Origin of the sequence: Lyngbya sp. CCAP 1446/10, from assembly GCF_026130175.1 — a bacterium.
GTDB lineage: Bacteria > Cyanobacteriota > Cyanobacteriia > Cyanobacteriales > Microcoleaceae > Microcoleus.
In genome coordinates, this window is record NZ_JAIGNI010000023.1 from 1 (window position 1) to 57671 (window position 57671).

The following is a 57671-nucleotide window of genomic DNA, read 5'->3' on the forward strand; positions in this document are numbered from 1 at the left end:
ATCAAAATTTAGCGGTCAAGCAGTAAATGCGTGATTTTTGTGGCTGAATTAAGATATTTGTAGAATCAAATAAGTTATACACTGTCGAAAAATTAAGATTTACCGCAACTTATTGAGCGGATACGAATTGACTTCTATGAATTCTACCAATTTAGGAGTATTTTCGTCACTCCAAAACGAAATTAATGCGACAGAAGAAGCCGCAAATCCTCTTCCCGTCGATCAAAATATTGAAAATCAGAATTTTCCAGAAACTTTACCTTATAATTCAATTGCTATTGATTCGCTTGACACCTTAGAAAAGATACTTTTAGAGATGATTGAAGCGGCGACATTTGAGTCTAAAGAGGATGCTATTTCTGTAACCAAGCTTAAAAAAATATTTTTCAAGAAATATCAATGTCACGCCGATGTAATTGTAAAACATTTTTTGGCTAATTCCAGTTTGATAAAATTTTTGCAATCGCGACATTCGGTTTTTCAACTGACATTAAATGGCAGCGAGCATCAAGTGGCTATCGCTCAAAAAGTCGATTAAATCGAAAACTCAAAAACTTTTTCGCTCACGAAGTCGAAGAATCCAAAATCTAAAATCGACTAAATTCTGGAGGTTTACCTTTACATCTGAATAAGAATTTTCCGAGTGCCGTGCGTCCGCGACGGCCAGGTATAATTCCGATTACTGCAAACCATTTTTATATGTCTTCCCCACTTTTAAAGCGAGAATTGGGTGTTTTTGGCGCAACTCTCATGGGCCTGGGCTCGATTGTGGGCACGGGAGTATTTGTGAGTATCGGAATTGCGGCGGAAATTGCGGGGCCGGGAGTGATTTTGGCTGTAGGTATCGCTGCTTTGGTTGCTGTTTGTAACGAGCTCAATAGCGCTCAATTGGCGGCGAGTCACCCTGTTAGCGGCGGTACCTATGAATATGGTTATAAATATCTCAATTCTTGGCTGGGTTTTACCGCCGGCTGGATGTTTTTGTTGGCGAAAACGGCTTCGGCTGCTACTGCTGCTTTGGGTTTTGCGGGGTATTTTTTAAATGCAGTTGGTGTTGCCGATCGCACTTACCTAATCCTAACAGCATTAATCGCCCTCGCCGTCCTAACTTTAATTGTCTTGACCGGAATCAGGCGATCGAATATTGCCAATACAGCCACAGTCTCAGTTACACTCTTATCTCTGGCTGTCTTTATCGCTGCGGGTTTGCCAGAGGTAAGGTGGGAAAAAATGTCCGCGCTAGAGAATGATAGCTCGATCAGCTCCATCCTCCACGCCACCGCCCTAATGTTTGTCGCCTACACCGGTTACGGCCGCATCGCCACAATGAGCGAAGAAGTGCGGGAACCTAGGAAAACCATTCCCAAAGCCATAATTTTTACTTTGGTGCTGACAATGCTGCTTTACGTGGCGGTAGCAATAGTTGTCGCAGGTGGGGGAGGAGCAGATAAATTGTCCTTGCAAACAGGCGCTGCGGCTGCACCCTTGGAAGTCATCGCCCGCAGTTTTCCAATTCCCGGAGTTTCGCAACTGCTAGCCGTCGGCGCAATTACCGCCATGCTGGGAGTCTTGCTGAACTTAATTTTAGGGCTGTCGCGCGTCTGGCTGGCGATGGGGCGGCGCTTGGATGTGCCGAGAGTCTTGGCGCGGCTGAATCCTGCGGGGACAACGCCCTATGTGGCTGTGATATTTGTCGAAATTACGATCGCACTTTTAATTTTAGTCGGCGATGTCAAAACCACTTGGTCTTTCAGCGCTTTTAGCGTTCTCATATATTACGCCATCACCAACCTCGCAGCGCTGCAACTTTCCCCCGCCGAAAGGCTTTACCCGCAGTGGCTGGCTTGGGTTGGATTGGCTGCGTGTCTGTTTCTGGCTTTCTGGGTGGAGAGGGAAATTTGGCTGACAGGGTTGGCGTTAATTGCTGCCGGTTGGATTTGGCGGGCGATCGTTCGGCGACCGACAAGAAACTAACATTATGATAGATTGAGACACCATCCCGCATTGTAGAGGGCCATGCCCGATCGAACTTCCTTCCTAGCCACTCAAGAATCAGTCGCATTCAGCGCCATCAGTCGCTATATCGCTCAAACACTAATTGCCATTCAGGAAAAGCATCCCGAATGGATAGCTGAAAAATACAGGAAAACCCCCTGGGCCAAACCTGATTTTCAGTCCGTTTTGATTGAAAAATTGACCAAAAGTTTCAAAGTAGCCAGCGATACAAATTCCCTGCTGCTGACTGCGAAAAAATATCTCCAAATTCTGCTGATTCCAGAATTCATTAATTCATCTCAATTCAGCAAATTATTTGCCAAAATTCAGCAGCTAGCCGAATCCCAAATAGCACCAGCTAAATCACCAAACTCAGATTCCCCAAAACCTCCAACTCCCACCGCCTATCAAACAAATTCGCTTCCTATCGGCATTGCCATCTTGCTGCTAGATGTCGAAAACTTGCAACTCACCATCGAAACCGAAAAATTTCTAGAAGGAATTTGCCACTATCCCATCCAAATCAAAGTAGCCTTTGCCAACTGGCGCAGCATGGGCAAAAAAGATGCCGAATTTCACCAGCGCGGCTATCAACTGATTCACGTGCCCCCCGGCAAAGACAGCGCCGACTTAAAAATGGCAACAGTAGGCGCATCAATTTTCGTACATTATCCCACAGCCAAAGAGATTTTTGTCTGTTCGTCCGATCGCGCCCTCACCCACCTCAGCAACACACTGCAAGCCCACGGACTAACCGTATTTCAAGTCCGCAAGCAAACAGATAAAATCATAGTTTTAAACAGCAAAACCGGACAAGTGGAAACCCATTCTCTCGTAACCATACCGGAAATTACACCCGTAGAACAATTAGTTATTCAGCTAAAAGAATTAATCAAAAAAGAGCAACAACGCACTTCAGCTCAGTGGATAAAACTTTCTACAATTTCAGCTTTGTTTAGACAAAATCATGGTTTAGTCCTCAATGAAGTTGTTGCCCATCATTTACTCGGCAGTAAAACCAAGGATATTTTTCTCAAATATCCAACCGATTTTGTCGTCCACAAACCCTCAGAAATTTCTCAAACTTATGTCACTCTTTTTGAAGTCAAATTGTCACCCCCACCCCCAATACTCAATAAAGAAAATCTCAATCACAACGAAGAACCACCAGCCAGATTGACAGATATTAATTCCTTGGAAGACTTAGAAAAAGCTCTGGTCAAAATAGTTAGCGACTTGACCGACAACTCTCCTCACAATTCTGTATTCCTCTCCAATGTAGGCAGCGAATTTCACAAACAATACGGCAAACAAATTACCCAAATAATTAAAGAGTTTAATATCGGTAGAAAATTTCCTAAATTTTTACAATCCTGCACGTCTCTCCAGCTAAATAAAGCCGAAAAAGGCTGGCAAGTTTCCCTGAATTAATCAAACAGTAATAGACATCTTGCAAAAATAGCTAGGACGGGCAAGATGCCCATTCCAAAAATTTTTTTTCTTGTGGAATGGGCATCTTGCCCATTCCAAAATTTGATTAAAAGGACTTTTGCAAGAGGTCTAATTAGGAAATGGATCATGGTAATCGGTAATCGGTGATAGGATGGCGATTACCTCACGAAAGTTGAGAACCGCTGTAATTCCCAATTCCCAATAGACAAGATTGCACTCGTTCCCAAATTATCTTGAAATTATCTGCGTTTATCTGCCTATAATCTGCGGTTTTCGTATTAATCAAATATTTATACAATCTTGTTTAATGACCAATGCCCTATTCCCCATGCCCTATGCCCCATGCCCCATGCCCCATAACTTGAGTTATCATACAATCGGGACGTAAAGAAATGTAAAGCGATATGCAGGACAAAGTTGTAGTTGTAGTGGGTGCGACAGGCGGCATCGGTTCAGCGGTAGCCCGCAAACTCGCTGATGCAGGTGCGACGCTAGTGCTCGCCGCCAGAGATAGCAGTAAATTAGACGCTTTAGCTAGCGAACTTTCGGCAACAGAGGTACTGTGCGTACCGACAGATATCACCCATTTGCAGCAAGTCGAGACGCTGATGCAGACAACTGTCGAACATTTCGGACAAATTGATGCCCTCGTAAACGCCGCTGGTGCCGGAATTCTCAAGCAGTGGAACAAGTTAGAACCCGCTGATTTAGATGCGATGCTTGACTTGAACTTGAAAGGCAGTTTTTACACATCTCAAGCAGCCGCAAATGTGATGAAAGACCGCAAATCCGGCCACATCTGCAATGTCATCGGGATTTTAGGCAAGCATTCGATGGCGATGGGAACCGCTTATTGTGCTTCAAAGTTTGGGGTAGTTGGTTTCAGCAAGTGCATGGCAGATGAGCTGCGCCGCTACGGCGTTAAATTTACACTATTCTATTTTGGTGGAGTCGATTCTCCGTTTTGGGATAATGTGAGTCTGAAGGTAGACCGCTCAAAAATGCTGAGTACCGAAACTGCTGCAAATGCAATTATGTTTGCTCTTGCTTCTGACCCGCAAGCTGTACCATTAGAAATTAATATTCAGCCCGAAAGTCATTTGTTCTTTTAGTAGTTTGTGGGGTGCTCTTCGGCGCACCGATTGAGTCTCTACTAAGTAGCACGTCAACCATTTTTTGCGCCCAGGACTGTTGCCGAAGGCCTCACCACCAAATTCAAGTCATCCCAGACACCGCGTTTCTTTTAAGTGCCGATGTATTTCTACCTTCAGAGGGAGCTAAGATATTCAATTTTTGGGTTATTATTAAGCGATTACACGAAAAACTAATGAAAAATCTCCATTCCTCAGTCTCTCCCTTGCAGTTGAGTCCTGAAAATCAGCCGATTTTCCATTTTTCACTTTCCATTTTCAACTATTGATTATGGAATTCGATCGCATTCTGTTTTACGTTGAAAATGCTAAAGTATCCCGCGACTGGTTTGTCAGCCACTTAGGCTTTCAATTAATAGCAGGTTCTTCCAACAGCCACACTCGCACTGAAGCTGTCAGCAGCGGCAATGTCTGTTTTGTTTTATCTTCGCCCCTGACACCCGCTAGTCCCGCTGCTAGTTGGTTGAAGTTTCATCCTCCCGGCATTGCCGATGTCGGCTTTCGGGTAAAAAATATCGAATTAGCAGTAGCTAGAGCGCAGGTGGCAGGCGCTCAAATTCTGGAACCGATTCAAAAAGACATCACAGCAACGGGCCGTTTTAAGCGGGCAAAAATCTCTGGTTGGGGAGATTTAAGCCACACGCTGGTTGAGCGAGTTGGAGAAAATTTAGTGCTAGCTTCTGGTAAGCTGCCGCTGTTTACTTCGATCGATCATGTAGTGTTAAATGTTGAAGTGGGCGATTTGTCAAGTGCTGTTAGTTGGTATCAAAAAATATTAGGTTTTGATCCTCAGCAAAATTTTGACATTCAGACTGAGAAGTCGGCTTTACGCAGTCAAGTTATGGTGCACGCTGAAGGTGGGGTGCAATTCCCGATTAATGAACCGGCATCGGCTAATTCTCAAATTCAAGAGTTTTTGAGTGCAAATCGAGGGCCGGGAATTCAGCACATGGCTTTGCAAACTGCTGATATTGTAGGTGTTGTTACCGATTTGCGATCGCGCGGTTTGCCTTTTCTGCCAGTTCCTTCAACATATTACTCCGAATTGCAACAGCGGCAAAACTATTTGCCCGCAGATTGGCAAGCAATCGCAGCTTCTGAAGTTTTGGCAGATTGGCAAGAAGATACTCCCGCTGCGATGCTGCTGCAAATCTTTACCCAGCCAATTTTTGCAGAACCGACTTTCTTTGTCGAGATTATTGAACGCCGAGTTAGTTTAGTTAATGGTAAACAGGTGCAAGCTGGAGGTTTTGGGGCTGGGAATTTTCGGGCTTTGTTTGAGGCAATTGAACGGGAACAAATGAAGAGGGGAAGTTTGATCGATGATTGATAAAACTTCCAATTTTGAGCTTAAGCAGGCGTGTTTATCAGCACTGTGATATCCATCCACCCGTAAGCAATTTCCTTGAGTATAACTCCGGCTCTGCTTGTCTGTTCTTCGTCCACTTTTTCACCTCCCAAAAATTCATAAAACTTCCAGGCGGAATTGTCTCCCAGTACCCAAACCAGCATCGAATTCAAATTTAATTCTGCCAATTTTGTGGCAACTTTTCTCACAAGTTGCTGTCCGATTCCCTGACGCTGATATTCCTCCAATATATAGATGGCAAATAATTCTCCTTGATAAGCATATTTGCCAGTACGCTCGCAACCGCCCGCAGCAAAACCCACAATTTGTCCTGATCTATTCTCAGCAACGCAGACAAAATCCCCAGTATTTTTGACGTTTGCCAGGATTTCTTGCCAATTGCTTTCTCGTTTTTGATATGACAGTTGCGCGAGGTAATCTGGCGGTACAATTTTTCGGTAAGCTGTCCGCCAAGTGTCTAAATTAACCCGTGCAATGGCAGGTGCGTCAGCGATTTTAGCTTCTCTCACAATCATCAGAAAATACTCCTTTCCTGCTCTGAAATTCTCTTTTCGAGTCTAGGTAAACAAATATACGATCGCGCCCTTCTAGTTTAGCTTGATAGAGCGATCGATCTGCCTCCCCAATCAACCACTCCACAGATAGTTCAGCAGCGGGTACAGCAGTAACTAGACCCATACTCGCCGTCACGGACTCACTTACCTTTGAAGCTTCGTGGGGAATTGCCATATCATTCAAATCCCTGCGAATTAATTCAGCTACCCGCAGCGTTCCCCTGGCATCAGTCCCGGACAAAATTACCGCAAATTCTTCGCCACCGTAGCGGGCTGCTAAATCGCCTCCCCGGTGAGCATTTTTGTCTAAAATTTCAGCCACTTTTTTGAGACATTCGTCGCCTTTTTGATGCCCGTAGCGATCGTTGTAAAGTTTAAAAAAATCGATATCTAGTAAAATCAAAGATACTGGTTCTTTCTCTATACCCATCCGCTGCCATTCCGATTGCAATTTTTTGTCAAAACAACGACGGTTAGCAATCTGAGTCAAACCGTCCACAGATGCCAGTCTGTGCAATTCCTGGTTAGCAGCTTCTAACTCTAATTTTGTCTGTTCTAAAGCTAAATTTTGCTGAGCTAATTTTTCACTTTGCTGTTTTTCCTGTTCGTACAAAAACCGGATGGAAGCTTCAGCTTCTTGCAATTCTTTCTCCGCATATTTGCGCTTGACAAACTGCCCTAATTGAGAACCCACCGCGGCCATCATCTGAAGCAAGTCTTCATCCGACGGCTGTTTTTCCCGGCAGAAAAAAGTCATTACCCCCACAACTTGACCGCTAGCGCGAATTGGGAAACCGAAGGCCGATCGCAATCCTGCTTTAGCTGCTAAGTGCGATCGCATAAAATTGCGATCTTTAAGCAGATCCGTAATCCACTGCGGATAACCGGTGTTCCAAACTATTCCCGGCAAACCCGCACCAGGCTCTAGAGTAATCTGCTGGCAATTTTCCACAAACTCTCCTACTTCACTCCCCCTGCGCCAAACTCCCACTCGCAGCAAAATAGGGATATCTTCAACGTTACTATCTGGTGCAGCAAACAAAAATGGTACTTGCTCGTGCGTATTTTCCGCATCAGACTTAGTATGTTTTTCATCCACAGGCGTCCAAAGTTCGCCGATATCCCACCCCAAACTTTCACAAATAGCTTGCATAATTTTCGGAGTGGCGCTCTCTAAAGAACCAGATTCTGACATGATGCGAGCTACCGCATACTGTGCTGCTTGACGCTTTTTTGTCCGCTGTTCCTCGGTGATATCCCTGCCCACATAGACAAAATCTTGTATGGTGGTTTTGTTGTCTGAGTGCTGGCTTTCTATGCTGGTCTCGATCGTAGAGCAGGAAAATGCAACTGTCAGCTTTGAACCTTTTTTAGTTGTACAAGCTACTTTTACTTGATGCCAAGATTCATTTTTAAGTTCAGGAAGTAGCTGGCTAACTTGACGCAATAATTCCTCGTCAGCCGTAATCATCGAGATGGGTTTACCGATTAATTCTGATTGGGTATATCCAAATAATAATTCGGTGGATTTATTCACTTTTTTGATTTTTCCCGCTTCCGTTGTCACCAATAAAATATCATTGATAGAGTTAACAATTTTGTCAATATAATCGCGAGCGCTCACCAAGGAATTAACTTTAATACTGTTTTCGTTTGCTGCCTGAACCATACTTTGCTGAAGCGCAGCAGTGTCTGTTACGTCTTCCCATAAAACAATCAATCTCTCAGGTTTCAGGTGATTTTTCTGAGCAAACAAATATAAATCTAGATACAAATAAGAGCCATTAGTTAAAATTTTTGTTACTGATTTTAATTGAAAAATTGGCTGTCGTTGTTCAAGAATATCGTCTAGCACTTCTTCGATTCCGATCAGTTCGGGAAAACTATCGCGCAAATCTTTTCCTTTTTCGACCCCATCAGGAATGTCGGCCAACTCTTGCACGTTTAAGGATGTTTCTAGAATTTTAAGTTGTCGATCAACTGCGAGGTATTCAATGCGACGCAAGGACAACAGTTTGTCAAGCAGATTATTAATATTTTGGGAACCAATCTGTAAACTTAATTTTGGGAGCCTTTCGCTATTGTAGATCATCACACTTAATGGTTGGGAGATAAAGTTAGTTGTTGTTTGGCTGCTATTTGTCAGGAAAGTTTTGATATTGGTGGATGCCAGTAACTATTCGGGCTGGCTAATTGATCGACACAATAAATTTTGGATTCTCCAAGCAGTTTTTTTGTATTTTAGAAATGTAACAATATTAATTAAACCCACTTTTTTTGTGAGCAAGCTTAGTAAAAATCAGCCTCGATTGAGGTTTTGATTTATTAACAATACGTAGCGGTTAGCCGTATTTATGCAACATATCTTAAATTGTAGATTCCCTGATATTTGTTACAACCGCTACAGTTGGTGATTGGCACAGTTGAATTAAACTGTTGCCTTTAATTAGCAACATTCCTATAGACCTTACCTCCCCTGGGTATTTGTGTCAATTTTTGTAAAGGAGCTGTGACCTTGAAGTGATATAATCTGTAACAATTTGTATAAAATCTTAAAAATATTCTGCTCAATGCTGAGACTTATTACCGACTTTGATGGCCCGATCATGGATGTGTCCGATCGCTATTACCGAGTTTATCAGCAGTGTCTGGCCGAGACTCAGCGTGAGGGCCAAGCAGTGCACGAACTCCCGAAAGCCGAGTTTTGGAACATGAAGCGGGCGCGGGTTCCCGAAAGCGAAATCGGCATCCTCTCAGGATTAGATGCAGCCCAAGCCGTCGAATTTGCCCAGAAACGCCGTCAAACTGTCCACACGTTGCCGTTCCTGATGTACGATCGACCAGTTCCCAGCGCCGTGGAAACGCTCGAAAAGGTGCAGCGCGCTGGAGTAGACTTAGCGGTGATGACCATGCGCCGCGTCAGGGAACTAGACGAAGCTTTTAACCGCTGCAATTTAGGGCATTTTTTCCCAGAAAACCGCCGCTATTGCCTTCCTAACGATTACGTCAAAACTGGGGATGTTAAAGATAAGCCGCTGCTGATGGCAAGAGCTCTGGCTGAACTGCCGCCGGTTTCTGAGCTTTGGATGGTGGGGGATACTGAGGCGGATATCATCGCGGCAAAAACCCACGGTGTCAAGGTAATTGGTGTGTTGTGCGGAATTCGCGATCGCACTCAACTAGAAATGTACCAACCGGATTTAATTGCTAATAATTTGAGTGAAGCAGTTGAGATTATTTTAGATAGTCATTAGTCAGTTGTCAGTTGTCAGTTGTCAACAGTCATCAATCATTAGTAAACAGTCATTAGTTATTGGTAATTGTTAATTGGTAATTGGTAATTGGTAATTGGTAATTGGTAATTGGTAATTGGTAACAATCAACTAACTACTAACACCTGAAAACTACGAACCAACCAATAACAATTAATCAATAACAATAATTAACCACTGCCAACTGTCAACTGTCAACTGTCAACTGACAACTGACTATCGCAGAAAACCGCTGACCAGCCACAGAATTAAAAACGTAAACAAAGCAATAAGTTTCTCTGTTGAGATAAATGCCGTACTGAGCAAAGGGCCCAAAAGGCCTCCCAGCACCAAGCCTATAACCAAGCCAGCCACAGTTAGTAGCACAGCCCGACCAAATTTTTGTTCCTTGCGATTAACAAAATAAAGACAAGAGCCGACCCCAAGAGCCAGAGTCAACTGTAGTAAAGAATCATTAGCCGCCGGATAAATACTTAGTCCGCCCAACCCCGCATAAACTCCAGCCGGCCACAAAATATCCGATCGACTAGGAGTATCGATTAGCCGCTGCAACCAAGCTGGGCTGCCCGACGGAGCAGACGGAGTAAAGCTGGCGGGTGGGGGAGTCAAACGCTCAGGAAAGCGGATGCGTTCGGGCACTTTAATTTTCCCTTCTTGTCGCTGACGGAGGCGATCCATGAGGATCGCGTCGTAAGCAATTTCGATCGATTCCAAACGTTTCTTGTCGCCGCTGTGCTGCTCGGCTAGACGGGTGCGGGCCTCTTGCACTTCATCAAAGGAAGCATCTTCATCGACTTCAAGCAGTTGATAGGGAGTTTGCTCACTCATAAAACTTTTTGGTATGCGGAAAACTCAGCGTCTTTAGACCTGAGAGGGCTGCAACGAAACGAAGCTAGAAGGTAGAAGGCATTCGGCATTCCGAAATAAAAATTTGTCAATCCAAAGATTTTTATTTAGATTGTTATTTTTAGAACAGGCTATCTAAAATTTTACCTTGTGCCGAATGCCTTTAGCAGGAACTTGTGTTAGAGTCGCTGACAATTCCCGACCACTGGATTTTTTTTAGTCGATCGCGGCGGTAGGAAAAAAAGCGAGCCGAGTCAGAATAAGTACAGAAAGGAGCGATCGCCACTTGAGAAGAATTAATTCCCAACTGCTGCAATTGCAGAGCATTGCAGAGACGAACATCCAACCGTACTTTTCCCGGTTCTGGATCGGTCAACACAGGCGATTCGGGTAGTTGGTGTAAAAAATCCAGAATGCCGTCGGCTGTTGCACTAACAGCACTCTTAGGAGCAATCGTGGCTCCCAATTGGGCTGCCACTTCCACAGATACCTGGTAAACCTCTCCAGCGATCGCCGGCCCCAGAGCAATCTTCAGATTTTCTAGTTGACTGCCGACGGCCAAAAGTTGAGCGATCGCCTCTGGTAATATCTTAGCAGCAGTCCCGCGCCAACCAGCGTGAACGGCGGCAGCGAGTCCCGTGCCGCTGTCAGCAATCAGCACCGGTACGCAGTCAGCCGAGCAAACCCACACCGCCTCAAAATCTCGCGAAGCTACCAAACCATCAGCCTCAGCATAGGTTGGGGTAGCATTTTCTGCGTCTAGAGCCACAACCGGGGGTAATTGATCTGTTTGGAGTACCACATTGCCATGTACCTGTTGGAGACGGTAAACCGGAGAGCCTGGTGCGAGAACTTCCGTGAGATCGATCGGGCCGCGCGGCGAGAAATCACGAGTAAAAAAGCCGTGAGACCACCGATCGAGCAAGCTGCAAGTCAGATAGGGCAAGCCTTCGGCACTCTGCTGCCACTGCCAACTGATACCGTCAGGTTGTCCGGTACATTCAGAGTCAGGAAAATTTGTCAAGCGATCGCCAGCTACACTCATGAAACTTATCCTTCCCCAAGCACATCAATTAGCTTGTATTCTAAACAATCAACAATTTTGGCGACTAATGTTTAAATGGGCGATCGGCTTAAATCAAAAAATCGGGATGACTCGGCGACCATTCATGTCAATTTAAGGTCAAATGTACTCAGAGAATGCTGTTTACCGTCTCTTGCCAGATCTGCCTGACAGGTGTAGATTTTGTCCTGGCAAAACCGAGCAAACCTAGACAGTACAAAGATTTTAGACTTTTAGCCCTGAAAATTTCAAACTTTTATGGGATCAGACTTTTACCAAAAAACCGAGATCTGGCAAGAGACGGTAAACGAGATTTTTCAATGGTTTCAGGCTTAAGTTGACACTAATGATGATCGGCGGCTAACTGCGCCGAAATTTTGGATAACCGAGAAATATAGGCAACTAATGCACACACGCGAACGCCAAAGCGTTATTATCATTGTGGCCGTCACAGACGAGTTGGCAGTAAAATCGGGATCAAAAAAACCAGGGCATCGATCGCGAATCGACACAGTGGCATTCTGTACTTGTTCTACTCGCGAAAAAAAAATTGCCTCAAGCCCGGTAAAATCAATTAGGTCTGTATTAAATAAAAGGATTGCAATAGATTCGATCCTGACCTTGATCTCCTTGCGCCCCCCTGTAGAGTTGGGAAAAAAAAATCGTGAAACCAGTTCCAGACAAGCAAATAACAGCCAATTTGAACACCAAACAGCAAAAAAAGAACCCTACAAGCGCCCGGACTCGATCGCGCCTTTTGTCCGAACGCTCACTGCTGGTGGGACTAGGTTGCCTTGCCAGTCTGGGACTGCTCAGCAAAGGCATAGTTTGGGCCCAAAGCGAAACTCCACCAGCAGAACAAGCCCTCCCCGGCGCAGCAGAACTTCAGCCACTATTTGAAGCACCTCTGGCGCCCCCGGAACCCTCAGCCCAAGAACAGCGAGAACCAGATCCTGAACCCCAGGCAGAAGTTCCAGCCCGATCGCCAGATTACGTCACCGAACAACCTCCGGCCCAATTTTACCTACCGGAGCCCGCGCTGATTCCCCTACCAGAAGCGACGGCCCAAGAACCTCCTTTTGAAGCGCCAGTTAACCCAGAAGCACGCGCTGCCGACCAAACCGACTACAGCGTTGGCGCTGAAAGTGGCTACGAAGCGCCGACAACCATCGAGTTTGCAGAACGATCACGATCGACCGGCTGCCAAGAAGTTGGCGGTGGGTGCGGGCCTGCTGCTGTTTCCGAACCCGTGACAGCAGAAGCAGCCCCTCCCAGCTACAGCCCAGAAACTCCGATCGCTGGAGAACCCAGCTACAGCCCGCAAACTCCCCGCGCAGGTGGCGCTTATATTGCAACCCCACCTCCTCGAAATCTGCCACAAAGCCTTCCCGGAACTGTTCCGAACCTTCCGGGCAATATTCGGGGAACTGTCGCCGGAAACAATAGCGGAAATCCTGTCGGTAAAGTAGGTCAAGCCGTTGAATACATAGGCAACAAGCTTTGGGGGCAGGAAAACCAGTCGGAATCTGCTTACACACCTCCGCGCTACTCGGCAGACAACGGATACCCCGCCAACCCCGGATACTCCGTTAACACGGCAGCCTACGCCGCTGCCCCCCCCGAACCCAGCATGGGACTCGGCCCGGTGCAAGTCGGTGCGATTAGTGTCAGCAGCAGCAGCAATACAGGTTTTGCTTACTACAATCTCACCCCGCGTCCTTTAGGTAAACCCGGAAATGGCAACACTAGCCTGATGTTTCCCCTATCGATTGCTGCGGAAATTACTTCGCCCTTTGGGTGGCGGACTCATCCAGTTAGTGGCTACGGTAGGTTTCACACCGGCACAGACTTGGGTGCCGAGATGGGAACGCCCGTACTCGCAGCTTATGCCGGTCAAGTGGCGATCGCCGATTGGTTAGGTGGCTACGGTTTAACAGTGGTTCTCAACCACAAAAAAGAGTCTCAGGAAACGCTCTACGGACACCTTTCGGAACTGTTTGTCAAGCCCGGAGAGTTTGTGAAACAGGGAGAAACTATCGGCCGCGTCGGTAGCACAGGAATGTCTACAGGGCCTCACCTCCACTTCGAGATTCGGCAAATGACCGATCAGGGTTGGGTGGCGATCGACCCCGGTGCTCAGCTAGAATTCGCTGTGGCAAGAATGATCGGCACATTGGAAACCGCCAAAATACCCCAAATGCCGAAATTCGTGGAAACACAAAGCGCTAAGGGACTCAAGGATTTGGAAAACGATATGCCCCAGCTTCCACCTCTGCCCCTGGGAATGGACATCGAAGTTCACAACCTCCAGCCGCCATTCCCGGAACTCTTAATAGCTGAAACTTCTGCGCCGAAGGATAAGGAAGCCTCCAAACCCAAAATTCAGAAGCAAGCTAGCAGGTAAAAATTGGGAATTGGCTAGATGAATTTTTTTTAGGGGGCGGGTTATTCGCCCACCCCGCAAGAAAATTTATGTTTTTTGGAACGGACTCGCGAGCCGACAAAAATTGGTAATTTGCAGCGTATGCTAATAGCGCAGTATTTGTGGGAATTAATTTTATTTCTGATTATTGTAGTCGGCCCGATTCCCCTAAGCTTATCTCTGGCCTTCGAGAATCAGAAGGAAAACAATAACTATTCATTTCCCCATTTTCTCCTCGTACTCCTGACGGGATGGAGTATTGCACAAGTTTGTATCGGTTTAATTTTAGGGAGTGTCGATCGCCTAAGTCTCGCTCAAGTCATTATAGCAGAAATGTTGATTTGTGCGATCGGCTCAATCCTGATTTCCGCCAAAAAAAGCCTAGATTTCGGCTCCTCGCGTTGGCAGATTCTCCAACTCAAGCAACCTCTCGGCAAATCCGAACTCCTGATTATCAGTGCCGCCGCTTTTGCAGGATTTGTGCTGTGGGAAACTCTCGCCACCAAGCCCACAACCAATTATGACTCATTGTGGTTTCATCTACCTGCGATCGCCCGATGGTATCAAACCCATTCACTTACATTATTAGATCCCGCTGGAAATTGGATTTTCGATCACGAACAAGCACGAATATATCCGTACAATTGGCACATTTTATCTGCTTTGTGTGTACTCCCATTCAGGGCAGACTTTCTCACAGCTTTTCCCAGCCTAATTGCCTGGGTACTTGAAGGAATTTCTGTCTATCTATTGAGCATAAAGTTTGGATCAAGCCGCATTAACGGCATGGCAGCAGCATCTTTAGTATTGACAGTACCGATGGTGCTCAACCAAGTTAATACCATTCACCCAGACTTACCGCTAGCTGCAATCTTTACAGTAGGTTTGTATCTAGGTTTATCCTATCATAGCAGCCGATCGCAATCCGAGTTATCCCTATTTTTGGCAACCGTAGGAATGCTAGCCGGAATTAAAATCACCGGATTAGTTTATACATTCTGCCTTTTAGGAGGATTAGGAATATTAGAAATTAAAAGATTCGCCGTTAATAAAAATTATACACTAACTAATTTTAGAATTCGCCACATCAAACCAGTCTTGCTGTGCGGCATACTTTGCTGCTTGTTTTTAGGAGGTTTTTGGTATGCAAGAAACTTGCTGCATATCAATTATCCTGTTAGTGATTCCCGCGAGATTAACATTCCCTTACAGCCTGTTCCCTCTGTTCCCTTACCGTCTCCCGTACCGCCTCCAAAACCTCCCGTAGCATCCCCAAAACCGACCATAACGCCGTCTCCAAAACCTCCCGTACAGCAGCCAATACCTACCATGCCTGCGCCCCCAGCTTCGCCACTTTTGAAGATTTGGCAAAGCACCTTAGCAGCTCAATTTAATCCCAGCAATATTTCCCACTGGCAAACACTCGGCTTGCAAATCCTCATTAGATTGCAACTGCCATTTCTGGCGATCGCACTTCAGGTATTAGCAGCACCTCTAGCCTTGATCAAACATAAAACTAGAATAATTAATCAAAATAATGTCATCTTAACCGTAGTTCTCGCCAGCACCGGAATTCTGTATCTTATTACACCTTACACCTCCGGGACGGCCGGAGAGTCGATCGGTCAACTCAGCCCTATACTAGGTTTTAATCTCAGATACGGCTTTCCCTTTTTAAGCTTACTAGGAATCGCAGCAGCAGCAACCGCAACTCTCTTGAAAACTCGCAAGCAAGTAATTGTAGCAATTGTTTTAATTAGCAGTATTTCCGGCATTGTTAGTAACACAATTTTTGACCTGATTAAAAATGCTTCTTTTACAGGAAACAGTATTGTTTGGGGAAGCGGATTGATCGATCAGTTTAAATCTAATATCGGGGAAGCCATCAATAATATAATAAAAATATTAGCTCCCAGTTTGCTATCTTTAGGAATATACCCATTAATTTATCTTGGATTCCTGCTGCTGGGTTGGATTATATTTAAGCAGAATCCCAGTTTAATCTGGTTAAAAAATCTACTCGCCAGCCTGAAAAAGTCGAGTTACATAATAATAATTTGCGCCTGTATAGCATTAATGGTAAGTGCTGGTTGGGTAGCGAGGGAAAAGCGAGATGTTGCTCGCGCCGAATTGTATCGTGGCATTTACGAGTATATTGATAAAAATACAGTACCAAATGAAAAAATCGGCTTCTTTTTGAGTTCCCGCAGTTACCTGTTTTACGGGAGAAATTTGGACAGACAAGTTTTATATGTGCCGTTTAGAGCCGATCGACTTCCGGCATGGATTGACAACCTACACAAAAATAAAATTACGATGGTGGCATTCGGCCCCCTGACTGAGATGGACGAATACACCAAACTAGCTTTATCTTGGCTGACAAGTCCCGAAGGCCCGCTGGAACCAGTTTTCGGCAAAGATTTTAATACTGAGTCGGTATTATATCGCTTAAAAAAATAAAATAGCATTTCTCCCTTCGTAGGGTGTGCACTGCGCAGCGGTTGAATTTGTATCCCACCGAAGATCACCAGTGAACTAAGTTATTGTAGGGTGTGTCAGGGCTGAATTTGGCGATCGCCTACTCAATAATTTCCCCCCTCGATCGCACCCTACAAACTCAAGCCTTCCTTCTTCCTTCTTCCTTCTTCCTTCTTCCTTCTTCCTTCTTCTATAATGAACCAAGCTAAAACTCTATTTTCAATAGTAGTTCCGACTTACAATCGCCCGGACAAATTAGCGCAGTGTCTTCAGTCTTTTGTGGAACTAGAATATCCGCGCGATCGGTTTCAAGTGATTGTCGTCAATGATAGCACCGAAATATCTGTAGAAACTACAATTTACCCTTTTCAAAGTCAACTAAATCTCATACTTCTGACACAACCAAACTCCGGCCCCGCAACGGCGCGAAATACTGGGGCTTTTGCAGCAGAGGGCAAATTTGTAGTGTTTACAGATGATGACTGTACTGTGGCGGCAGATTGGCTGCAAAATCTGGAAAAGCGATTTGGGGAAACACCAGATTGCTTAATCGGAGGTCGAACTGTTAACGCACTGCCGGATAACATCTATTCTACTGCCAGCCAGCAACTGATCGATTACCTTTACAGTTATTATAATGCGATCGCCGATCGCGCGCAATTTTTCACTTCTAACAATTTTGCCCTTTCTGCTGAGGCTTTCCAACAAATCGGCGGGTTTGACACGACTTTTTCGCTAGCGGCTGGAGAAGACCGGGAATTTTGCTTTCGCTGGCTCAATTTGGGAGGCCGCGCGGTCTACGCTCCCGAAGTTATAGTCTATCACTCCCACGCACTAACTCTGGGCAAATTTTGGCGGCAACAATTCAATTACGGTAGAGGTGCTTTTTTGTTTGGGGAAATTGTCTCGAAACACGGGGCGAAGGGGAAACGTCAACATCCGTCATTTTATCTAAATTTGCTAACTTATCCATTGTTTCACGGTTCGGGTATTCAAAGGCTATTAATTACAGGATTATTTTTAGTTTCTCAAGCGGGAATTGCTGCGGGATTGTTTTGGGAGAAAAATGTTTTTGTTGAGAAATAGAATTTAATTAATGAACCGCAGAGAGCGCAGAGAACGCAGAGAGAAAAGCCGAGTTAGTAGTTAGTAGGGTGGGTCAGCTTTGAGCCGTTAATCATTGATAAAATAATTCGTGGCTGACGCACCCTACAATTTCGCACGTACCTGAAAAATTACATAAATCCGTGTTCTACCAAAAAATCTGGGGTAATTGTTCCCAAACTGTTGATTGCAGGGCTTTCTTCCCAGGGTTCGGGATGGGATTTTGATCCGCTACGGAGAAATTTGGCTACGTATTTGCCGAGTATATCTGCTTCTAAGTTGACTAAACTTCCTGGTTGCAAATAGCTGAGGTTTGTCTCGGAAAAACTGTGCGGAATTACGGCAATTTCAAACCAATTTCCGTCATCATCGCAATCTGCTACGGTTAAGCTGATGCCGTTGACGGCGATGCTGCCTTTGGACACAATGTAGGGCGAGATTTGACGTTGCCATGCTGCATTGGCTGTTGGTGGGGCTGTAAACCGCATCTCCCAAGCGTTGGCGGTTTGGGTTGATGTTGCTAAAGTGCCGATCGCATCTACGTGTCCAGTTACAAAATGTCCGCCCAATTTGCTACCGGCGCGCAGGGAGGTTTCTAGGTTCACCCAAGCATCGGGGAATGAACCCAGAGTGCTGCGGCGCAGGGTTTCTGGGGAAGCGACGGCGACAAAACCCTTCGCGGGCAGAACTTCTACTACCGTCAAACAGATTCCATCGACGGCTACGCTATCGCCAATGGCTAAATCTTGTAAAATCTGGTAGGAGTTACTTGAGGTGCAGGAAATTTGGAAGTAGTCGTTGCCTAGCGACTTCAGCTTTCCGAGAGATTGAATTAGTCCTGTAAACATAGTTATTTTTTTGTAGTCGATCGCTTATTTACATCAAACCACAGACACAAAGCAGACGCAGGAGCTTTTACCGTCCCGCTGTCCCTGTATTTGTGTAGAGTCAATCTCAAATCTAAAATCTCAAATCTAAAATCGACTGATGCCGATCGGTTGTAGATTCAGGGGAAGATCGAGTCATACTGGATTTAGGTCATCTATTATGTCCAAGTTCTCTACCGCCTTGCAGTGTCTTAATTCTATGAGGCCGATCGAATGATTGAAATGAAAGTCGCTGGAATTGCCTTAGATGCAGCCACGCGCAGCCCTATTGTCCTATTGAGAGACTCTACCGAGCGACGCGCTTTGCCTATTTATATCGGTCAGGAGCAGGCAAAGGCTATTATTAGTGCGCTAGAAGGCCACAAGCCTCCTCGACCTTTAACTCACGATTTGATGGTCAATTTCCTAGAGGCCTGGAGCCTGACCTTGGAGCGAATAGTGATTCACTCGCTGCAAGATAACACGTTCTATGCCGTCCTAATCGTCCGTCAGGGTGAAGTAAAAAAAGAAATCGATGCCCGGCCCAGCGACGCGATCGCCCTGGCCATACGCACGAATAGCCCCATCTGGGTGATGGAAGAAGTCGTCGCCGATGCTTCCATACCGGTCGATCGAGATGCTGATGAGGCCGAACGCCGGGCCTTTCGCGAATTTATCTCAAACCTCCGCCCGGAGGATTTGATCAAGAGAAGCGGTTTCAGTCAGGGCGAAACTTCCTCGTAACATTTATGCGCTATCGACGGTTTGGCAAAACTAACTTGCACCTGTCTGTATTTTCCTTGGGAACCATGCGCTATTTGGCTTCTGAGGAAATTGCCTGCCAGACTGTACGGCAGGCCCTGTCTCTGGGAATCAATCACCTGGAAACGGCGGCGGGTTACGGTTGCAGCGAGGAATATCTCGGCGCGGCGTTCAAAGCTGGGTTGTCTGTCGATCGATCGCGCTTCCACGTCACTACAAAAATCCCCCCAACGGACGATGCTGCTGCAACTGAACGCTGCATTGATGAGTCCCTCAAACGTCTGAATCTAGACTATATCGACTGTCTGGCAATTCACGGTTTGAATACTTGGGAACATTTGGCGATCGTGCGATCGCCCACAGGCTGCATAAAATCTGTACAAAAAGCCCTCGCTGATGGCAGAATTCGGCACGTCGGTTTCTCGACTCACGGGCCTCTGGATCTGATTTTGGCTGCGATTAATACAGATTTGTTTGAATTTGTCAATCTGCATTATTACTATTTTTTTCAGCGCAACGCCCCGGCAATTGAACTCGCCAAGCACAAAGATATGGGCGTTTTCATCATTTCCCCGGCAGATAAAGGAGGGCAACTCTACACGCCCCCGGAAACTCTCGCACAATTGTGTTCGCCTTTCTCGCCTTTAGAGTTGAACTATCGGTTTTTACTGAGCGATACTAGAATTGGGACTCTCAGTGTGGGGGCGGCAAATCCGACAGAATTAGACGAACCTCTGAAATATTGCGATCGCGACTTTCCCCTCACCAATGCCGAAATCGCTCAGTTTGTGAGGCTAGAATCAGTTATTGCCGATCGTTTGAAAACCGACAAATGCAGCCAATGCTATGCCTGTTTACCTTGCCCGGAAAACATCAACATTCCCGAAGTATTGCGACTCCGCAATCTCGCCGTTGGGTGCGACATGACTGACTTTGGCAAATACCGCTATGCTATGTTTGAAAATGCCGGACACTGGTTTCCTGGCAGCAAAGGCAACCGCTGCACCGATTGTGGCGAATGTTTGCCCAGGTGTCCCGAAGAGTTGGACATCCCAACTTTGCTCAAAGATACTCATCAGCGACTGGGCGGCAAAGCGGGCAGGCGGTTATGGGATTGAAAAAAAGCTGAAGCAGGGAAAAGGGCGATCGAGCTGATCTAAGTGTTACAACAATTAAGTTAGACTTTTTCTAAGTGGATTTACGATCTAGTCGATCGCCAAACTACCTAGCTTTCCGACTGTCTGCGGCAGCATCCCGATTTTGTGAACAGCGTTTTTGAGGAGTGCTAGCAAAATTCTCGCTTGCCTATATATCTCTAACGAGCAAGATGCTCGCACTCCTGTAAAAGCTCTCATGGGGATGAGCCCAACAAACTTTAAATAGCTGCCGATAGCATATGTGAAAACAACTAAATAAAAAAATTTGCTTGCACAGCCAGAAACTCGATTCCTTGGAAAATACCCAATCATTTATTGCTTTGTTTGGCCAGGCGAGAGCAAACAATTTTCTGATGAGTGATTAACTGAATTTAATCTAAAATGTAAAATCTAAAATTGATGGTTCCAGATTAATTTGTCGCCTGTCATCTAAAACCGATTCCGCATCTACTACTATGGCTCAAACTCAGTTAAACGATAACCAGCCAAATTGTCTGCAACCCACTCAAGTTGCGACTTCCGAAAGATTGAAACCAGCTTTCAGGCCGTGCGTCTACAACTTATCTGTCACTAAAAACCAGCTAATTGGATTCCTGGCTTTACAAACAATCTTGCCAGTCGGATTAACGGGAGGAATACTTTGGCTAACATCGACAGTTGGCAACAATCAACTGCAAAATCAAGCTAAATCTGAACTGAGCCTGAGTGAAAGTAACTACAATCTTCAACTCGATCGCGCTGCATTCAGTTTGCAAAAATCCTCTGACAGCCAAACGATCGCCCAAACAGCCTCAGCTTACAACAGCGGCAAAAAAATATCATATTTGCAAAAATCTGTCAAGCAAATTTTGGAAAATCAAGTCAAAACAGGGGAAATAGATAGTGCTGCCTTAGTTGGAAAAAACGGGCAGATTGTTGTTAGCGTCAACCCCAAGCAGAAGGAAAAAAGTTTTAACCTGCAAAAAATAGTCGATCGAGTATTTGCTGCCAAAAAGCCAATAACCGCCAGCGAAATAATTGCTAAATCTGAAGTTCAGAAACAATTGGGATCTTTGCCGCGCGCTGCGGGAGACGGTAGCGTCCTCGTCCGCTACACAGCAATTCCCGTAAAAGATCCAAAAACTCAGACAGTGATTGCTGCCTTAGTGTTAGGAAAAGTTCTCAGCCAAACGGCGGCAGTTGCTAGCAGCGAAATCGTCAATTTACAAGGCGGATATCGCGCTATCTACTCCGTGCCAACTGACGGCAAATTTGTATTGGCAAGTTCGCAAGCATTTACAAAAAATCAAGAGTTGCCAGACTTCCTAGCCGACCAATCTCTCCTGAAATCTGCACTCGCCGCCGCAGGAAAACCAGTCGCCCAGCAAATACAAATAGGCAGTCAAACTTATACAGTGGCTGCTCAATCCCTGGACAATTTAGCCGGAAAACCTGGAGCAATTTTAGTTCGGGGAATGCCACAAACTGCGATCGCAACTTGGTGGGGCAACAATTGGCTGCTGTTGGCACTGTCTGCCGCCGCCCCCCTCGCCTTGGCAGTTGCAGTCACCCGCCGGATTGCTAAACCAGCTAACTCAAATTTATCAACAGCAGACGGGAATTGGCCCTCTAATTCCAGCGCGGAACCGCCACAGCGAACCCGGAAGTTTGGTCTAATTTATGAAAATTTAAATTTCGACGAATTCCCCGATTTATTCCCTAAAAAATTGAGTTTAGATGGTCAATTAGCCGTAGATTTTCGATATAATAAAAAATTGGCGGCCGCTCGCCCGTTAGCGCAGCCCTCGAAGAGGATCGCAAATCCCCAGATCCCGCTCGTTTTCCAACCCCTAGAATTGCCCGCCAACTCCGTCTCAAACCATTCGCGGCCGGCAAATACAGAAGTAGAAAAAAGCGCGATCGCCTTAAACCAAGTCCAGGAAGCTTGGCAAGACTTAAATCGCCTCAACTGGGAATTGCAGCCAGAAATGCTCGATCGCCAAAACACTCAAAAAGCCCTGCGCAAGAGCGAAGCACTGCTGCAAGCGATTTTAGACAACTCAACAGCAGTAATTTACATCAAAGATGTTGAGGGAAAATACCTACTCACCAATCGCCATTTTGACAATTTGTTCGACATCGCAAAAGAGCAAATAACAGGGAAAACCGACGGCGATATTTTTCCCGAAGACTCTTCAGCAGCCTTGCGAGAAAATGACCTGAAAGTTCTCGAATCCTCCTCGCCTCTAACCCTCGAAGAAATCATCCCTCAAGACGACGGCCCGCACACTTATATTTCTCTGAAATTTCCCCTCTGCAACTCCAAAGGCAAAGCTTATGCAGTCGGTACAATTTCTACAGATGTGAGCGATCGCAAAAAAGCCGAACTCACCCTAGAAAAAGCTAAAGCAGAACTAGAAGTAGAAGTCGAACAGCGCACGCTATTCCTCAAACAAGCCAATGAACTCTTGCAGTTTGAACTGGCGGCTAGAGCCCGCGGCGCGATCACAGTCAGACAAATGACGGCTCAAGTAGCGCGACACGCCAGAACAGTTGACGGCATTCTCAGCGCTTCCCTTGATCTAATTTTTCTAGTTGATCGATCGGGAAAATACACCTATGTCAGCCGCACCGCCGCCCAAGCTGCCGGCATGAACCCCAGAGAAATGATTAGCAAAACCTGGCAGGAATTAGGTTGGCCACCAAAAATTATGCAGCGGGTTCATGAAGAGTGCGATCGCATATTTGCCACATCCGAGCCTGTGAAAGGCGAAGTAATAGTCCCCACCGCAGCCTGGGGAATTCGGGACTACGAGTACATTCTCAGCCCGTTGTGTGCCACAGACGGCAGCGTGGAAGCCGTGGTGGCAACGTTGCGGGATATCACCGATCGCAAAGACGCTGAGGAAGCGTGGCAGTTGGCCAAAGAAGCGGCAGAAGTCGCCAACCGCGCCAAGAGTGCTTTTCTAGCAAACATGAGCCACGAGTTGCGGACTCCCCTGAATGCGATTATCGGCTACAGCGATATGCTGGTGGAAGATGCCGAAGAGTTAGGTAACTTAGAGGTAGTCTCGGATTTAGACAAAATTCGCACTGCTGGGAAACACTTGCTGCGACTGATTGACGACATTCTGGACATTTCCAAAATTGAAGCTGACAAGATGGAGATTTATCTCGAAAGCTTCGATGTTGGCGGCTTAATCGAGGAGGTGGAAACAACTATCAAACCGTTAATGGATAAAAAGGCTAATACTTTGGAAGTATTGATTGCTGACAATATCGGCGCTATGCACGGCGATTTGATGAAAGTGCGGCAGGTAATGCTAAATTTGCTGAGCAATGCTGCTAAATTTTCTACTAATGGGGCGATCGTACTTACTGTCGAAAGAATTACCAGCGAAGAGTTAAAAAACAAATATCAACCGCGAGTTGTTCAAATGTTAATTTTGGATTCGGAATATTTAATTTTTCGAGTGACTGACACGGGCATCGGCATGACAAAAGAACAGCAAGAGCGACTGTTTCAACCTTTCACTCAAGCGGACAATTCAACTACTCGCAAGTACGGCGGTACTGGTTTGGGATTGACTATCAGCCAGCGTTTTTGTCAGATGATGGGCGGTGATATTGAAGTTAGCAGCGAGTTAGATTGTGGTTCTACTTTTACGGCTTTTCTGCCTGCTTCGTTGTTTAGGCGATCGGAATTTTAATGATTTTGTAGCAATAAAATATGATGAATAACCGCAAATTTCGCCCCAAAAATCAAGTTTCCCGCCGCAGAGATAGCATTTTGACAAAAAGTTTATTTTTGTTCCTAATTGCCAGTTCTACCTGCATCACAGCCTTGCTGTGGGGACAATCTGCGGCATTCTCCCAGCAGCCAGTCTGCCCGACTGGAGATGCTGCTAATTTCCCGTCGCCACCACTGTCGCAAACCGAACCAAGCGTGCCGAGTCTGTGGTTAGCAGAAAAACAGTTTGGTGGTAAATTGCTGGATCGCTGGTTTGTTGATCGCGATAACGCTTTGGTAATCATCATCGTCAACCGCCAACTGTGGAGTTTGCTAGACTATATCGAACGCTATCAGTTTGTCAACCGCTTCGGCACTGTGTCGAGCGAATACGGTTACAATCTGCGAGTTTGCAATCGTCAAGGGACGGCTTTGGCGATTTATTCGTGCAAGGGCGATCGGCTTAACTGTAAAATTGATTTAGAATCTCTGTCAAATCCCGGTCTCCGAGGCAAAATCAAAAGCTTTTAGTAGGGTGCGTCAGCAGCGATTTGTTTTCAGGATAATCGATAAATCAATAGCTGATGCACCGTGCATTTTAGCTAATAAATGCGGTTTATAATTCGTAGAAAAAAATGAAAACAACCCTTGAACTTCCTGCTGAATTAGAACCTTTCCGTCAAGAAATTGAAAGTTCAGAAAAGCCTGTTATCAAAATCACTTACGAACGCAAGGCGACTGATTTGTGGTCAAGCAAATTTGGCGGAGTGCCTTACTTGCCGAAAGGTTACGATTTTCCCAAAGATAGTGATGGAAAATATATGCACCTTTTGGCACAACTCAATTTTGAGGAAATTTTTGCCCAAGTGCCATATTTAGCCCCTTTTCCCAAACAAGGAATTTTGCAGTTTTACATTGGTGACACAGATTTGTATGGTACGGATTTAGATAATTTGGACAACCAAAAAGATTTTAAAATATTGTATTTCCCCGAAATAGACATAAATTATTGTCAAACATATTTTGCTTTTTTGTTGAATGTCAATGAGACATATTCAACTTTAAACAATCAAAGATTTAGTGCGGTGCAATTTTTTGAGAAAAATAATTGTCCGATTTATAATCCTTTTGCCGATTGTCTTTATGAACATTATTCACCTTTAAAGCACCAAGATGTGAATAATTATCAAGAATGTTTGGCTTTACAGTTTAAGTCTGACAATGAGTGGGTTTGCCCAGAAGACTATCAATTTAATAATTTTCTTGGAGAACAAAAGCTTAAACAATTCTTTGATGTAATGGATGCAGATGATGACAAATTAAATGATTGGTATTATGCTAATATATACGAAATTGACCATAAAATAGGGGGATACGGCTACTTTACGCAAACTGACCCTCGTGAGTATAGTACGCAATACAAAGACCATAAAGTTGTGCTATTACACATGATTAGTGATGATGAGATTTGTTGGGGTGATGATGGAGTAGGCAACTTTTTGATTCGCGCTGAGGACTTAGAAAAATTAGATTTTTCTCAGGTGATTTATAATTACGATTGTTATTAAAATTAAAATACTAACTCTTCAACCCGTGCTATTTTTTTATTGTTCTAAGGTACGTAGTTGCGCTTCAGCGCTCTTTGGAAGCATCTCATTTTTGCGAAAAGCATTTTTTCTTTGAATGCTGTCCCGATCGCCTATTGTACAATACGGGAGCGGGGACAGCATTATAAATGTAAAACTGCGATGCTCCCCGCTATTTCATAGATCAAAGAGCGCTGAAGCGCAACTACGTAACTCACTTTTAGCCTTTCACTACTTGCCGAATTTCTTGCCAGAGCGATCGATATTGTGCAATCCCCGCATCCCCGAAAGGCAGCAGAAAGTCGCTAGCAGCAAGAATCTTAGCCTCCGGTAACAACACAGAATTACTGCGCACATCTGCCGGCAAATCCTCCGGTTTCATGCCGACAATTATGGGCGAACTAGCCTTAGCCAGCAAAGACAATTGAGGAGCAATTTGAGGCTGCAAGCAAAAATTAATCCATTTTTCTGCTAAAGAAACTGGCTTTCCTGATGCGGGTTGTACCCACAAATCCGTCCAAAGTGCAGTTCCAGAAGCAGGAATTACTACAGCAATATCGCTTTGAGTTTGCAACAGCGGCAGCACATCGCCAGAGGAACCGACGGCTAACCAAGTATCGCCTAAAATCAAGGGTTGCAAGTAAGAATCGGAACTATAAAGTTTAGCTTGTCCGTGCAGGTTTGCCAGTTCTTTTTTGAGATTCGGAACTTGATCTAATTGCTGAGTATTGTAAGATTTTCCGAGTTTTTTTAATGTTAAACCTATAACTTCTCTTGCACTATCCGGTAGCGAAATTCGATCGCGCAATTCGACTCGCCACAAGTCACTCCAATCTGTCGGAGTCCACCCCAAAGCCTTAAATTTGTCGGTTCGATAGGCAATTACCGTACTTCCCCAGCGGTAAGGTGCAGCCCAAACTTGACCTTTAGCGTCTAATTGACCGTCATCGTTGCGTCTGACGAGTTTTTGCCATCTTTCGGGCAATTTTGACCAATTATTAATTGTAGCAGGATCGATCGGCTGAATCAATTTTTGCCGAATTGCCACAGTCAGCCAATAATCTCCCAACATCACCAAGTCAGCTTGATTTTTGGCTGCGGGTGTCCGTTTCCACTTTTGCAACAAAGCGAATAATTCTTTTAATTGTGCTTCCTGCGTTACCTGCAAAACCGGAGACGGTTGTAAGTCGCGGCTAAATTTGCTTGCGAGTTGGGCTGGAATACCGTTTTTGAGCGATCGAATTTTGAGAGTGGGCTTCGACTCGCACCCTGCGGCCAATTGACTTAAAGTTAGGGTGGCTGCGCCCAATAGCAAAGACCTTCGTTTCACCTGTGAATCCGCTTTTCTAAATATTGACCGATGTTTTGTGTTCTGCGGCCCGGTAAATAATTCTTTGTCGAGTCCGGTATTTAGCGCCGATTGGTTTTATTTATTCCTCAAACACAAAGCTATTGTACTCGGTTCTGATGCGATCGGAGTCTGTTTTGCCCAAAGCACTGGTGGCGCGAGTCAATCTCACCGGACACTCCGCCCTCCAACTCTCAGAAACCGAGTTTTTTAACTCTGATTGAAGGTTGGAACGAAGTATGGGTTAAAAACCCCCGTTTCAGCGTCCCAGAAAATCTCAAATCTCAAATTCTCAAGCTGATTCTGTAAATCTACCATCAGGATTGGGAACACAACAATTACCTCAAAAATTAAATAATTTAGTGATAAATCCCAGTTATGTAAAGATTTATATTATATATAAAGATATAAATTACTATCCAGAGGATGATTCTATGGAAGCCCTACGCCAGCAAGTTACAGCATTGACCCAGCAAGTCGATGCTCTGTACAAACTCATAGAAAACCTCAATGAAAAGTTATTGGAGTCAGCCCAGGAGACGAAGCTGATTCAGCAGCAAAAAAACGATCGCCCTGGAACACTAGGAAATGACAAAACCTCGTCATATCAAACCTATAGTCGTCTCGACGCGCTCCTCGAACACAAAGATATACTGTTAGATGACAGCTACTTCGACAAGAATTCTCAAAGCTTGGAAAAAGAGCTAAGTTCAGAGATTCAAATCCAGCGCCTTACCGCTCAGCTAACAGCAGCTTACAATCGAATTGCTGCCTTGGAAGAACAGTTGCTCTCCAAAAGAATTCACTCGCAACAGGTAGGCGGGTCTAATTAGATATTGCTGCTGGCGATCGGGCATTAATCCAGATATAACAATACAAGTTGCGTTGATTTCTGCTCGTCTACTTATCGCGGTTATCAAAAAAGTGAGGAGAGCCTCATGCCCTATGCCCTATGCCCTATGCCCTATGCCCTATGCCCTATGCCCTATGCCCTATGCCCTATGCCCTATGCCCTATGCCCTATGCCCTATGCCGTTCGCATACCTGATCTTTCTGAGAAAGGCTATATAGAGTCATTGAATAGAGTATTTTAGTCTCGCGCAATTAGCAGTAGGAATACTGCATCAAAGCGAGATATTGTGTAGAATATTCTGTAAATCTGAAAGCAAAAATGTTACAGAAAATGATATAATTATTCAGCCCAAACGAAGCTAATTGAGCAGCACAACTAGCTTCGCAGCTCGATCGCAAATCTGAATTTTTAATCTTAAGTTCCTCACATTCCGGGACGCACAGAAAACGAAAAACCCGGTTTTAATGTTTAATTTCACAGCGCGATGCTAGGGCCTCAACAGCTTGCAGGAGTTGGGTTGGAGTCCAATTTGCAGTCAAGCCGCTGGCGATCGCACACGCACCCGCACCGACACCTTCTTTCACATACCCGCGATCGTAAGCTTGTAGTTGCGCGTACCGAGAACCCGCAAAGCTTAACTGTGCAGCCAACAAAGGCACACCGCCGATATCCTTAGCGAGTCCCACCGTGTCTCCTGTAGGGTCTTGGGCTACCCAGCGCGTAGTCCCCACCGCGACTTGTTCGGGACACCATAACAAAGCATATTTGCGGGTTAGAGCCTGCATCAAAGCATACACTGCCAGCATTTGCGTGCCGCCAGCTAGAAGTACCCCGCAAGTCCGACTCGCGGCGATCGCCATTCCCGCCACCGCTATTTGCATCGGATCGCCCACTGCCGCTACCAAATCCAGGGGAGTGCTATTTTTTCCGCCGATTTCCCACCCAGCATTATTTAGTCCCGCTGTCACCGCAGCCAATTTTTGAGTATGATTGCAGCGAGGATGGGAACTATTAACTTTGCCCGCTGCTGCAATTCCCAAACCCATTAACACGCCCAAAGCAGTAGTCGTTCCCCCAACTACGCACTCCCCTAAAATTAAATAATTGCCATTAGTTTCAGCGGCCAATTTAGCCCCCCAAATTAATCCTTGTTCCAGCAAATGTTTGACTGTTTCGAGTTCTAAAGCATTCCCAGAAGTGAGACATTTTGCAGCAGTACCGCCCAGATCAATTGCAGGTACGGGAGGCGGCAGGGGTAAACCAGCATTAAACAGGTAAAGGGGAATTTCCAAAGCTTCGATTACGGCGCGAGATATCAGTACCGGCGATGCCCCGGCTTCTAGGGGCGGCAAGGGATATTGCGGCGACGGTTGGGGGCCGTTATACAAAAATTCTGCATCGGCTAAACAAGTAAATTGTCGATCGCGCGGGGTTGCTCCTGCTGCCGAAATCCCCGGAATTAAGCCAGTTGCGGTAAATCCTAACACGCAGGCAAATATCGGTTTTTTTCCCTGATAGCGATCGAGCCACCGCTGGCCCTGTTCAATTTCTGTATAAGTATGAATCATAAATTAGTCAGTAGTCAGTAGTCAGTAGTCATTAGTCATTAGTTATTAGTTATTAGTCATTAGTCATTAGTCATTAGTCATGGGGAATTGATAATTGTCGGAAAAACCAGAAAGAGGTAAAGCGGATAATTTTATTTTTTTCCTTCCCTCAACAGGCATCAGTTAAATCAGTTACAAAATCTTTCTTCCTTCTTCCCTCTTCCCTCTTCCTTCTTCCTTCTTCCTTCTTCCTTCTTCCTTCTTCCCTCTTCCTTCTTCCTTCTTCCTTCTTCCTTCTTCCTTCTTCCTTCCGATTACTCTTCATAATCGATTAAAACTTGCACCCAGCGTGGTGGCCGCGGAATCGGATTTCCCAAACGATCTAGCAGCAACAAAGCTACTAAATGCACTACAAATAAATAGACAATATTATTAACCAAAATCATCCCAGCGGCGATCGCCCCAATTGTACTCAAACTCGGCACACTCAGCCAGCCCAGCTTCACAAACACCCATTCCACAATCTCTGTTACCTGGGCGGTTACATAAACCCAGAGATCTTGACCCACCAAAGCTGACAGCAGCCAAAACTTAAAAAAGAAGCCAACAGTACCAATTAGCGCGCCCACACTAATAGACACAGACCAACTCGCTTTGCGCCGCCAAAGTCCTCCCAGCGCAACTCCCATAACTCCAAAAGGAATCACGTATAAAATGCTTCGCGTCGGGCCCATGAGTACCGACAGCAGCAAACCCGATACCAAAGCTGACATCCAAGCGGCTCTGTTGCCCCAGCGCAGGTAAACTAGGGCAATGGGTACCGGGAAAAAAACCCGCAGCAAAGGCCCTAGCGGAAAGTAATAATTGATCAGCCAAATCAAGCTAGCGGTACTTGCTAAAAATGCCGTTTCTACGAGCCTCAAAGGCGCTTCCCTAGTGGTGGGCGTTCCCGGAGCTGGATTTTTGCGATCGCCCGCCAAATCTGAAATAGCGGCGGTTTCCGGCTCATTATTTTTACTGGGTGAACTGCCCGAATTAGACGTGGCATCTGCTGACAAAAAATCACTCATCCGATTTTAGATTTTAGATTTTAGATTTTACGGAACTTGCCCGCTATACGGCTGATTCCCAGTTTTCCGATTTTAGATTTTAGATGATAGCTTTTACAGGACTTGCGCGCTATAAGACTGCTTCCCGGTTTCACTGTTTGGATGCGTCGCCGCCAAATTTAATCTTGATCATAGAAACCGGGTTTAAGTACGAACGCAAGTCTTATTTTAGATGGATTTCTCAGCAAAAATTTTCAGCAGCATTATTTTTCCGCTTTGACTTCCTGAATTACAAAAACCGAACAAGATGCGTGGTGAACAACATAATTGCTGACACTGCCGAGGAAAGCTTCTGTGAACCCCGTGCGGCCGCGTCTTCCTACTACTATTAAATCTGCCCCCCAAGTTTGGGCGTGTTCACAGACAGAATGCCCCGCATCGCCGTCCATTTGGCAGTCAAATTCCACCTCCAATCCTTGCTTGGCGGCGGCGTCGCTATAATTTTTCAGCAAACCCTCAGCCTGTTTTACCTCCCTTTCCATGCGCAAACGTTGAGCTTGATAAGCTTGATCCATTAACTCGACATTCATGCCCAAATCGACCGGAATTGGCACTGCCGTCTCGCCCAGCGTGTTGACAGTAACGCAGTGAAATAACATCATCTTTGCCCGATCGCCCACAGCTAATTCTAAAGCTTGACTAAAGACGCGGTGGCCTAGATCGGAATCATCAACGGCGGCGAAAATTTTCTTAAAACTCACAGCTTTACCTCCGGCGAGAAATCATCAATATCAGTTAGTTAACAGAGAGTGCTTTTGAATTAGATTCTAATTAGCAGTCTCTGATACTTCTACATTAACAGACGCTCTAAGGCGTGTAGGTCTGGAATGCACAAAACGTCACGTTCGCGCAGAATCGTTCCTTTTTTTTCCAGCTTGCTGAGCACTCGCGTTACCGTTTCGCGAGCCAGCCCGCTGAGGCTACTTAATTCTCTGTGCGGCAGGTTGGGAATTTCTGTGCCTCCACTTGACATGATTTTTCCTTGCCCCTCTGCCAAAAATAACAAAATATCTGCTACTCGCGAGGTACTGTCCGATTCTCGCAAACGCAGACGGCGGTTGACTTGCCGCAGGCGGCGTGCCATCAATTGAGCTAGCCGAATGCCTGCGAGGGGCTCGGTATGAATAAGCTGCACAAAATCCTGAGCTGGCATATTTCCGATCAGTGTCGGGGCTAGGGTGATCACATCTGTCGATCGCGGTGTTTCTTCGATCGCTGCCATTTCCCCGAATAGTTCTCCTTTCCCTAAAATATTCAGCGTTACTTCTTTTCCATCTAGGTTGTAGGTGCGAATTTTCACCCAACCATCCAATATAAAATACACGGATGTTCCCCAGTCATTTTCGAGTAAAATCACTTGATTTGACGGATGACTGCGGGTAACGATGTGGACAGTTGCTTTCTCGATTACAGGATCGGGTAATCCTGCAAAAAAAGGAGTAGAAACTATCAATTGATTTATATCGGAATTTGGATCTCGGGCGTTAAAGCGGTCTTCCATGAGGCCATCATTTTAATTTATGTGCTTGATCTGCGCTGGGCAGTTAGAAATAGCTTGCAGCCGAGTCATTCGATTTGAGATTCAAGCATTTGAGAAACAAGGATCTAAAATCAGCAATTTTTCCTCTAAAGTTTTGCCGTCAAAGGTCGAATATGGGGATTAATAGCCTCAAGCTCTGATTGTGAGCTAGAAACCAAACACCATACCATAATTGTTTAGATACATACCGCGGAGCAAATTTTATTAACAAAATTTTAGCAGCGCGGCAACCAACTGAGCGATCGACTTACCGAAGACAAGCACTTCGCGAACACAAGCTTAACACTGCTCAGAGATTTGTGGTCAACAGGCTCGGCAGTCGATCGGCTAGTGGCAGCATAAGTCCGCACACCGGACAGACGGCGACCACATCCGACTGCAACTCTCTGCAACCAGTCAAATGTCAGCACTACCAGAAAAATATACAGCAATTCCCAGCCCAAATGTTGGCGCTCTTGGCAACCGAAACCAACTCAATTTCCAGCATTTTTTTATGCTCCCCTGAGATTATAGTACCATTAATCTCTAGCCATGAACACAGATCAAAAGCTATGATGAAAGATTTGTCAAATTGAGTGTACGGGGACAAGCCGGAATCCGGGAATCCCAAATCGCAGATTGTTTGAGGTTTTTTCCAAGTCTGTGAAAGATGGAAACAAAAATTTACCGCATTACCTGATGAGAGACTGGGCGCGGGGCCACCGTCGCAAACGCGGGGTTATGGGTGAGACAGTGGCAGTTCGTGCGATCGCTGCTATCCCTCTTGGCTGAATCGCCTGTCTGTGCCCGGAAACAATGACAGCAGCCACAGAATTTGAGATCACTTGCAGGCAGTCGAAATTACCAGAAAGAATTGGTTTAAAGCCGGAACCCTGATCGGGAGAAATTAAAAGCAGACGATTTATTACTCCAATCCTCTTCCTGACCGGGAGAGGTCGCCCTCAACTGTCAACAGTCAACTGTCAACTGAATTACCGGGCATTTGATGCGGAAGTACCGGCTAACATATTATATGCAAGAGAAGTCATCCGAAGGCAAAAGGTTGATTCACAGTTGTCGGAAAATATTAGTAAATTATTGACGAACTCGCATTCAGATTATTCTATCTATTGGCATAGCTGCCGCCTGACTTCAATCTTTTGCCGATCGAGTTTCTCCCTAGCCGCATTCCCAGAGGTTCCGCCCTTGAATTCTCAGAAGTACAAAATTCAAGCACTTATTGCTGAGATTGATGAGGTACTCAGCAAGCCCGCACCCCGCTTGCCTTGGACGGGTTCGATCGATACTGTCCACCAGCGCCAACTTTTAGAGCGAGTTCGCGCTTATCTGGTTTCCTCAGACTCAAAGGTAGCTGCCCGCAAAGGGTCAGCCAGCCCAAATGTCCGCCCGGAACCAGTTCCAGTGCCCAAAATGCCGCCGAGGGTCGATCGCCCCTCAGCAGCAGAGCAAATTATGCTTGCCGTCACCGGGGAAATCAGCAACCTGCGCTCAAGCCTGACGGGGCCGCTCCAAGAAGACATAGAAGCTCTGCGACAACAGCAGCAAGCTTTAATTCAAGAAATCCAACAGCTAGAAGCAAAACGACAGCAGCAACAATCCCTAGCTCAGCAACAAGCAAACCAACAGCAAATCATTTCTGAATTCTTGCAGGTACTGACGGGGCGCTTGGAAGAAAGCTTGGATCGCGATTTATCGCAAATTTTCCGTAGCCTAGAAAATCAGTTGTTACCAAGCAGTGCTGCACAATCGCAGCCATCGGCTTTAAACCCACAAACCTTAGAAGAACACCCGTTGTTGACACCAGCTCAAAGATTGGAGCAAATGCAACGCTTCCAAGCTAGTGCTGACAGTCTGCTGATGAGGCTCGATTCTACGATGGGGATCGTGTTCGAGGCTTTGGAAGCAAATCTCCAAAGCTATCAAGCTTCCTTGGGACAAGGAATCGATAATATGTATGGTTTGAGCCAGCAGAGCGAGGCAATGTTGGCGGCTTTTGTTAACCACTTGGCCACACAGTTGAGACGAGAAGGGTCTTCTTACGTGCAGCAGCCGATCGCCCAGGCAAATCTCGAAACGACCACCCCAACCGCAGCAGATCGCTCCTGGGCCACTCCCGCTCTCTCAAATACTGCGATCGAACCCTCAGCCACCGCCGACAGTGAAGAGCGCAGCGGCGAACTCCCTGATCAAGACAGATTGCCCTACGCCGGGACAGAAATTTCTTCGCAATTCGGAAAATTGAGGCGCGATAGCGATCGCCTTGAAGCCCCTCTATCGCTCCCAGATTGGGCAGACAATTTGTTTGGTTATTCACCCGAAAGACCTCGACTGGAAACTCAGTTTTCTGGCAGTGAGTCGGAAGATCTGTTAGCAAAAAATGGCGAAAATGTTGAGGATTTGTACGCGAGTTTGTTTGCAGGAGAAGCCGTCGCAGAACTAGAATTAGAACCAGAAGATTTTACGATCGAAAATAGTGAAATTGCTGCCGAAAGTGCAGCGGCACAATCTCAAATTGTGGCAGAAAGTGAAAGGGCAGAACCCCTAAATACTGTTGAAGATTTGTTTGCTAATCTGCTGGATGAAGGCGAATCGCTGTCAGATTATATGACAGATGAAGAGTCAGAATTCGTAATTGGTAATTCTGTAGAGGCTCTAACTTTAGATACTGAAGATTTATTTGAACCACAAGTTACAACAATACCTCAAGTTTCAGAACCGCCAGCCTTAAGTTCGATCGCGGCAAAAGTTGACTTGGACGATCGAGAAAATCTAGAAACGGCTCAAAACCTAAGTGAGTATTTCGACACTGCTGCTACGCCTCCATCGCCAGCAGAAATTAGCCCCAACCAACCCAACCACGTGCCGAGTGCCCGTGATGTTCAAACTGACGAGTTTGGAACCTCGTCCCAGGGACTCGATGATGTTTACATCCAAGCTTCGCCGGACGAGGATTTGCTACCGGTTGAGGCATTAGAAGATGACCTCGATCGAGCCCTAAAGTTGGACGTTAATACTCTGGAACTGTTGGAGACAGACCTCTACAATCTGGAGGGATTGGACAATACTGCGGAACGGCGATCGAATTCCAGTGCGGTTAACAGCTTAGATTTATCGGCGAGTGATCCATCGGGCGGTGCAGACAATCCCTTTGGCGAAGCGGCAGAGGAAGAACTCGGATCGCTGGAGGATTTGTTCTCCGACGTGTTGGAACTTTCATCTGAGGATGAACCCTTTGTTTTAGAAGACGAACTTGAGGATGATTTGTTTGCTGAGGAAGATGAATCGAATTTGACGCTAGACGAGATTTTGGCGAGTTTGAACGATACCAATGGAGAACAGTCCCAAACTGCCGAACCTCCAGAAAGTAAAAAAAAAACCTAATTTCCACAGAGAGTAAAACCGGAGTTGTTGAGAAAATAACCGAGTCCGAGTCTAGCGAATTTGCTGTTCCACAGCAGCAAGAGTCGGCGCTGCATTCTGTTCCAGGTGCGATCGCCCCTTCATCCTCTCAATCCCCAAAACGCCAGAATTCTCGTTGGTATTTGGGCATTGATTTCGGTTCCTGTGGGCTGTCGGCGGCTTTACTCGATCGCGCCAGCGGCCAGTTGCACCCGATTTACTGGGAAACACCGCAGGCTGAGTTTGCCGCAGCGAGCGCGAGCTTTCGCATTCCCTCAGTCGTGGCGATCGAGGAAACAGCCCCAAACAGCACAAGTGGCCAGCAGGTGACAGTCAAGTCGGTGGGATGCCGGCAGTTGGATGTACCTGCGGGAGAATTTTTACTGCAAAATTTTAAATTGCCTTTAAAGGTGGGCATTCCTTATCAGCGCGCAACTGCTGGGATGTACGAACCGCTGTTGCAGTGGTCGTCAAATCGGGCTATGTCGATCGCCCTACCACTGCACGCTGTGCGGGCGCTGCTGGCTACTTTGAATCCGAGCAACCAGGGGCAAAAATTTGGCAAAGTGGGGGAAGTTTTGGATTCTGCAATGGCGGCAAATTTTGCTCTCTTGCCAGTTTCTAATTTAATCTGTAAAGCTTCGGGACTGACAGCAGAAACTCTCGATGCAGCCCTGAAAGACTTGCAGGGTGTGATTTTGGGAACTCCGGCGAGCTGGTCGGATGCTTATCGGTTTAACCTGCGGGAGGCTGTTTTGGGCGCGGATCTGGTGGCTTCTGGTTCGCAAATTTTTGTAGTAGAAGATGCGATCGCCACTTTGGTTGCTGCTGTAATTCCCATCAAAAATCCCACAGAAGTGCCATCTTCGGCGATTAATTCTATTAATAGCGAACTCGCAGAAGCTGCACCGCTAACTGTAAATGCTTCGTCTTTTAGCGGGGGAACTTTGATTCTGAATGCGGGGGCGGTGACAGTGGAATTAGCTTTAGTTGAGTTGCCGGAAAATCTTCAAGATTTAACTCGTGCTGATTTTACTTGCCAAAGTTTTGATGCGGCTGGCAATGCTTTCGATCAGGATATTATTTGTCAGTTGTTGGCGAAAAATGAAACTTGGGGAATGTCGATCGATTTGCCACGTCCGGGACATCCAGATTTACCGAGTCGCTATCAATTGCAGCAGCGGTTGCAAGGTTCTGTTTTTGGCCTGCAATTGTTAGAGGCTGCAAGGCAAATAAAAGTTATTTTGCAACATCAAGAAAGTTTTGTTTTGGATATTGGCCAGCAGCATTGGGATGTGAAGCGCAAAGATTTGGAAAGTCTAGTTTTAGTGCCTTTTGTGCAGCAGTTGAATCGTGAATTAAATGCTTTGCTTAGCCGCGCGGGAATGTCGCCGGCGGGGATTAATCAGGCGATTTGTACTGGGGGCATGGGTGGTTGGGCTGCGATCGCCCGTTGGTTGCGGCAGAAGTTGCCGAATGCGATCGTGCTTCAAGATCGGGAATGGGAGGGCGATCGAGATATTTCGGAAACTCACAATTCTCCATTAAGTTATTTACCGCAAAACATCAAAAATTCCAAAAAAAGTGGTCAAGTTGCCTGCGGGTTGGCGAGTTTGGCTCTCTATCCTCAAATTTTGGATGTGCCGCAACAGTACAGCGACTTTTTTCTGCTGTGGGAATTAATGCAGGTTTTGGGCAGGGAAACTCTGAGCTTTGAGGAAATTTTGCAGTTATTGGAACGCCAGGGCGTGAACACGCGCACCTGCGAGCCCCGGATTCTGCGGATTTTGTCAGGACAATTGCCGGCGGGACTTTTGCCGGAGGAGGAAGATTTCATGCTGCTAGCCGAGGAGTCGAGGCAAAATCCCGATTGGGAAGCAATTTTGGCCGAGCCGCTTTTCTTTGAAGATGTCTCGCGGGGTTATCGTTTGAATGTGGAACACGCCTCTGTTGTTCGCGAATATTTAGGCCTGCTCGCCTCTAGCAGCCAGCAAAAATTATTAGAGCCGCTCACAATTGCTTGGGATGTTCGCATGGATAGCGATCGTTAACAGTTGACAGTTGACAGTTGACAGTTGACAGTTGAGTGCGAAGTTTTTAGGCCGGGGATTTAAGCCCCTGCCTAAAAACAATCCACCTAAAGGTGGGGGCTTAAATCCCCTGTGCTTTGGTAAACTGCCAAAAACCTGGTTTCTCAGTGGAATTCTCCCTGTCTTCCCGAATATTCCTCGTAGAAACCAGGTTTTTGGTCACAAAAATTAATTTTTTCAGTAAATGTACTTAATTTTACATAATTTTTATACCTTTTGAGAAGAAATACACAGAAACTTTATAAAAGTGTGGCAGCTTTTTAAAGATTGTGCAAAGCCCAGGATTTGAGGTGGTTCAAGTTTGTTGAGTCTCATAAGATGGACGTGAGATCTCGTTAAAATTGAGATAAATCCAATAAAATTTGTGATGAGTGCCTCTAAATTATCAGTATTATCCGAAATGCTTTCCTTATTTGTTCCGAAATTTACTTACAGGGTTTGTGTATCCAAACAGCCTCTTCACCGATCCGTAACTAGCAAGGTCAAGCGGTCGATCGACATTTTGGGTTCGCTGCTGGGACTGGCAATCACTGCTGCGGTGGCGGTGCCGATATGGGTGGCGATGCTTTTCGACAGTCCAGGCCCGCTGCTGTACAGTCAAGTCCGCTGTGGGTTCAAAGGGCGGCATTTCAGGATGTGGAAATTTCGATCGATGGTTGTCGATGCAGAAAAGCTCAAACACCTAGTTACCAACGAAGCCAAGGGTCAAACTTTTAAGAATGACAATGACCCGCGAATTACCCGCGTCGGCCGCTTTTTGCGGATCACGAGTTTGGACGAGTTGCCTCAATTTTGGAACGTGTTGATCGGCGAGATGAGTTTGGTGGGAACTCGACCGCCAATTCACTATGAGGTTGTTGACTATGAGGATTTTCACTGGCAGCGTTTAAATGTCAAACCCGGCCTGACTGGGGAGTGGCAAGTCAACGGACGTTCTGGAGTTAAAGACTTTGATGAGATTATGCGCATGGATCTTGAGTATCAGGACAAGTGGTCTGTTGCCTACGATATCAGTCTGATTTGCAAAACAATTGGGGTTGTTTTTAGTAGAAACGGTGCGTGTTAATCAAGCTGCTGTTTTGAGTTGTCTGTTTATTTTTTGTGAGCTGCGATTAGATGAATATTAAGCTAAAAGCTGTTTTTCTAAAAGTTAAACAGCTACCAAAAAATGTTAAATTAAGGGCAAGCTTGTAAAAAGCTTGCCCTTAATTTTTGCGTCTACCTTCTTCCCTCTTTCCTCTATTTTTTTCCTTCTTCCCTCTATTTTCTTCCTTTTTCCTTCTTCCCTCTTCCTTCTTCCCTCTTCCTTCTTCCCTCTTCCTTCTATGATGAATTTGCCTAATTTGATTACTTTTTCTCGCTTGCTGGGAGTGCCGTTTCTGCTCTACGGTTTGTATGACCCAAGCGCCCAAAGCCGCTGGATTTGCACCGCGATTTTTGTGGTAGCTGCGGCTACTGATTGGCTGGACGGCTATTTGGCTAGGAAGCTGAACCAAATTACCGATTTGGGAAAGTTTCTCGACCCTTTGGTGGATAAACTGTTGGTGCTCGCGCCACTTTTAGTATTGATTGAGTTGGGTAAAGTCCCGGCTTGGGCAGTGTTTTTGATTTTGGGGCGGGAGTTGACAATTGCCGGGTGGCGTGTTAATAAAACTACGATTTCGGGAGCTAATATTTGGGGGAAGTTGAAGACGGTTAGTCAGATCGTGGCGATCGCACTTTTAATCGCTCCCCTGTCCGAATCGTGGAACGTTCCGGCATTAGTTGCGTTTTGGGTTTCTGTAGCTTTAACTTTGATTTCTGGCGCTATTTATCTGTGGCCGGAAAAGACTGCTGAGGACAGTTGACAGTTGACAGTTGATATCAAATCCAGTAGCATCGGAATGATAAAATTCTCTACTCTTCCTCTGCGTTCTCTGCGTTCTCTGTGGTTGAATAATTCCGATCTAACCGGAAGTAATACAAAGGAAGAGGATTCGAGCAATGAATAGTCCTCTTTTAATTTTCCCCTACAACGGTTCCGGCTTTAAACCAATTCTTTCTGGTAATCAGGAATTTATTCCTCATCACAATTTGAGGAATAAATTCCTCACTACAAACCTGTAAGGACACGGCATTGCCGTGTCTTAATCGCAGCTTAATAATGAGTCCCAGATTTCCGGTAATGCACCGCTGTCACCCCGTCATTTTTCTGCAAATGACCGTTTTCAACCGCCGCATAAACTACCCAGTGATCGCCACATTCCATCCGACTTATTACTTCGCATTCCAGATAAGCTAAAGCATCAGTCAAAACCGGACAGCCGTTGCTAGCTTCTGTTGTTTCAACTCCGGCAAATCTGTCTTCTCCCGGAGCAAAGTTTTTCATGAAATACTTGCGTAACTGTCGCCCTTCAGCTAAGATATTCAGCACAAATTTATCTCCGGCGTACATCAAAGCTTCGATCGATCGATCTTTAGCCACCGCAATCGTCAAACCCGGAGGGCTAAACGTGGCTTGCGACACCCAGGAAGCCAACATCGCACTGGTGACATCCCCGCGCTTCGCCGAGAGTACGCACAGGGAACCGACTAATCTTCCCACTGCTTGTTCCGTGCGATCGCTCCCACCAGTCAACTGCGGTTTCGGCGCACGCAATTTTTGCGACTTAATCAAAGCCTGAGCAAAATCCGTTCCCGCCTCTTTGCACTCGTGAATCGTCGCAGCCGTCGGCTTAAACTTCGCTCGAATCGGCTCAAATCCGATGCGATAGCCAGCATCTTTCAGCTTACCTTCAACTAAGTCGATCGCCTCTCCACTCCAGCCAAAAGACCCGAAAACCCCGGCTAATTTGCTCTTAGTGGCCGTAGACAACACAACTCCCAAAGCCGTTTGAATTTGCGTCGGCGCGTGTCCTGCTAAAGTCGGAGTACCGATGATAAATCCCGCGCATTTCTCGATCGCCTCTTGAATTTCTCCCGGTTCGGCAAATTCGCAGTTGATTGTTTCTACCCCAACACCGGCTTTAGTAATTCCTTTGGCGATCGCCTGCGCCAAAGTAGCCGTATTCCCGTAAGCCGAAGCATAAATCAAAGCAACTGTCAAGTCTTTTGAATTTTGTTGTTGACTCCATTCCCGATACAAATTGCTCAATTCGTGGAGGCCATAACGGACGATCGGGCCGTGACCGGGAGCATAAAATGCTGTTGATAAATCAGCTAATTTATCCATTGCAGCCAGCACTTGTTTAGCCTGAGATGCGTGCAGCGAATCGTAATAATAGCGGCGGTCTTCGTTGTAAACACTCCACCCTTCATCAAATACTTGGTCGCCGCAAACATGAGCTCCAAAAAATTTGTCAGTGAACACAATTCGAGTTTGCGGATCGTAGGTACAAAGTTCATCAGGCCAGCGAGGAGTCGGAGTCGCGATGAATTTTAATTTGTGACCTTTTCCTAAATCGAGAGTTTCTTCTCCCCGTACGATCATAATGTTTAATTCTTGTTCGGGAAAAGCCCCTCGCAAACCAATCGCCGCTGGATTCGTACAAACAAAAGCTACTTGCGGAGCCAATTCTAACAGAGCTTTAATTGTAACGGATCTGTTAGCATTGAAATGCCCTAAAATCACATAATCTAGCTTAGTCAAATCGACCCGTTTCTGCAAACAATCCAGATAATTTTGGGTGAAAGATTCCCCCGGTGGGTCGAACAAAGCAGTTTTGTCAGCTTGAATAATATAGCTGTTTGCTGTCGTCCCCCTTTGGAGAGAATATTCTACTTCAAATTTTAGTCTATCCCAAGTGCGCGATCGCACTGCTGATGTATCTGTGGCAATTGGGACAAACTGCACGTCGCGGGGTTTGGCATCAGATGCGGTTCTGGAAATTAGAGCATTAGTCATTTATTGCACCTATGAGAAACTGAACAACAGAACTTCTTTTAATTTCGTGCCAAAATTTGGTATCTACAATATCAAATTTTGCACCTTGAGCCTGTAAATTGGTATCCAGGTAAATTAGAAATTCCCTGGTTTTCAAATCTTCCCCAATTTGGATAAAGCTCACACCAATTTCTTCATCTCTATCTACTTTATTTGCCGCACTTACAATAATTTCGGCGATAGCAGCGCTATTTTCTGGTTTTTCATCTAGGACTGCAACAATTATTGCTCCTTTTTTCCCAGCACCCTTTGTTTTGATCTGAAAATAATCGCTAAAAGCTGTTGTTAGAGGTTCTGCCAAATTAATAGCAGTCGGCTTTGCTGCATCCGGTTCCGTATTTTGTCGCTGCAAAATTTCAGCCAACCGGGCAACATTTGAATTTTTATACTTCCACATAGGAGTAGAAGCTTCATAGACGGTTATGCCGTCATTGTCAAATTCTTGACATTTTTTTGCTAAGTCGATCAGAGATGCCTGTGCTTCTACCCATTCCTCGTACAAAGGATGTTGAGGGTCTCGGCTGGCATCGCTTCTGGCAATAATAATTGTGTAATGTCGGTCTTCTAAAAGCTTCGTTGGCATTGGCAATTCTCCTAGTTAAAATACACTCAGAATGACAAGTGTTTGCCCGGTAAAGGTGCTGGTGGCGCACCATATTTTTATAGCCCGATCAGGTGTTGCACACCCTAACGCAGAGTAAGAAAGGAAGAGAGAAATAAAGAAAAGCAACTGTTGGGTACGCAAGGTGCGCAGTGCATGGATATCAAAATCCTAAAACCTGGATAAATCTCATTTGTAGCTGAGGCAAGATCCCCTAAATCCCCCTTAAAAAGGGGGACTTTGATCTGTTTCCGGTTCCCCCCTTCTTAAGGGGGGATCGAGCCTCGGATGTAAACGACCTTTATCAGGGGTTAAACACGCTTGTTGAAACTTCCTTCTTCCTTCTTCCTTCTTCCTTCTTCCTTCTTCCTTCTAATAGTGATTGCCGACTTTGCGGTGGTGAACTGCCGGCAGCGCTTCGGGATTGGATACGCGACCGCTATCAACGATCGCATATACGATATGATGATCCGAAAGTTCCATCCGGCTAACCACTTCGCATTCCATGTAAGCTAGAGCATCTGTCAAAATCGGAGAACCATTGGTAGCAGGTTGAGTTTTGACTCCGGCAAATCGATCGGCACCAGGAGCAAAACGCTTCAAAAAGTGCTTCATCAAGCTTTGATAATTGCCTTCTTCGAGCACGTTGAGGACAAATTTATCGCCCGCGTGCATCATGGATTCGATCGCCCGATCCTTAGCAACTGCTATAGTTAAACCCAGCGGTTTAAAACTTGCCTGCGTCACCCAAGAAGCCAACATCGCACTGCTAACCGCGCCTTTTTGAGCAGTAATAATGTATAATCCGCCGCTGATGCGTCCCAAAGCTTTATCAACATCGCTATCGAGGGATTTCATCTGTTTAACAGCCTTGTCCCGCGACAGCCATTGTCCCAAGTCGGTACCGGCTTCGTCGCAAAGTTGATAAATCGCTTCCGTCGGCGCTTCTTTAATCAAAATGTTGGGAAATATTTCTTTCAAACCCAACTCTTTGAACTTGTTTCGCAGCGGGTAAATAGATGCGTCATCACCGCCGCCGGATTCGCACAAACCGAAGGATTGTTTGTTGTTAGCTGCAACTAAAATTGTGTTGATAGCTGCTTCGGCATTTTCAGCAGCAGCGCCATTACTAGGCGGCGAACAAATCACGATACCCGCAGCAGTACCGACAAGTTCCCGAACTTCCTGCAAGTCGGCGATTGTCAAGTCCATCATTTCTACGGCGACACCGGTTTTGGTGATCCCGTGGGCGATCGCCTGGCCCAGGCGATCGCTAAATCCGTAATCAGAAGTGTAAAATACCGCTACCGTGGTTTCTGCCTTAGCTTGAGCTTGGCTCCACTTTTTGTAACGTCCGGTAAGTTCAACTACATTGTACCTGAGCAGCGGCCCGTGACCGGTCGCCACCGTACCGATTTCTCCCAATTCTGCCATGCGTTTCATTGCACTCAAGACCGATCGAGCATTGGGGCCCATCAAGCACTCATAATAAAAGTGGTAATCTTCCTCGATCGCAGCTAAATCGTCATCGTAGGTGCTATCGGAACAATAGTGCATCCCGAAAGCATCGCAAGTAAACAGCACTTGAGTTTTGCTGTCGTAGCTGAAAATAGTATCAGGCCAGTGCAAGTTGGGCGCGGATACAAATTCGATAACGTGGCCATTTCCTAAATCTAGTTTGTCGCCGTTTTTAACTACCAGTCGCTCAAATGGCTGGTGTATCAGGTTTTCTAAAAATTGAATTGCTACTTTCGCCCCCACGACAATCGCTTGGGGTGCCAGCGCCAGCACATCTTTAACTAAACCGCTGTGGTCTGGCTCAGTGTGGCTGATAATTAGATAATCAATCTGTTTCGGGTCAATTTCCCCCGTCAGAGTATCCATATATTGCTGGCGAAACTTCTCGTGAGAAGTATCGACGAGGGCAGTTTTTTCGCCGCGAATGATGAATGAGTTGTAAGTTGTACCGTTTTTGAGCCCGAATTCGATGTCAAAGCGGTCTCTATCCCAGTCCAGGCATCGAATTGCCGTTGTGTCAGGGGCAATTTCGACTTTTTCCACCGTCAATTTGCGTTGGACTCGTTCAGTCAGGGCTACCATACTGTGCCTCCTTGTCTGTTATCCATTACCTTATTGTTTCCATTCTGACACGTTTCTTTTGTAAATCTTCATAAAATTTCTTATGAGGGTGTTAAGTAACTTCAAAGTTATTGATATGTGCAGTGGGCGATTCCCTACGGGATAGATTCGCTTCACGGGCATTTTGGGGAAAATCTACAAATTAGGTATTGACAAAATTACAATTTTACGAATCAAATTTTAAAATAAATTGGACGCACCTAAAACTCAGAAACCCGGTTTCTGGCGATATTCTCGCTCCTGTTTCCAAAACTCGTATAAACCGGGTTTTTCGCCCCATCCGTCAGCCCTGAAACTCTCCGAAGTTTTGCTGATTAGCTCCCTCAGCATTTAATACCAATCATTAAAACTCATGCAACAGTATTCCTACGGTGCGTCGCCATTCTTGAATCCCTAAATTCACTCGACTTTTCGAGCGGCGACGCACCTTTACCGAGAGCATCTTTAGGGACACGGCAATGCCGTGTCCGCCACCTGGAAATGCTCAAATAACTCGGAAATCGTTAACACCAATTAGGCTGGCGGTGACTCCAGTTAAAGAAGCAACTAATTCTCCACTTCCCTTTAACTTAATCAGCGCACTGTTATTGTTCTGAGTTATTTCTAACTGATTAAAACTCAAACCTCCCGACAATTCGAGCGAATCTTTACCATTGACAAAATCAGCAATTAAGTCAAATCCCTGACTAGAATTTAACACAAAAGTGTCATTTCCCAAACCGCCAACTAAGCTGTTATTGCCCGAACCTCCAAACAAGATATCGTCGCCTTCGCAACCGAGAAGCGTATCATTACCAAAGTCTCCATAAATCGAATCGTTGCCCTTACCTCCATCGATTAAATCGTTACCTTGGCCGCCGTAAATGACGTTATCTAGCTCACCGCCGCACAAAGTATCATCTCCCAGTTGTCCGAACAGAGTATCATTACCTTGACTGCCGAGAATTAAATCATCTCCTTTGCCACCGTAAATTAAATCATTTCCTTTACCGCCGTCGATAAAATCATTGCCTTGATTGCCAAAGATTAAATCATCATCTTCTTGGCCGTTAATTGAATCATTTCCCTGATTTCCGAAAATAATATCTTGACCAAAACCACCAAGAATGATGTCGTTGCCTTTGCCACCAAATAAGAGGTCTTCTCCCTTGCCCCCGTCAATGAAGTCATTGCCTTCATTGCCATTGAAGATATCCTTTAACTCACCGCCAAACAAGTTATCGTTGCCTTTTTTAGCATCGAAAATATTGGGGTTATTGCTGCCAAAATAAGCCTCGTTTGCGGGAGTACCAATTAGCAAACCGGGGCTGCCATTGATAATGTTATCAATTTGTTGGTTTGGTTGGTTAAGATTGGGATACTCAATTTTGTCGCAAATGCAGTTTGTATCCTCTTGGTTAACAGGCGTTGGAGTTGGTACGGGTGCAGGCGTTGGAGTTGGTACGGGTGCAGGCGTTGGAGTTGGTACGGGTGCAGGCGTTGGAGTTGGTACGGGTGCAGGCGTAGGTGTTGGTACTGGTAAAAGTATAGGTTTTGGTATCGGTGCAGGCGCGGGTGCGGGTGAGATAGGTGCATTCACCAGAATGATGTCATTAGCTGACAAGGCAGAAACGTTATTCAGTAAGATTTGCCCGCCATCGCTTAAGTTTAAGACTAAACCCGCAGGAGTCGTTTGTAGGGCTGCTAAGACTTGCGCCACAGAGGTGAAACCAAGGGCAGTATCAAGTTGCAGCTTGTCTTCTCCCGTGGTGAAATCGGTAATTAAGTTTTGCCCTAATGTGGAACCGGGGATGGGGGCGAAACTGAAGATATCGCTACCGGTACCACCTGTGATGGTGTCGTTTCCGGTACCACCTGTGATGGTGTCGTTTCCGGCACCACCTGTGATGGTGTCATTTCCGGCACCGCCATCAATCAAGTTATTGCCGCTACCAGTATTGATGGTGTCGTTACCATCACCGCCGTTGATGGTGTCTGCACCGCTAGTGCCTGTGAAGTTATCGTTAAAGGGGCTACCAGTAACGGTTACAGGTTGGGGGCTGGTGTCGAAGTTTTGGGTGACACCGACTGGGGAGGTGGAGTAGTCGAAGACGTTATCGGGTGCAGGCGTTGGCGCGGCTGTGACTGATGCTGAAATCGGGAAATCAAAGGGATTTTCATCGCTGTCATCATTGACAAATTGCAACGTACCTGTTTTATTTCCGGCTGTCGCGGTATCTACTTGAACTTGGAAAGTCGCACTCGCACCGGCTGTGACACTTGCGGGTAAGTTTCCAACTAAGCTAAATCCTGTGGGTAAAGTCAGGTTGCTGAGGTTTAAGGCTGCTGTACCAAGATTTTTGACGGTAAAGGTTTTGTTGAGAGTTGCGCCGATTAATCCACTGCCAAAGTCGATCGCACTTGTTGTACCATCAACTATATCCGTTGTTCCGTCTAATACTTGGATTTCTGGTAATGGTGTGGCTGTAACTGATGCTGAAATCGGGAAATTAAAGGGATTTTCATCGCTGTCATTATTGACAAATTGCAACGTACCTGTTTTATTTCCGGCTGTGGCTGTATCTACTTGAACTTGCAAAGTCGTACTACCATTGGCTGTGACACTTGCAGGTAAGGTTCCAACTAAGCTAAATCCTGTGGGTAAAGTCAGGTTACTGAGGTTTAAGGCTGCTGTACCGAGATTTTTGACTGTGAAGGTTTTGTTGAGAGTTGCGCCGATTAATCCACTGCCAAAGTCGATCGCACTTGTTGTACCATCAACAATATCCGTTGTGTTGTCTAATACTTGAATTTCCGGTGCTGGCGCGGCTGTAACTGATGCTGAAATCGGGAAATTAAAGGGATTTTCATCGCTGTCATCATTGACAAATTGCAACGTACCTGTTTTATTTCCTACTGCTGTCGTATCTACTTGAACTTGGAAAGTCGCAGTACCGGCGGCGGCGACAGTTGCAGGTAAAGTTCCGACAATGCTAAATCCGGTGGGTAAAGTCAGGTTGCTGAGATTTAAGGCGGCTGTACCGAGATTTTTGACTGTGAAGGTTTTGTTGAGAGTACCGCCGATTAATCCACTGCCAAAGTCGATCGCACTTGTTGTACCATCAGCTATATCCGTTGTGCCGTCTAATACTTGGATTTCTGGTGCTGCGTCATCGTTATTAATCGTTGTGGTTGCCGTAGCTGTAGTTATAGTTGAACTTTCCGGTGCTGCGGTTAAATTCGGATTAGATAGAGTGGCAATAATTGTTTCATCAGGTTCAACAACAGTATCTCCCAAGACATCTAAGGTGATGGTTTTACTGGTTTCAGTCGCGGCAAAACTAATGGTTCCCGTTGTCGCAGTAGCACCGGATGTGCCACCAATATTGTTGTAGTCGGAACTGTCCGCCGTGCCAGCAATTGCATAGTCAACTGTACTTGCAACCCCAATTCCGCCGCTACGAGTGACGGTAAATGTGACTGGTTGATTACCACTATTGCCTTCTGCTAAATTAGCGGGTGATGTGGCAATTGCATAACTAATTGCATCGTTGTCAGCAATTGTGACACTTTGGTTTGTGGTAGTTCCTAATGCAATTCCTGTGCTTGGGTTACTAATCGTTAAAGTGGCTGTTTCGCTATTTTCGGGAAGGCTATCATCGTTAACTGTGAGAGTGACTGTCCCCGTGTTACTCCCACTGGGGATTGTTATTGGAGTGGGAATAAAAGCAGGCGTAAAGTCAGCAGCACTAGCAGTACCAGTTAATGCTAAATTAACTGTTTGAGCGCCGACAACGTTACCTTCAGCAGTGGCGGTGAAAGTAATAGCAGTTTTTCCGGCTTCACTGGCGGTATTTGTACTAGCAGTAAGGTTGACTTTGGGTACTGGAATGGTAATGTTAAAGGTGGCTGTGTTGGAAAGGTCAACGCCGCCATTGGCTGTACCACCGTTATCTTGCAGTTGCACACTAACGGTGGCTGTACCGGGTTTACCGCTAGGAGTGTAGGTCAGCGTGCCATCGGTTGCTACACTGGGTTGAGTTGTAAATAAGGTGTTTTCGGTGTTAGTAACCGTGAAGTTACTAACAGTTTGAGTCGATTCATTGGCAGGGCCGAAGTTGAAGGTGTTAGCCCAACCTGTGACGCTTTGAACTGTGTTTGTCCATGCTGTTAGGGTTTGGTTGCCTAAGTTGTTGAAACTGGGTTGGTCGTTGACTGGGTTAACGGTGACAGCAAAGGATTTAGTTACAGTCCCACTATCCGCATCTGTGACGGCGACGCTGATGTTAGCAGTGCCATTCGCATTAGCTACAGGTGTGTATTTAAGGGTAGCTGTGCCATCATTATTATTCGTAATAGTTGGTGTACCTGTTAAGGTAGTGTCACTGGAAGTAGCGGCGATTGTCAGGGCGTTAGTTGCGGTTTCTAGGTCGCTAATGCCTGTGAGTGTAATAGTTTGTTGGGCTGCATCTTCATTAATTGCGGCTGGGTTTGTAATGTTGTCGAGGAGGGGGACATCGTTCACTTTTGATGCTATTGTGTAATACCCATTGTTGAGCAATGCGGTATTAATGCCATTAAAAGTTACTTGATCGCCAGTGATGCTAAAAGTGCTGTTAGTAGTGAGGGTGGCGTTGTTAACGTAAGCGAAATTGCCTGTTGTACCAGAGCGATACAATAAATGATATTGCCCAGCAGGAGTACCACCTAATCCAGAGTCGGAAAAGTCGAAGGTGAGGTTGGCTATTCCACCGTTATTATTGATATCGGTTTTATCGAGATACCAGATGCGAGACAAACGGTTATTTGCAGTAGCGCTGGGAATGTCTGTTGTGACATTTGTGGCGTTGGTTGTTTCTATTTGTCCGGCAATTAGGTAGTCGCCGTTGTCTTGGAGGAACGTGCCATTATCAATGGTTAAACCGCCTGTGGTGTTACCAGAAATGTTGCTGCCGTTGGCTTCTTTGCCAATGCCTGCTACATTGAAATCGTAGTCGCCGTTGGCTGGAGTGTCCCCAGCATAATGATCTCCAGTGGTTAGGGTAATATTGTATTTCGCACTGAGGTAGTTATCAACGAGGGTACGCTCGGCATCATTAATAACACGATTAAAAGCAATAACCTCTGCTACTTTACCGTCAGATTGTTCACTCGGAGTCGGTCCATTTCCACCAAGGGAAAGTTGTCCGGGCCCAGAAGTTCCATTATTATTTGCTGCTAATGAAGAGCCATTCTTGTAAAGTGTTGATAAACTACCTGTTCCTGTTGCAGTATAAATAATGGGGTTGCCTGAAAAGGGTGTACCTGGGTTATTAACCCACCCATTTGCGAAAAATTGGTCTTCTCCCGCAGGTGAACCAGCCGCCCAAGATCCTAAGAGCCAATTAGTGCTATTACTAGAAATGAGCCGTTGTTTGGTGGCTCCATCTTGTTTGGAAACAGTTAAGATCGTGTAAGGATTGACAATTGTCCCCCCCACTAGGTATATATTAGTAGCATCAAATTTGACAACAGATTGCCCATTAATTTCATTTGTAACCAGGATTGCGCCAGTCCCGGTGGCGTTATTTCCCACACCTGATGAATCTGTCCAAGTATTGACTGCACTACCATTAGCACCTGCAATAGTGTTAGCTTTTAGCCATACTTGGAGGGGTGTACCAGTAACTATGTCTATCCCGCCAGGGCCATTACCTAAAACACCACTGTAGGCGGCTGTAACTTGGGGAGAAAAGGCTAAAGCAGTTTTAATTTCACCGATGATAAATTCTAAGTTCCAGTCTCCGCCTAACTTGGCATTTCCTGTAAGAGTAGTGGATGCTGCAACATTGGCACGAGTTAATTGACTGAGGCGTTTAACAAAGTTTTTTCCTTCAGAAGTTTGGGCAACATTACAACCATAGAGGAGAATATCTGCGTTTTTAGTTAAGGATTTCCCCCATTGTTGAATATCCTTGCTAAATTCGGAAATATTTTGATTGTCAAGGGTACTAGAGCCAAAGTTTAAGCTCCCTGAACTCCCGTGAGAAACTATATGAACTGCTTCAATACCACTTTGGTCAGCCAAGGTTTTAGTAATTTGTTCGATCGCGCTCAAATTTTCATTTAAAATGAAAATTTGAGCGCCATTGGCGCTGTTGGCAAGGGTTTGATGGTCTTGTACGGCGGAGTCTATGAAAATAATTTGGTTAGTCATGGTTGATTCCCTGTTGATTTTGGTTCGGTATTGTCAAGATTAATCGGCGCGCGGTAATTTTCATTATTTTTACTAAAAATTACCTGTTGTTTTTGTTAGTGAGAAATGAACGCGCAAAACTCGTTATTTTCACTGATGGCGGCTAAGAATATTCGATCTACTCTCACTCCACAAGGCGAGTCATCGCTGCGTAAAACCGAGAGTTTTGCTGCCGCATGGCTAATAGTCAGATAGAGTCCCTTCGGGCCAGTCCCGATACGAAATGGACTTTCTGGGGCATCCTGTTGGAGTATATTTAAGGTTTGCAAGTAGTCGGGATTTGCCTCTAAACCTATGGTTTGGCTGTAGCTATTTGACCTGAATGCCGCAGGTGGCATTTAAGTAATTTCTGAACACAAGACAGTTCATCCAGCATCTGAGACGTTATCTGCTTGAAGATGAATGTGTTGCATAACTTGACGGAATTAGTATTTAATTTTTGGTCAAATATATTCTGGGGTAAATAGCCATCAGAGGATGATGATGATAAATATACTATGGAGACTGAAAAAAAAGTGCGATCGCTGTCAATAAATAATCATGACTTCGGTCGTTGCTTTTTGTGGCGAGATGTGGTATATAGGTATTCTACAACTAAGGCTGGGTTGGGTGGAAGTGCGATCGACTCGATTGTAAGTAGTGACTGTAAGGGCGATCGACTGTAAGTGCGATCGACCGGCGATCGTAATTTCAACAGTTATAGACGCAGAAACCCGGTTGCTTAAAATAATAAGCTCGCCCAGCATTTAAATTGCACTTCAAAAAATAATTAAACCATCAGTGGAGTGTTGCTCGATTTGCTAGCCCAAAATAGGCAATTTAAATGCCACAACAACTTACAACAACTAATAATTAACCCATCTTATCCCTTCTGATTTGTCAACGGTAACTCGACAATCAACTCAGTTCCACCGCCAACCTCACTAACACACCGAATCCGGCCGCCGTGAGCTTGCACAATGACTTGATAGCAAACAGAAAGCCCCAAACCAGTGCCTTTTCCCACAGGTTTAGTAGTAAAAAATGGGTCAAAAATCTTGTCTTGAATTTCCGCAGGAATGCCATTTCCGGTGTCGCGGACAGAGATTGTTACCCAGTCCGGTTCGCTTTGCCAACTGCGGATGGTTAATTCCCCCGGTTGGTCGGTTGAGTCGATCGCATCTAAAGCATTGTCAATCAAATTATAAAATACTTGGTTGATTTGACCTGCATGACATTTTATTAGTGGCAAACTTCCGTATTGTTTGTCAATTTTAATATTTGTTTTTAGCTTATTTTGCAGCATCAATAAACTGCTTTCTAAGCCTTCATGCAAATCGACAGCTTTAAATTCAGCGTGGTCTAAACGAGAAAAACTTCGCAGCGTCGTGACGATTGATCGAATCCGGCCGCTACCTTCCCGCATGGAATTGAGCAGTTTACCAAAGTCTTCTCGAATGTAATCTAATTCTAATTCTTCATTGATTCTGACAAGTGCTTCCGCTGCTTCCGGGCAGGCATTCCCGGCAAGTTCCACAGCTTCGTTCAAGACTTTAAAATATTCTTTAGCGTGAAACAAGTTAGCGTGGATGAAATTGTTAGCATTGTTAATTTCGTGAGCAATTCCCGCCACCATTTGCCCCAAACCAGACATTTTTTCGGTTTGGATCAATTGCTGTTGAGTCGATCGCAATTCTTGCAGCGCTGCTTGCAATTGCTGGGTTTGAGCTTGAGATTTGACCGCAGCTTCTCGGACTTGGCTATAGAGTTCTGCTTGCTGAATTGCGATCGCCATTTGGTCAGCTAGCTGCGACAGTAACTCCGTTTCTTGCTGCTCCCAATTCCGGGTATCACCGCACTCGTGAGCAATCAGCAAACCCCACAGTCTACCGGGAAATTTTAAATTAGAACTTCCGGCTGTAGGGAGTGAATTTTCTTCGCTTCTGGATGTAACAATCGGTACAATCAGATTAGCTTTTACCTGCAAACCATCTAAAAAATCAACGTGACAAGGCTCCAAACCAGCATTAAAAATATCATTAATTGCTTTGACTCGCCCTTGCTGGTAAAGATCGGCGTAATCTCCCCTGAAACACTTATCAGCCCCCATATCTCCTAAAATTGAAGGCCAAGGAACTATCATGTCTTCAACGACAACTTTTCCCTGCCAGTTATCTTCAAACTGGTAGATAATTACTCGATCGCACTGCAACAGTTGGCGGACTTCCCTCACCGCTGTTTGCAGGATAGTTCCCAGATCCAGCGTACTGCGAATTTGGTTGCCGATCAGCCGCAGCAGCGATTCTCGTTCGACTTGGCAGCGGGTTTTGCTGTAGAGCTTGGCTTGATTGATCGCGATCGCCAATTGCGATCCTACCCCTTCTAAAAGTTGCCTTTCCCAATCTGTCCATTCCCGTTCGCGATCGCACTGATGCAAGCCAATTATGCCATTCACTTCACCTTGATAGCGAGTAGCGACTGCCAGCATTGACTTAATTTCCAAAGTTTCGGCAATTTGTCGGGTTTGTTCATTCAATCCCGGAAAATCGAGAAACTTCGTCAATGCTAGCGACTCTTGCTGACACACCACAGCAGTCAAGTGCGGGTTGTCAGTAATCGGTACTTTCATTCCCAGTTGGATCGGATAGTCCCCCGCGTTGTACTCTCCCCGCGTGACTAAAATTTTTTCTGTATTGGATTCTTTGACTAAAATGCTGACGCGGCTGCACTCTAGCACTTGTCCCAGCAATCTGCAAGCCGATGTTAAAATTTGTTCAATGTCAAGGGTGCTGCGAATTTCGTTATTAATATCGTTCAGCAAGTTTGATAGCTGAACTTGCTGCTGCATCTGCACGATTAGGGCTTTTTGTGCGTCTATTTCTGGTAACAAAAGACCTTCTTCCTGTCTCCAATTTCCTGATTCAGGCAACCGGCAAGTTAATTTCTGCCAGGGGTTTTCGTGTTCTTGTATTTTAAAAGACATATTTACTCAGTAGTTTTACAGGATCTTGATTTAGTCTGGTTTTTTATACCTGAGCTTACCCCGCCAACAGCCAAATCGTCGCTACCAGGACTATTGGAATCTTCATACATTATAAAGGATTCAGTATGAGGATAGCAAGTGTTTTATTTACAAATATTTATAAATATAAATTATGAGTTCTGTGGCAGACCATAGTAATTTGGCGCGCACCATTAAAGTTAGTTAGATGTCAATTAGAGTTAACCGCCATGTTAAGCGAATAAAATCAATCTAGAATCTATCTTTAGTTCAATGTTTGCGCGCGATCGATCAACATGGAAAACTCAATTGCCGATAATTTTCAGCCGCCAGCTTGCACCGACAATCTTATACCTGAATTGACAGGTAAAAGCCAGGTGAAAATAGCTTTGGCGATCGGCAATTCACGGCTGCACTGGGGATTATTTGCGGGCAAAACCCTGGAGAAAACATGGGATACAGAGCATCTGAAAGCTGATGCTATTTCCCGGCTCTCCGAGGCAGAAAAAGCCGAATTTTTGGTGAAAACAGTGATGAGGGCGATCGAGCAAATATCTGCTCACAATTTCCCTTGTCTTCCTGCTACTCCCGCTGTTTCTAATTTTCACACACTTTCTGTAGTGCCGCTACCTCTAGTTTTGGCATCAGTAGTTCCGCAGCAAACAGCAATTTGGCAGAGTTATCCTGAAGTCCGAATTATTACTTTAGACCAGTTGGCGATCGGGGGACTCTATCCTACCCTGGGAATTGATAGAGCTTTGGCTTTACTGGGTGCTGGCAACCAATTGGGTTGGCCAATGTTACTTGTAGATGCTGGTACAGCTTTAACATTTACTGGGGCAGATGTCAATAGGTATTTAGTTGGGGGTGCAATCTTACCCGGTTTGGGTTTGCAGTTGTCGTCGTTAGGGAAAAAAACCGCTGCATTGCCCTCAGTCAGATTACCAGAAACTCTGCCCCACCGCTGGGCTACAGATACTGCTGGGGCTATTCAAAGCGGAGTTGTGTATGCGGCGGTGGCAGGAGTTAGGGATTTTATTGAAGATTGGCTACGTTTGTTTCCCAATAGCAAAATTGCAGTCACTGGGGGCGATCGCACTTTGCTTTTAAAATACCTAACCGCAGCATTTCCCGATACAGCTTCCTCGGTAATTGACGCACCAGAAGCCATTTTTTGGGGAATTAGTTATCAGTCATTAGTCATTAGTTATTAAGCTGTTGTGCACCTAAATTGCATATTTCTGGCGGTGCTGCGAAGCCCACCCCACAATAATTTGATTATTTTTTGACAAGAATAAACCTCTTGCACTCCCAAGCTCTTTTATCTTTAAATTATCTGCGTTGATCAGTGTTCATCTGCCTTGCATCTGCGGTTAGTTGTACTGTTACCAAAGCACAGGGGATTTAAGCCCCCACCTTTAGGTGGATTGTTTTTAGGCTGGGGCTTAAATCCCCTGCCTAAAAACTTCGCTGTCAACTGTCAACTGTCAACTGTCAACTGTCAACAATGACCAATTTACTTAGCAAAATCGCGAATATAGTTAGCAACAATATCCGGGACTTCCTGTGGCAAATTGCTTTCCCCCGGACTGACAGATTGCAGTTCGGCATTAGGAACTAGAGCAGCATAGGATTGACACAGAGACAAAGCTGCGGAGGTATCTTCAGAACCGTGCAACAGCAAAACAGGCGTTCTCAGCAAAGGCAAATTCTCATCTACTAACTCTGCTGTAATTTCAGCCCGCTTCCGCCTGAACAGCAACTGCACGGCAACTGGGGACTGCATCAACTGCTGTCTGAACTTTAGCAGTCGGTCAATCTTCTTTTGGCTACCCAGCAACTTAGCAATTGGATAGATCGATCGCAAAAACCAGTAAGCCAGCGGAGGTTTACCAATCAGCCAGCTAGCCGTCTCCCACCGCCCTCGTCGATTGCTAACCTTGACACCTTCTGGGGCCAACAACACCAAACCCTGCACTCGATCGGGATATTTGATGGCGTAGCTAGCGGCCACCCAGCCACCCAAAGAGTCACCAATTAAATAAACCTCTCGCAGGTTCAAAGTATCGAGGTATTGGGCGAGACATTCTACTTCCAGGTCGATCGAATAATTAACATTCGGGCGTTCCGAGTTACCAAAGCCCAGCAAATCTGGTGCGAAGCATTGGAAGTCGGGGCTCAAATGCTCGATCGTCCGCAGCCACTGACTGCCGTCGTCCCAAGAACCGTGCAAAAATACTAAATTTGGGCCTCTGCCGACTTCGCGCCAGAAGATGTGCCCTAAAGAGAGTTTGACCCGAGAATTGCGTAGCGGTGAGTACATCCGGTTTTATATTCAGCAATAAAAAGATGATTAAATTAATGTTCAGAGATTATAAATTAAAGCATGGAAACATTAAAAATTAATTCCATACTCATAATAAACAGCTTTTGACGGCGAGATAATTCCCAACGTTGCTCAAATTTCGATGCCCTGCCGATTACGCCAAAGTTGTCAGACCTTGAAAATAGTTCTGCAAGTGTTCGTCGTTATCGTCGCTGAGTTCGTCCTTCGGGATCGCCGTCGGCAAAAAAGCCTCAACCTCACTGATTTCCAGCGTATCCTGAACTTGCATCTTTCCCTGCACCTCTGCTTCTACCACAATACAAATCGAGTGCAAGCGAGGGTCTCGATCGGCAGCCGAATAAACGCCCACCAACCGACGAATTTTGACTAAATCGAGTCCAGTTTCCTCCGCCAATTCCCGCCGCACCGTTGTCGGAATATCCTCTCCCCAATCCACCATACCTCCCGGCAGTGCCCAACGACCGTTGTCGCGGCGACGAATTAAGACAATTCTCCCGTCAGGTAATACAGGAATCACGGCGGTACCAGTGACGGGATGTCGAAAAATCAGACCCAGCACAGTCTGTACAAATTGCCACAATCGACGCATAAACTTAAAAGCTTGTTGAGGGGAAAGTAATTTTAGACCTGCTATCTCCCAGATTTGGGGTCAGAATTGTTAATTCTTCATGCAGGCGAAATATCCGGCAACTGTCCTAAAATCTCCGCTGCGTGAGATTCTGGTTTGATTTTGCGCCAAACATTTTCAATCCTACCATCAGGGTCGATCGCGAAGGTCGATCGAGTAATGCCCATAAATTCTTTGCCCATAAATTTTTTGAGTCCGTAACAGCCGTAGGCGGTAGCGACTTCGGCGTTTGAGTCGCACAGCAAAGGAAAAGGCAGTTGATATTTGGCTGCAAACTTGGTGTGAGATTTTGCGTCGTCAGTGCTAACGCCGAGCACTACAATATTGCGCGACTCGTAGTCTGAGTAGATGTCGCGAAAGCCGCAAGCTTCTTTCGTACAGCCGGGGGTACTATCGCGAGGGTAAAAATAGAGTACAACTCGTCCCCCTCGAAAATCTGCGAGGCTGACAAGTTTGCCGGCAGCGTCGGGCAGGCTGAACACAGGGGCTATGTCACCAGGATTGAGTGTCATTTGTGGTATTTGTCAAGAGTTTGTAGAAATATTTTCGCAAATAAACAAGATTGTGTGCCGATCGGGCCCAGATGAAGAGCGACTCAAGAGACTCTCATTGGAGGGAGTGTTCTTCTCGATCCGTAAGAGTGCTGGGTGTGATATAATCATCATCGGTCTAAAATTGAGTATAACTAAACAACGTAAAAACTTAACTCGATTAGTTGAGTGCGTAGTCACACCGATAGGTGTTGCGGTTTAGGAAAGCTAAATTTGAACAAAACCTAACTACATAAAGAGAACTGATCAAGTACGGTAAGGTATACCGGAATTTACGCTTGGGGAGAAGACACCTCTACTGGGGCTGGAGAAATCCTGTCGGAAGCAAGTGACTTCGTTGAACCAAGAATCTCAGTAACTAAGAGTGCTGAGAGTTTCAACCTTAAGAATCCCCTCGGCGAAAGCCAGGGGAATGTCAATGTTTATTAGTGAGGTCATAATGGCTAAGCGCCGCAATCTCAAGAAAGAGAAGGCACAACGAAATCAAGCATACGCTCGCAAGTTTCGCAAGCGGAGAAATCAAGATATGTTCTCCAACAAGAGAAGACGATTTGACGGCGGCAACGGCGGTGGCATGGGCGCCATGAGCGGCGGCGGACGGGACAAAGATATGGCTG

At 45.7% G+C, this 57671-nt stretch carries 46 protein-coding genes (1 of these 46 running past the window's edge); 22 read left to right on the plus strand and 24 right to left on the minus strand.

Annotation, left to right across the window (positions count from 1 at the left end; all coding sequences use genetic code 11):
• Positions 1-136 precede the first annotated feature (136 nt).
• From K4039_RS11815 to hppD, 5 genes are all read left to right on the plus strand, one after another.
• Positions 137-538 carry a hypothetical protein gene (locus K4039_RS11815; RefSeq protein ID WP_265235384.1) on the plus strand — a complete coding sequence of 134 codons (402 nt, stop codon included), beginning with the start codon at positions 137-139 and terminating at the stop codon, positions 536-538.
• Between the two features lie 161 nt (positions 539-699).
• Positions 700-1974 carry an APC family permease gene (locus K4039_RS11820; RefSeq protein ID WP_265235385.1) on the plus strand — a complete coding sequence of 425 codons (1275 nt, stop codon included), beginning with the start codon at positions 700-702 and terminating at the stop codon, positions 1972-1974.
• 42 nt (positions 1975-2016) lie between these two features.
• Positions 2017-3426, plus strand: a complete 1410-nt coding sequence (locus tag K4039_RS11825) for an NYN domain-containing protein (protein ID WP_265235386.1) — start codon at positions 2017-2019, stop codon at positions 3424-3426.
• Positions 3427-3851: 425 nt separating this feature from the next.
• Positions 3852-4559: an SDR family oxidoreductase gene (locus tag K4039_RS11830; RefSeq protein ID WP_265235387.1), complete on the plus strand. Its 708-nt coding sequence runs from the start codon at positions 3852-3854 to the stop codon at positions 4557-4559.
• Positions 4560-4869: 310 nt separating this feature from the next.
• Positions 4870-5928, plus strand: coding sequence for a 4-hydroxyphenylpyruvate dioxygenase (hppD, locus tag K4039_RS11835; protein ID WP_265235388.1), 1059 nt, complete (start codon positions 4870-4872; stop codon positions 5926-5928).
• Positions 5929-5948: 20 nt separating this feature from the next.
• Here the strand turns inward: hppD and K4039_RS11840 are convergent, their stop codons facing one another.
• Together K4039_RS11840 and K4039_RS11845 are read right to left on the minus strand one after the other, a co-directional pair.
• Complete coding sequence (locus K4039_RS11840; protein WP_265235389.1) at positions 5949-6482, minus strand: GNAT family N-acetyltransferase; 534 nt, start codon at positions 6480-6482, stop codon at positions 5949-5951.
• Positions 6463-8526: a diguanylate cyclase gene (locus tag K4039_RS11845; RefSeq protein ID WP_265235390.1), complete on the minus strand. Its 2064-nt coding sequence runs from the start codon at positions 8524-8526 to the stop codon at positions 6463-6465. The genes K4039_RS11840 and K4039_RS11845 overlap by 20 nt, the downstream gene beginning before the upstream one ends.
• Positions 8527-9091: 565 nt before the next feature.
• Here K4039_RS11845 and K4039_RS11850 point away from each other — a divergent pair.
• The gene (locus tag K4039_RS11850) at positions 9092-9775 is read left to right on the plus strand and encodes an HAD family hydrolase (RefSeq protein WP_265235391.1); all 684 of its coding nucleotides are present in this window, start codon (positions 9092-9094) and stop codon (positions 9773-9775) included.
• A 234-nt stretch (positions 9776-10009) separates the two neighbouring features.
• Here K4039_RS11850 and K4039_RS11855 read toward each other — a convergent pair whose 3' ends face one another.
• Together K4039_RS11855 and pgeF are read right to left on the minus strand one after the other, a co-directional pair.
• Positions 10010-10621 (minus strand): CPP1-like family protein, encoded by a 612-nt coding sequence (locus K4039_RS11855; protein ID WP_265235392.1) that lies wholly within the window; start codon positions 10619-10621, stop codon positions 10010-10012.
• Positions 10622-10802: 181 nt separating this feature from the next.
• Positions 10803-11684, minus strand: a complete 882-nt coding sequence (gene pgeF / locus K4039_RS11860) for a peptidoglycan editing factor PgeF (RefSeq protein ID WP_265235393.1) — start codon at positions 11682-11684, stop codon at positions 10803-10805.
• A 682-nt stretch (positions 11685-12366) separates the two neighbouring features.
• Between pgeF and K4039_RS29810 the strand changes: the two genes are divergently transcribed.
• Positions 12367-14106 carry a peptidoglycan DD-metalloendopeptidase family protein gene (locus K4039_RS29810; protein WP_321161597.1) on the plus strand — a complete coding sequence of 580 codons (1740 nt, stop codon included), beginning with the start codon at positions 12367-12369 and terminating at the stop codon, positions 14104-14106.
• 75 nt (positions 14107-14181) lie between these two features.
• Positions 14182-16584, plus strand: a complete 2403-nt coding sequence (locus K4039_RS11870; RefSeq protein ID WP_265235394.1) for a hypothetical protein — start codon at positions 14182-14184, stop codon at positions 16582-16584.
• Positions 16585-16659: 75 nt separating this feature from the next.
• On the opposite strand, the gene K4039_RS11875 is transcribed toward K4039_RS11870, so the two are convergent.
• Positions 16660-16806, minus strand: coding sequence for a hypothetical protein (locus K4039_RS11875; RefSeq protein WP_265235395.1), 147 nt, complete (start codon positions 16804-16806; stop codon positions 16660-16662).
• Here K4039_RS11875 and K4039_RS11880 point away from each other — a divergent pair.
• Positions 16798-17688, plus strand: a complete 891-nt coding sequence (locus tag K4039_RS11880) for a glycosyltransferase family 2 protein (RefSeq protein WP_265235396.1) — start codon at positions 16798-16800, stop codon at positions 17686-17688. The genes K4039_RS11875 and K4039_RS11880 overlap by 9 nt on opposite strands.
• A 149-nt stretch (positions 17689-17837) precedes the next feature.
• Here the strand turns inward: K4039_RS11880 and ribE are convergent, their stop codons facing one another.
• On the minus strand, positions 17838-18554 hold the full coding sequence (gene ribE / locus K4039_RS11885) for a riboflavin synthase (RefSeq protein WP_265235397.1): 717 nt from the start codon (positions 18552-18554) through the stop codon (positions 17838-17840).
• 252 nt (positions 18555-18806) lie between these two features.
• Here ribE and K4039_RS11890 point away from each other — a divergent pair, with 252 nt between their 5' ends.
• A complete protein-coding gene (locus tag K4039_RS11890) occupies positions 18807-19316 on the plus strand; it encodes a bifunctional nuclease family protein (RefSeq protein ID WP_265235398.1) in 510 nt (169 codons plus the stop codon).
• Positions 19317-19321: 5 nt separating this feature from the next.
• A complete protein-coding gene (locus K4039_RS11895; RefSeq protein ID WP_265235399.1) occupies positions 19322-20452 on the plus strand; it encodes an aldo/keto reductase in 1131 nt (376 codons plus the stop codon).
• A gap of 87 nt (positions 20453-20539) precedes the next feature.
• On the opposite strand, the gene K4039_RS11900 is transcribed toward K4039_RS11895, so the two are convergent.
• Positions 20540-20689 (minus strand): hypothetical protein, encoded by a 150-nt coding sequence (locus K4039_RS11900; protein WP_265235400.1) that lies wholly within the window; start codon positions 20687-20689, stop codon positions 20540-20542.
• Positions 20690-20946: 257 nt separating this feature from the next.
• Between K4039_RS11900 and K4039_RS11905 the strand changes: the two genes are divergently transcribed.
• The 3 genes from K4039_RS11905 (at position 20947) to K4039_RS11915 (ending at position 25768) form a co-directional block, all read left to right on the plus strand.
• On the plus strand, positions 20947-24180 hold the full coding sequence (locus K4039_RS11905) for a PAS domain-containing protein (protein ID WP_265235401.1): 3234 nt from the start codon (positions 20947-20949) through the stop codon (positions 24178-24180).
• 20 nt (positions 24181-24200) lie between these two features.
• Positions 24201-24731, plus strand: coding sequence for a hypothetical protein (locus K4039_RS11910; RefSeq protein WP_265235402.1), 531 nt, complete (start codon positions 24201-24203; stop codon positions 24729-24731).
• Positions 24732-24835: 104 nt separating this feature from the next.
• Entirely contained in the window at positions 24836-25768 is a 933-nt protein-coding gene (locus K4039_RS11915) for a YwqG family protein (RefSeq protein ID WP_265235403.1), read from the plus strand.
• 238 nt (positions 25769-26006) lie between these two features.
• On the opposite strand, the gene K4039_RS11920 is transcribed toward K4039_RS11915, so the two are convergent.
• A complete protein-coding gene (locus tag K4039_RS11920; protein ID WP_265235404.1) occupies positions 26007-27116 on the minus strand; it encodes an extracellular solute-binding protein in 1110 nt (369 codons plus the stop codon).
• A 64-nt stretch (positions 27117-27180) separates the two neighbouring features.
• Here K4039_RS11920 and K4039_RS11925 point away from each other — a divergent pair, with 64 nt between their 5' ends.
• Positions 27181-27348, plus strand: coding sequence for a hypothetical protein (locus K4039_RS11925; RefSeq protein ID WP_265235405.1), 168 nt, complete (start codon positions 27181-27183; stop codon positions 27346-27348).
• Positions 27349-27568: 220 nt separating this feature from the next.
• Complete coding sequence (locus tag K4039_RS11930; protein ID WP_265235406.1) at positions 27569-27967, plus strand: hypothetical protein; 399 nt, start codon at positions 27569-27571, stop codon at positions 27965-27967.
• A gap of 481 nt (positions 27968-28448) precedes the next feature.
• Here the strand turns inward: K4039_RS11930 and cobT are convergent, their stop codons facing one another.
• The 5 genes from cobT to K4039_RS11955 form a co-directional block, all read right to left on the minus strand.
• Positions 28449-29555, minus strand: coding sequence for a nicotinate mononucleotide-dependent phosphoribosyltransferase CobT (gene cobT / locus K4039_RS11935; protein WP_265235407.1), 1107 nt, complete (start codon positions 29553-29555; stop codon positions 28449-28451).
• A 148-nt stretch (positions 29556-29703) separates the two neighbouring features.
• A complete protein-coding gene (locus K4039_RS11940) occupies positions 29704-29859 on the minus strand; it encodes a hypothetical protein (protein ID WP_265235408.1) in 156 nt (51 codons plus the stop codon).
• Positions 29849-30604, minus strand: coding sequence for a DUF2232 domain-containing protein (locus tag K4039_RS11945; protein ID WP_265235409.1), 756 nt, complete (start codon positions 30602-30604; stop codon positions 29849-29851). The genes K4039_RS11940 and K4039_RS11945 overlap by 11 nt, the downstream gene beginning before the upstream one ends.
• Before the next feature lie 242 nt (positions 30605-30846).
• Positions 30847-31344 (minus strand): universal stress protein, encoded by a 498-nt coding sequence (locus tag K4039_RS11950; protein ID WP_265235410.1) that lies wholly within the window; start codon positions 31342-31344, stop codon positions 30847-30849.
• Between the two features lie 89 nt (positions 31345-31433).
• Positions 31434-32144: a Crp/Fnr family transcriptional regulator gene (locus K4039_RS11955; protein WP_265235411.1), complete on the minus strand. Its 711-nt coding sequence runs from the start codon at positions 32142-32144 to the stop codon at positions 31434-31436.
• Positions 32145-33368: 1224 nt separating this feature from the next.
• Here K4039_RS11955 and K4039_RS11960 point away from each other — a divergent pair.
• The 3 genes from K4039_RS11960 to K4039_RS11970 all read left to right on the plus strand — a co-directional run bounded on the left by K4039_RS11960 (position 33369) and on the right by K4039_RS11970 (position 38738).
• The gene (locus tag K4039_RS11960; protein ID WP_265235412.1) at positions 33369-35564 is read left to right on the plus strand and encodes a hypothetical protein; all 2196 of its coding nucleotides are present in this window, start codon (positions 33369-33371) and stop codon (positions 35562-35564) included.
• 161 nt (positions 35565-35725) lie between these two features.
• A complete protein-coding gene (locus K4039_RS11965) occupies positions 35726-37633 on the plus strand; it encodes a hypothetical protein (protein ID WP_265235413.1) in 1908 nt (635 codons plus the stop codon).
• Positions 37634-38027: 394 nt separating this feature from the next.
• Positions 38028-38738, plus strand: a complete 711-nt coding sequence (locus tag K4039_RS11970; RefSeq protein WP_375339800.1) for a sugar transferase — start codon at positions 38028-38030, stop codon at positions 38736-38738.
• A 139-nt stretch (positions 38739-38877) separates the two neighbouring features.
• On the opposite strand, the gene K4039_RS11975 is transcribed toward K4039_RS11970, so the two are convergent.
• On the minus strand, positions 38878-39084 hold the full coding sequence (locus K4039_RS11975; protein ID WP_265235437.1) for a hypothetical protein: 207 nt from the start codon (positions 39082-39084) through the stop codon (positions 38878-38880).
• Here K4039_RS11975 and pgsA point away from each other — a divergent pair.
• Entirely contained in the window at positions 39001-39519 is a 519-nt protein-coding gene (gene pgsA, locus K4039_RS11980) for a CDP-diacylglycerol--glycerol-3-phosphate 3-phosphatidyltransferase (protein ID WP_265235436.1), read from the plus strand. The genes K4039_RS11975 and pgsA overlap by 84 nt on opposite strands.
• A gap of 290 nt (positions 39520-39809) precedes the next feature.
• On the opposite strand, the gene K4039_RS11985 is transcribed toward pgsA, so the two are convergent.
• From K4039_RS11985 to K4039_RS12015, 7 genes are all read right to left on the minus strand, one after another.
• A complete protein-coding gene (locus K4039_RS11985) occupies positions 39810-41555 on the minus strand; it encodes a diflavin flavoprotein (RefSeq protein WP_265235414.1) in 1746 nt (581 codons plus the stop codon).
• Positions 41548-42177, minus strand: a complete 630-nt coding sequence (locus K4039_RS11990) for a hypothetical protein (RefSeq protein WP_265235415.1) — start codon at positions 42175-42177, stop codon at positions 41548-41550. Before K4039_RS11990 ends, K4039_RS11985 begins: the two co-directional genes overlap by 8 nt.
• A 390-nt stretch (positions 42178-42567) precedes the next feature.
• Complete coding sequence (locus K4039_RS11995) at positions 42568-44295, minus strand: diflavin flavoprotein (protein ID WP_265235416.1); 1728 nt, start codon at positions 44293-44295, stop codon at positions 42568-42570.
• 523 nt (positions 44296-44818) lie between these two features.
• Positions 44819-50509: a DUF4347 domain-containing protein gene (locus tag K4039_RS12000; RefSeq protein ID WP_265235417.1), complete on the minus strand. Its 5691-nt coding sequence runs from the start codon at positions 50507-50509 to the stop codon at positions 44819-44821.
• 95 nt (positions 50510-50604) lie between these two features.
• Positions 50605-50886 carry a hypothetical protein gene (locus tag K4039_RS12005; protein ID WP_265235418.1) on the minus strand — a complete coding sequence of 94 codons (282 nt, stop codon included), beginning with the start codon at positions 50884-50886 and terminating at the stop codon, positions 50605-50607.
• 189 nt (positions 50887-51075) lie between these two features.
• Complete coding sequence (locus tag K4039_RS12010) at positions 51076-51294, minus strand: hypothetical protein (protein WP_265235419.1); 219 nt, start codon at positions 51292-51294, stop codon at positions 51076-51078.
• Between the two features lie 116 nt (positions 51295-51410).
• Complete coding sequence (locus K4039_RS12015) at positions 51411-53510, minus strand: GAF domain-containing protein (protein ID WP_265235420.1); 2100 nt, start codon at positions 53508-53510, stop codon at positions 51411-51413.
• Positions 53511-53824: 314 nt separating this feature from the next.
• On the opposite strand from K4039_RS12015, the gene K4039_RS12020 reads away from it, so the two are divergent.
• On the plus strand, positions 53825-54742 hold the full coding sequence (locus K4039_RS12020; protein WP_265235421.1) for a pantothenate kinase: 918 nt from the start codon (positions 53825-53827) through the stop codon (positions 54740-54742).
• Positions 54743-55044: 302 nt separating this feature from the next.
• Here K4039_RS12020 and K4039_RS12025 read toward each other — a convergent pair whose 3' ends face one another.
• The 3 genes from K4039_RS12025 to bcp all read right to left on the minus strand — a co-directional run bounded on the left by K4039_RS12025 (position 55045) and on the right by bcp (position 57015).
• On the minus strand, positions 55045-55851 hold the full coding sequence (locus K4039_RS12025; protein ID WP_265235422.1) for an alpha/beta fold hydrolase: 807 nt from the start codon (positions 55849-55851) through the stop codon (positions 55045-55047).
• Between the two features lie 157 nt (positions 55852-56008).
• Positions 56009-56464 (minus strand): NUDIX hydrolase, encoded by a 456-nt coding sequence (locus tag K4039_RS12030; RefSeq protein WP_265235423.1) that lies wholly within the window; start codon positions 56462-56464, stop codon positions 56009-56011.
• A 77-nt stretch (positions 56465-56541) separates the two neighbouring features.
• Positions 56542-57015 carry a thioredoxin-dependent thiol peroxidase gene (gene bcp / locus K4039_RS12035; protein WP_265235424.1) on the minus strand — a complete coding sequence of 158 codons (474 nt, stop codon included), beginning with the start codon at positions 57013-57015 and terminating at the stop codon, positions 56542-56544.
• A gap of 478 nt (positions 57016-57493) precedes the next feature.
• Between bcp and K4039_RS12040 the strand changes: the two genes are divergently transcribed.
• Positions 57494-57671, plus strand: partial view of a hypothetical protein gene (locus tag K4039_RS12040; RefSeq protein ID WP_194066729.1) — the 5' portion only. It continues 14 nt past the right edge of the window; 178 of the gene's 192 nt are visible here — the first part of the coding sequence; the start codon lies at positions 57494-57496; the stop codon falls past the right edge of the window.

Excerpts from the sequence above, each read along its gene's own strand:
- K4039_RS11895 (WP_265235399.1), top strand. The coding sequence starts at position 19,322 with ATGCGCTATCGACGGTTTGGCAAAACTAACTTGCACCTGTCTGTATTT.
- K4039_RS11900 (WP_265235400.1), bottom strand. The coding sequence starts at position 20,689 with ATGAGAGCTTTTACAGGAGTGCGAGCATCTTGCTCGTTAGAGATATAT.
- cobT (WP_265235407.1), bottom strand. The coding sequence starts at position 29,555 with ATGATTCATACTTATACAGAAATTGAACAGGGCCAGCGGTGGCTCGAT.
- K4039_RS11945 (WP_265235409.1), bottom strand. The coding sequence starts at position 30,604 with ATGAGTGATTTTTTGTCAGCAGATGCCACGTCTAATTCGGGCAGTTCA.
- bcp (WP_265235424.1), bottom strand. The coding sequence starts at position 57,015 with ATGACACTCAATCCTGGTGACATAGCCCCTGTGTTCAGCCTGCCCGAC.
- K4039_RS11880 (WP_265235396.1), top strand. The coding sequence starts at position 16,798 with ATGAACCAAGCTAAAACTCTATTTTCAATAGTAGTTCCGACTTACAAT.
- pgeF (WP_265235393.1), bottom strand. The coding sequence starts at position 11,684 with ATGAGTGTAGCTGGCGATCGCTTGACAAATTTTCCTGACTCTGAATGT.
- K4039_RS11940 (WP_265235408.1), bottom strand. The coding sequence starts at position 29,859 with ATGAAGAGTAATCGGAAGGAAGAAGGAAGAAGGAAGAAGGAAGAAGGA.
- K4039_RS11855 (WP_265235392.1), bottom strand. The coding sequence starts at position 10,621 with ATGAGTGAGCAAACTCCCTATCAACTGCTTGAAGTCGATGAAGATGCT.
- K4039_RS11930 (WP_265235406.1), top strand. The coding sequence starts at position 27,569 with ATGGAAGCCCTACGCCAGCAAGTTACAGCATTGACCCAGCAAGTCGAT.
- K4039_RS11830 (WP_265235387.1), top strand. The coding sequence starts at position 3,852 with ATGCAGGACAAAGTTGTAGTTGTAGTGGGTGCGACAGGCGGCATCGGT.
- K4039_RS11910 (WP_265235402.1), top strand. The coding sequence starts at position 24,201 with ATGATGAATAACCGCAAATTTCGCCCCAAAAATCAAGTTTCCCGCCGC.
- K4039_RS12025 (WP_265235422.1), bottom strand. The coding sequence starts at position 55,851 with ATGTACTCACCGCTACGCAATTCTCGGGTCAAACTCTCTTTAGGGCAC.
- K4039_RS11815 (WP_265235384.1), top strand. The coding sequence starts at position 137 with ATGAATTCTACCAATTTAGGAGTATTTTCGTCACTCCAAAACGAAATT.
- K4039_RS11915 (WP_265235403.1), top strand. The coding sequence starts at position 24,836 with ATGAAAACAACCCTTGAACTTCCTGCTGAATTAGAACCTTTCCGTCAA.
- hppD (WP_265235388.1), top strand. The coding sequence starts at position 4,870 with ATGGAATTCGATCGCATTCTGTTTTACGTTGAAAATGCTAAAGTATCC.
- pgsA (WP_265235436.1), top strand. The coding sequence starts at position 39,001 with ATGAATTTGCCTAATTTGATTACTTTTTCTCGCTTGCTGGGAGTGCCG.
- K4039_RS11890 (WP_265235398.1), top strand. The coding sequence starts at position 18,807 with ATGATTGAAATGAAAGTCGCTGGAATTGCCTTAGATGCAGCCACGCGC.
- K4039_RS11820 (WP_265235385.1), top strand. The coding sequence starts at position 700 with ATGTCTTCCCCACTTTTAAAGCGAGAATTGGGTGTTTTTGGCGCAACT.
- K4039_RS12005 (WP_265235418.1), bottom strand. The coding sequence starts at position 50,886 with ATGCCACCTGCGGCATTCAGGTCAAATAGCTACAGCCAAACCATAGGT.
- K4039_RS11995 (WP_265235416.1), bottom strand. The coding sequence starts at position 44,295 with ATGGTAGCCCTGACTGAACGAGTCCAACGCAAATTGACGGTGGAAAAA.
- K4039_RS11985 (WP_265235414.1), bottom strand. The coding sequence starts at position 41,555 with ATGACTAATGCTCTAATTTCCAGAACCGCATCTGATGCCAAACCCCGC.
- K4039_RS11825 (WP_265235386.1), top strand. The coding sequence starts at position 2,017 with ATGCCCGATCGAACTTCCTTCCTAGCCACTCAAGAATCAGTCGCATTC.
- K4039_RS12010 (WP_265235419.1), bottom strand. The coding sequence starts at position 51,294 with ATGCTGGGCGAGCTTATTATTTTAAGCAACCGGGTTTCTGCGTCTATA.
- K4039_RS12030 (WP_265235423.1), bottom strand. The coding sequence starts at position 56,464 with ATGCGTCGATTGTGGCAATTTGTACAGACTGTGCTGGGTCTGATTTTT.
- K4039_RS11905 (WP_265235401.1), top strand. The coding sequence starts at position 20,947 with ATGGCTCAAACTCAGTTAAACGATAACCAGCCAAATTGTCTGCAACCC.
- K4039_RS11850 (WP_265235391.1), top strand. The coding sequence starts at position 9,092 with ATGCTGAGACTTATTACCGACTTTGATGGCCCGATCATGGATGTGTCC.
- K4039_RS11955 (WP_265235411.1), bottom strand. The coding sequence starts at position 32,144 with ATGGAAGACCGCTTTAACGCCCGAGATCCAAATTCCGATATAAATCAA.
- K4039_RS12015 (WP_265235420.1), bottom strand. The coding sequence starts at position 53,510 with ATGTCTTTTAAAATACAAGAACACGAAAACCCCTGGCAGAAATTAACT.
- K4039_RS12000 (WP_265235417.1), bottom strand. The coding sequence starts at position 50,509 with ATGACTAACCAAATTATTTTCATAGACTCCGCCGTACAAGACCATCAA.
- K4039_RS11990 (WP_265235415.1), bottom strand. The coding sequence starts at position 42,177 with ATGCCAACGAAGCTTTTAGAAGACCGACATTACACAATTATTATTGCC.
- ribE (WP_265235397.1), bottom strand. The coding sequence starts at position 18,554 with ATGTTTACAGGACTAATTCAATCTCTCGGAAAGCTGAAGTCGCTAGGC.
- K4039_RS12020 (WP_265235421.1), top strand. The coding sequence starts at position 53,825 with ATGGAAAACTCAATTGCCGATAATTTTCAGCCGCCAGCTTGCACCGAC.
- K4039_RS11840 (WP_265235389.1), bottom strand. The coding sequence starts at position 6,482 with ATGATTGTGAGAGAAGCTAAAATCGCTGACGCACCTGCCATTGCACGG.